This is a genomic window from Geothrix sp. SG200, from assembly GCF_022808935.1.
Lineage (GTDB): Bacteria > Acidobacteriota > Holophagae > Holophagales > Holophagaceae > Geothrix > Geothrix alkalitolerans.
On record NZ_JAKZFR010000008.1, the window covers coordinates 55282 to 112952 of the forward strand.

General features: G+C 65.8%; 44 protein-coding genes (1 of these 44 running past the window's edge). 17 read left to right on the forward strand and 27 right to left on the reverse strand.

All coding sequences use genetic code 11. From position 1 onward, the window contains the following. The 3 genes from ML539_RS14665 to ML539_RS14675 all read right to left on the reverse strand — a co-directional run. Nucleotides 1-469: the beginning of an NCS2 family permease gene (locus ML539_RS14665; protein WP_243325094.1), read on the reverse strand. It extends 950 nt beyond the left edge of the window; only the first 469 of its 1419 coding nucleotides appear in the window; it begins with the start codon at nt 467-469; its stop codon lies beyond the left edge, outside the window. A 28-nt stretch (nt 470-497) separates the two neighbouring features. Further along, nucleotides 498-1778, reverse strand: a complete 1281-nt coding sequence (gene uraA, locus ML539_RS14670) for a uracil permease (RefSeq protein WP_243325095.1) — start codon at nt 1776-1778, stop codon at nt 498-500. A 208-nt stretch (nt 1779-1986) separates the two neighbouring features. Next, on the reverse strand, nt 1987-3501 hold the full coding sequence (locus ML539_RS14675; protein ID WP_243325096.1) for an EAL domain-containing protein: 1515 nt from the start codon (nt 3499-3501) through the stop codon (nt 1987-1989). 212 nt (nt 3502-3713) lie between these two features. On the opposite strand from ML539_RS14675, the gene ML539_RS14680 reads away from it, so the two are divergent. After that, a complete protein-coding gene (locus tag ML539_RS14680) occupies nt 3714-4946 on the forward strand; it encodes a CHRD domain-containing protein (RefSeq protein WP_243325097.1) in 1233 nt (410 codons plus the stop codon). 255 nt (nt 4947-5201) lie between these two features. Here ML539_RS14680 and ML539_RS14685 read toward each other — a convergent pair whose 3' ends face one another. Further along, on the reverse strand, nt 5202-6305 hold the full coding sequence (locus ML539_RS14685; RefSeq protein WP_243325098.1) for a right-handed parallel beta-helix repeat-containing protein: 1104 nt from the start codon (nt 6303-6305) through the stop codon (nt 5202-5204). Nucleotides 6306-6617: 312 nt separating this feature from the next. Between ML539_RS14685 and ML539_RS14690 the strand changes: the two genes are divergently transcribed. From ML539_RS14690 to ML539_RS14700, 3 genes are read left to right on the forward strand one after another with little or no spacing between them, the layout of a single operon-like run. Continuing rightward, complete coding sequence (locus ML539_RS14690) at nt 6618-7766, forward strand: polysaccharide biosynthesis/export family protein (protein WP_243325099.1); 1149 nt, start codon at nt 6618-6620, stop codon at nt 7764-7766. Beyond that, complete coding sequence (locus ML539_RS14695) at nt 7763-8242, forward strand: hypothetical protein (RefSeq protein ID WP_279341679.1); 480 nt, start codon at nt 7763-7765, stop codon at nt 8240-8242. The genes ML539_RS14690 and ML539_RS14695 overlap by 4 nt, the downstream gene beginning before the upstream one ends. Beyond that, complete coding sequence (locus ML539_RS14700; protein ID WP_243325103.1) at nt 8239-10455, forward strand: polysaccharide biosynthesis tyrosine autokinase; 2217 nt, start codon at nt 8239-8241, stop codon at nt 10453-10455. Before ML539_RS14695 ends, ML539_RS14700 begins: the two co-directional genes overlap by 4 nt. A gap of 96 nt (nt 10456-10551) precedes the next feature. Here the strand turns inward: ML539_RS14700 and ML539_RS14705 are convergent, their stop codons facing one another. Beyond that, nucleotides 10552-12414 (reverse strand): amino acid adenylation domain-containing protein, encoded by a 1863-nt coding sequence (locus ML539_RS14705; RefSeq protein ID WP_243325105.1) that lies wholly within the window; start codon nt 12412-12414, stop codon nt 10552-10554. Continuing rightward, complete coding sequence (locus ML539_RS14710; RefSeq protein ID WP_243325106.1) at nt 12411-13532, reverse strand: acyl-CoA dehydrogenase family protein; 1122 nt, start codon at nt 13530-13532, stop codon at nt 12411-12413. The genes ML539_RS14705 and ML539_RS14710 overlap by 4 nt, the downstream gene beginning before the upstream one ends. Before the next feature lie 238 nt (nt 13533-13770). Between ML539_RS14710 and ML539_RS14715 the strand changes: the two genes are divergently transcribed. Beyond that, nucleotides 13771-14901 (forward strand): hypothetical protein, encoded by a 1131-nt coding sequence (locus tag ML539_RS14715; protein WP_243325108.1) that lies wholly within the window; start codon nt 13771-13773, stop codon nt 14899-14901. A 98-nt stretch (nt 14902-14999) separates the two neighbouring features. On the opposite strand, the gene ML539_RS14720 is transcribed toward ML539_RS14715, so the two are convergent. The 7 genes from ML539_RS14720 to ML539_RS14750 form a co-directional block, all read right to left on the reverse strand. Beyond that, nucleotides 15000-16133 (reverse strand): glycosyltransferase family 4 protein, encoded by a 1134-nt coding sequence (locus ML539_RS14720; RefSeq protein WP_243325110.1) that lies wholly within the window; start codon nt 16131-16133, stop codon nt 15000-15002. Continuing rightward, nucleotides 16133-17164: an SDR family oxidoreductase gene (locus ML539_RS14725; RefSeq protein WP_243325112.1), complete on the reverse strand. Its 1032-nt coding sequence runs from the start codon at nt 17162-17164 to the stop codon at nt 16133-16135. Before ML539_RS14725 ends, ML539_RS14720 begins: the two co-directional genes overlap by 1 nt. Then, complete coding sequence (locus ML539_RS14730) at nt 17164-18438, reverse strand: nucleotide sugar dehydrogenase (protein ID WP_243325115.1); 1275 nt, start codon at nt 18436-18438, stop codon at nt 17164-17166. The genes ML539_RS14725 and ML539_RS14730 overlap by 1 nt, the downstream gene beginning before the upstream one ends. A 222-nt stretch (nt 18439-18660) precedes the next feature. Beyond that, nucleotides 18661-20817 (reverse strand): glycosyltransferase, encoded by a 2157-nt coding sequence (locus ML539_RS14735; RefSeq protein ID WP_279341680.1) that lies wholly within the window; start codon nt 20815-20817, stop codon nt 18661-18663. Then, the gene (locus ML539_RS14740) at nt 20818-21999 is read right to left on the reverse strand and encodes a glycosyltransferase (RefSeq protein WP_243325119.1); all 1182 of its coding nucleotides are present in this window, start codon (nt 21997-21999) and stop codon (nt 20818-20820) included. After that, nucleotides 21996-22760 (reverse strand): DUF2334 domain-containing protein, encoded by a 765-nt coding sequence (locus ML539_RS14745; RefSeq protein WP_243325121.1) that lies wholly within the window; start codon nt 22758-22760, stop codon nt 21996-21998. The genes ML539_RS14740 and ML539_RS14745 overlap by 4 nt, the downstream gene beginning before the upstream one ends. Nucleotides 22761-23085: 325 nt before the next feature. After that, nucleotides 23086-23910: a DUF2334 domain-containing protein gene (locus ML539_RS14750; RefSeq protein WP_243325123.1), complete on the reverse strand. Its 825-nt coding sequence runs from the start codon at nt 23908-23910 to the stop codon at nt 23086-23088. A gap of 168 nt (nt 23911-24078) precedes the next feature. On the opposite strand from ML539_RS14750, the gene ML539_RS14755 reads away from it, so the two are divergent. The 6 genes from ML539_RS14755 to ML539_RS14780 all read left to right on the forward strand — a co-directional run bounded on the left by ML539_RS14755 (nt 24079) and on the right by ML539_RS14780 (nt 32022). Continuing rightward, the gene (locus ML539_RS14755) at nt 24079-25212 is read left to right on the forward strand and encodes a glycosyltransferase family 4 protein (protein ID WP_243325132.1); all 1134 of its coding nucleotides are present in this window, start codon (nt 24079-24081) and stop codon (nt 25210-25212) included. Continuing rightward, complete coding sequence (locus ML539_RS14760) at nt 25200-26915, forward strand: hypothetical protein (protein WP_243325133.1); 1716 nt, start codon at nt 25200-25202, stop codon at nt 26913-26915. The genes ML539_RS14755 and ML539_RS14760 overlap by 13 nt, the downstream gene beginning before the upstream one ends. Nucleotides 26916-27124: 209 nt before the next feature. Continuing rightward, the gene (locus tag ML539_RS14765) at nt 27125-28513 is read left to right on the forward strand and encodes a lipid II flippase MurJ (RefSeq protein ID WP_243325135.1); all 1389 of its coding nucleotides are present in this window, start codon (nt 27125-27127) and stop codon (nt 28511-28513) included. Continuing rightward, the gene (locus ML539_RS14770; protein WP_243325136.1) at nt 28506-29678 is read left to right on the forward strand and encodes a CapA family protein; all 1173 of its coding nucleotides are present in this window, start codon (nt 28506-28508) and stop codon (nt 29676-29678) included. The genes ML539_RS14765 and ML539_RS14770 overlap by 8 nt, the downstream gene beginning before the upstream one ends. Nucleotides 29679-29875: 197 nt before the next feature. Continuing rightward, the gene (locus tag ML539_RS14775) at nt 29876-31003 is read left to right on the forward strand and encodes an O-antigen ligase family protein (protein WP_243325138.1); all 1128 of its coding nucleotides are present in this window, start codon (nt 29876-29878) and stop codon (nt 31001-31003) included. A 251-nt stretch (nt 31004-31254) separates the two neighbouring features. Next, the gene (locus tag ML539_RS14780; protein ID WP_243325140.1) at nt 31255-32022 is read left to right on the forward strand and encodes a hypothetical protein; all 768 of its coding nucleotides are present in this window, start codon (nt 31255-31257) and stop codon (nt 32020-32022) included. Nucleotides 32023-32067: 45 nt separating this feature from the next. Here ML539_RS14780 and ML539_RS14785 read toward each other — a convergent pair whose 3' ends face one another. Beyond that, complete coding sequence (locus ML539_RS14785) at nt 32068-32664, reverse strand: sugar transferase (protein ID WP_243325142.1); 597 nt, start codon at nt 32662-32664, stop codon at nt 32068-32070. A 339-nt stretch (nt 32665-33003) separates the two neighbouring features. After that, nucleotides 33004-34161 (reverse strand): DegT/DnrJ/EryC1/StrS aminotransferase family protein, encoded by a 1158-nt coding sequence (locus ML539_RS14790; RefSeq protein WP_243325143.1) that lies wholly within the window; start codon nt 34159-34161, stop codon nt 33004-33006. Nucleotides 34162-34427: 266 nt separating this feature from the next. Between ML539_RS14790 and ML539_RS14795 the strand changes: the two genes are divergently transcribed. Next, nucleotides 34428-35492, forward strand: a complete 1065-nt coding sequence (locus ML539_RS14795) for a right-handed parallel beta-helix repeat-containing protein (RefSeq protein ID WP_243325144.1) — start codon at nt 34428-34430, stop codon at nt 35490-35492. A gap of 164 nt (nt 35493-35656) precedes the next feature. Here the strand turns inward: ML539_RS14795 and ML539_RS14800 are convergent, their stop codons facing one another. The 12 genes from ML539_RS14800 to ML539_RS14855 form a co-directional block, all read right to left on the reverse strand. Then, nucleotides 35657-37612 carry an immunoglobulin domain-containing protein gene (locus ML539_RS14800; protein WP_243325145.1) on the reverse strand — a complete coding sequence of 652 codons (1956 nt, stop codon included), beginning with the start codon at nt 37610-37612 and terminating at the stop codon, nt 35657-35659. Between the two features lie 156 nt (nt 37613-37768). Beyond that, nucleotides 37769-39124 carry a sigma-54 dependent transcriptional regulator gene (locus ML539_RS14805; RefSeq protein WP_243325146.1) on the reverse strand — a complete coding sequence of 452 codons (1356 nt, stop codon included), beginning with the start codon at nt 39122-39124 and terminating at the stop codon, nt 37769-37771. Between the two features lie 7 nt (nt 39125-39131). Continuing rightward, nucleotides 39132-40292, reverse strand: a complete 1161-nt coding sequence (locus tag ML539_RS14810) for a hypothetical protein (RefSeq protein ID WP_243325147.1) — start codon at nt 40290-40292, stop codon at nt 39132-39134. 366 nt (nt 40293-40658) lie between these two features. Further along, nucleotides 40659-42671 carry a nucleoside-diphosphate sugar epimerase/dehydratase gene (locus ML539_RS14815; RefSeq protein ID WP_243325148.1) on the reverse strand — a complete coding sequence of 671 codons (2013 nt, stop codon included), beginning with the start codon at nt 42669-42671 and terminating at the stop codon, nt 40659-40661. Nucleotides 42672-43646: 975 nt separating this feature from the next. Then, a complete protein-coding gene (locus tag ML539_RS14820; RefSeq protein ID WP_243325149.1) occupies nt 43647-46739 on the reverse strand; it encodes an efflux RND transporter permease subunit in 3093 nt (1030 codons plus the stop codon). Beyond that, nucleotides 46729-47823 (reverse strand): efflux RND transporter periplasmic adaptor subunit, encoded by a 1095-nt coding sequence (locus ML539_RS14825; RefSeq protein WP_243325150.1) that lies wholly within the window; start codon nt 47821-47823, stop codon nt 46729-46731. The genes ML539_RS14820 and ML539_RS14825 overlap by 11 nt, the downstream gene beginning before the upstream one ends. Nucleotides 47824-47855: 32 nt before the next feature. Beyond that, the gene (locus ML539_RS14830) at nt 47856-49031 is read right to left on the reverse strand and encodes a TolC family protein (protein WP_243325152.1); all 1176 of its coding nucleotides are present in this window, start codon (nt 49029-49031) and stop codon (nt 47856-47858) included. A 72-nt stretch (nt 49032-49103) separates the two neighbouring features. Beyond that, nucleotides 49104-49373, reverse strand: coding sequence for a hypothetical protein (locus ML539_RS14835; protein WP_243325153.1), 270 nt, complete (start codon nt 49371-49373; stop codon nt 49104-49106). Further along, the gene (locus tag ML539_RS14840) at nt 49370-49750 is read right to left on the reverse strand and encodes a metalloregulator ArsR/SmtB family transcription factor (protein ID WP_243325154.1); all 381 of its coding nucleotides are present in this window, start codon (nt 49748-49750) and stop codon (nt 49370-49372) included. Before ML539_RS14840 ends, ML539_RS14835 begins: the two co-directional genes overlap by 4 nt. 196 nt (nt 49751-49946) lie before the next feature. Continuing rightward, nucleotides 49947-50756, reverse strand: coding sequence for a hypothetical protein (locus ML539_RS14845; RefSeq protein WP_243325155.1), 810 nt, complete (start codon nt 50754-50756; stop codon nt 49947-49949). 3 nt (nt 50757-50759) lie between these two features. Beyond that, on the reverse strand, nt 50760-51194 hold the full coding sequence (locus ML539_RS14850) for a hypothetical protein (RefSeq protein ID WP_243325156.1): 435 nt from the start codon (nt 51192-51194) through the stop codon (nt 50760-50762). A 249-nt stretch (nt 51195-51443) separates the two neighbouring features. After that, nucleotides 51444-52616 (reverse strand): Fic family protein, encoded by a 1173-nt coding sequence (locus tag ML539_RS14855; protein ID WP_243325157.1) that lies wholly within the window; start codon nt 52614-52616, stop codon nt 51444-51446. Nucleotides 52617-52903: 287 nt separating this feature from the next. Here ML539_RS14855 and ML539_RS14860 point away from each other — a divergent pair, with 287 nt between their 5' ends. The 5 genes from ML539_RS14860 to ML539_RS14880 all read left to right on the forward strand — a co-directional run bounded on the left by ML539_RS14860 (nt 52904) and on the right by ML539_RS14880 (nt 57484). Then, the gene (locus tag ML539_RS14860) at nt 52904-54046 is read left to right on the forward strand and encodes a site-specific integrase (protein WP_243325158.1); all 1143 of its coding nucleotides are present in this window, start codon (nt 52904-52906) and stop codon (nt 54044-54046) included. Beyond that, nucleotides 54043-54339 (forward strand): hypothetical protein, encoded by a 297-nt coding sequence (locus tag ML539_RS14865; protein ID WP_243325160.1) that lies wholly within the window; start codon nt 54043-54045, stop codon nt 54337-54339. Before ML539_RS14860 ends, ML539_RS14865 begins: the two co-directional genes overlap by 4 nt. Further along, entirely contained in the window at nt 54339-55508 is a 1170-nt protein-coding gene (locus ML539_RS14870) for a tyrosine-type recombinase/integrase (RefSeq protein ID WP_243325162.1), read from the forward strand. Before ML539_RS14865 ends, ML539_RS14870 begins: the two co-directional genes overlap by 1 nt. A 58-nt stretch (nt 55509-55566) precedes the next feature. Beyond that, on the forward strand, nt 55567-55890 hold the full coding sequence (locus tag ML539_RS14875) for a helix-turn-helix domain-containing protein (RefSeq protein ID WP_243325164.1): 324 nt from the start codon (nt 55567-55569) through the stop codon (nt 55888-55890). Between the two features lie 145 nt (nt 55891-56035). Further along, entirely contained in the window at nt 56036-57484 is a 1449-nt protein-coding gene (locus tag ML539_RS14880) for a reverse transcriptase domain-containing protein (protein ID WP_243325166.1), read from the forward strand. The last annotated feature ends 187 nt before the right edge of the window (nt 57485-57671 follow it).

Sequence of the window (57671 nt, forward strand, 5' to 3'; positions counted from 1 at the left end):
CGGAATCCACGAAGCCGATGATGGCGATGAAGAGGCCGATGCCCACGGAGATCCCCTTCTTCAGTGAGAAGGGGATGGCGTCCATGAACGCCTCGCGGACCTTCATGGCGCTGAGGGCGATGAAGACCAGGCCCTCCAGCAGCAGGGCCGTGAGGGCCACCTGGATGGTGTAGCCCATGCCGCCCTGGTTGGCCGGCGCGCAGACCGTGAAGGCGAAGAAGGCCGAGAGGCCGATGCCCGAGGCGAAGGCGATGGGCAGGTTCGCGTAGAAGGCGCCGATGAGCGTCGAGAGGATGGCGCAGATCACGAAGGCCGTGAAGCCCTGCGCCGGCGCGATGCCCGCCACCTTGAGGAAGGCGTTGGGGATCAGCGAGATCACGTAGGCCATCGAGATGAAGGTGGTGGTGCCCGCGAGCACCTCAGTGGCCACCGTGGTGCCCTTGGCCTTCAGGCCAAAAAACCGTTCCATGCGGTACTCCTCGAAAGGGGTGGAGGGATCAGGATTGCGTTTCGGTGTCGTTGCTGAGGCCGAGGTGGTCGAGGCCCCAGAAGAGCAGGCTGAGGATGATGGCCACCACCGTCCCGAGGGCCATGCCCTTGAGCTCCACGGTGCCCAGCTTCACGGCCGCGCCGCTGATGCCGCTGATGAGCACCACCGAGGTGAGGATCAGGTTGCGGGACTGGGTGTAGTCCACCTGCTTCTCGATGAGCATGCGGATGCCCGCGGCGGCGATGACGCCGAAGAGAAGGGTGCAGACGCCGCCCATGACGGGCACGGGGATGCTCCGGATGAGGGCCGCCAGCTTGCCAGAGAAGGAGACCAGGATGGCGATCACGGCCGTGCCGCCGATGACCCACACGCTGTAGACCTTGGTGATGGCCATGACGCCGATGTTCTCGCCGTAGGTGGTGTTGGGCGTGGCCCCCACGAGGCCCGACAGCACGTTCGAAATGCCGTCCCCCAGGAGGGAGCGGTGCAGGCCAGGATCCTTCATCAGGTCCTTGCCCACGATGTTCCCCGTCACCACCAGGTGCCCCACGTGCTCCGCCAGCACCACCAGCGCGGCGGGCAGGATGATGAGGATGGCCTGGAGGTTGTAGGTGGGCGCGTAGAGCGTGGGCACCTGGAACCAGGGCGCCAGGCGCACGGACTGGAGGTCCACCACACCGAGCCCCAGCGAGATCAGGTAGCCCGCGATGACGCCCAGCAGCACGGGGATCACCGCCAGGAACCCACGCAGGAGGATGGAGGCCAGGATGGTCACCGCCAGGGTGGACAGCGAGACCACCAGGGCCAGGCGCAGCGGCATGCCCAGCACCGCGGGGCCGGCCGTGAGCCCGGCCATGTTGGTGGCCACGGGGGCCAGCTCCAGGCCGATGATGGCCACGATGGCGCCCATGGCGGCCGGGGGGAAGATGATGTCGATCCACCGGGTGCCCGCCACGCGCACGACCTGCGAGAGCAGCATGAAGATGAGGCCGAAGACGATGAAGCCGCCCTGGGCGGCCGAGTAGCTGAGGCCCGCCGCCAGCACGGCGAAGACCGGCGAGAGGAACGCGAAGCTCGAGCCCAGGTAGGCGGGGATGCGGCCCTTGGCCACGACCAGGTAGATCAGCGTGCCCACGCCGTTCATCAGCAGGCAGGTGGCCGGGTTCACCTTGAAGAGGAAGGGCACCAGCACCGTGGCGCCGAACATGGCGAACAGGTGCTGGAGGCTCAGGGGCGCGGTCTGCAGCAGGGGCAGGCGTTCGTCGACGTCGATGGTGCGGCGCTGCATGGGGGCCTCGGCGGGTGTGGACCTTGTGAAGGCACCGCGGGGTGGCGCCTGGCTCCGGGGCCCGGGGAGGGTCCCTTCGGTCCGGAGGCACAAGGACCGGTCGATTGTCCCCTGCCAGGGCGTTTGCAGCCGTCACATTATGTTTTTTCCAGGCGCCGTGCGCGATGGGCCCCGTGCGGTGGCCCGCGGAGACGGGAGCAGGGCGGCCCTAGCGGGAGCCCCGTCCGCGGCCGGTCGGGGCCCCCTGGGGAACCTTTGCTTCCTCCCGGGGCCGCCCGGCGGCCTTCCTCAGGAACTGCTTCGTGGACATGAACTCCAGCATGGCCTCGAAGGCGTCCGCCGGCTGGGGCCGCCCCAGCAGGAAGCCCTGGAGGCAGTCGCAGCCGAGCAGCTCCAGCGCGTCGCGCTGGACCTCGGTCTCCACGCCCTCGGCCACCACCGTGAGGTTGAGGCTGTGGGCGAGCTGGATCACCGCGCGCACGATGGCGTCGGAGGAGAGGGCCGGATCCTCGGATTGCAGAGCCGCGATGAAGGACTGGTCCAGCTTCAGGGTGGTGATGGGCAGGCGCTGGAGGTAGCCCAGGGAGCTGTAGCCCGTGCCGAAATCATCGATGGCGATCCGCGTGCCGATCTCCCGCAGCCGGTGGAGCGGCGCCAGGTCCTCGTGGCCCTGCCGCATGACGAGGCTCTCGGTGAGTTCCAGCTCGAGGCAGCCCGGTTCGAGGCCCGTATCCGCCAGCGCCCGGGCCACGCAGGCATCCCAATCTCCGTTGGCGAACTGGAGGACGGAGACGTTCACGGCGAGGATCAGCGGAGAGGGGCTGATGGCCTGCCAGCGGGCCATCTGGCCGCAGGCCTCGCGGAGCGCCCACTCGCCGATGGGCAGGATGAGGCGGCTCTCCTCGGCCAGGGGGATGAACTTCACGGGGGGCACGGCGCCCAGCAGCGGGTGGTTCCAGCGCATCAGCGCCTCGGCGCCCGCGAGGCGGCCGTCCATGAAGAACTGGGGCTGGTAGTACATCTGCAGCTCGCCGTTCTGCAGGGCGCTCCGCAGGCAGCTCTCCAGCTCCTGCCGCTCGAGGGAGACCTCGTTGAGCGTGCTGGTGAAGCACTCGATGCGGTTGCCGCCGCGCTCCTTGGCGCGGACCAGGGCGGATTCCGCGTGGGCCTCCAGGATGTGGGCGTCCATGCCGTCGTTGGGGAAGACGCAGACGCCGATGCTGGCGGTGAGGTCGATCTCCCGGGATCCCGCGCGGAAGGGCACCTGGAGGGCCTCCAGGAGCTTCTGGCCCACCCGGGCCGCGGCCACCACATCCTTGATCTCCTGGAGCAGGACCAGGAACCGGTCGCCACCCATGCAGGCGAGCGTGTCGCCCTGGCGCAGGGCTTCCTGGAGGCGCTGGCCGAGGAGCCGCAGCACCTCATCGCCCCCCGGGTGTCCCAGCAGGTCGTTCACGCGCTTGAAGCGGTCCACGTCCAGGAGGAGGACGGCGACGATGTGCCCGTGCCGCTGGGCCACCAGCAGGGCCTGGGACAGCCGGTCCGCGAAGTGCCGATGGTTGGGCAGGCCTGTGACCCCGTCCAGCAGACTCAGCTCAGACACCCGCTGCTCCAGGGCCTGGATGCGCCGTTCGGCGTTCCGGAGGCGGCCGATCGCATCGAGACGGTCGATCTTGAGCATGAAGCCCTTGAGATCCAGACCGTGGGAACGCTCGTTCGGCAAATGCACTCCGGATGGCATTCAAATCCTAAGGCACCCGTTCGGATGGCGCCATGGAGAAAGACTTTTCCGAGGAAAAAAGCGTCGATGCGATCAAGGAAAGATGTGCCGGCCCGGCACCTCCGGAGGGGTCGCTTTCCTCGAACCGGATCTGACCCCCCGGTCGCGGGCGGCCCATGGTGGGGTCCGCGGGAGACCCCGCGGAGGAGTTGCCCATGCGAACCCCCGACCCGGAAGGCCGGTCCCGGCCTTTCACCCTCCTGGCCCTTTCCGCCCTGCTCCTCCTGGCCGCGGCCTGCGGCGGGGGCGGGGGCGGTGGGGGTGGCGCTGCGGCGATGCCACCGCCCCCGCCGCCCTATGTCCGGTACGCCGCGCTGTCCGGGGCCGACGAGGTGCCCGCCAACGCCTCCACGGCCACGGGTGCGGCCGCCTTCTCCGTGAACCCCACCACCAAGGTCCTTACGGGCACCGTGACCACCTCGGGGATCGCCGGGGTGGCCGCCCACATCCACGAGGGCGCCCCCGGCGTGGCGGGCCCCATCATCATCCCGCTCAGCGGCGGGGCTGCCGGCGTCTGGACCGTCCCCGCCAACACGGTGCTGACGGACGCGCAGTACGCCAAGCTCCAGACCAACGGCTACTACGTGAACGTCCATAGCGCGGCCTTCGCCGCCGGGGAGATCCGCGGCCAGATCGAACTCCAGGTGAGCTTCGCCGTCCTCACGGGCGGCCAGGAGACTCCCACCAACACCAGCACCGCCACGGGCTTCGCCTCCCTGGCCGTGAACGCGACGACTGGGGCCATCCAGGGCACCGTGACCACCTCAGGGATCACCGGGACCGGCGCCCACATCCACGAGGCGGCCGCCGGCACCGCGGGGCCCATCCTCATTCCCCTGACGGACGCGGGCGGCGGCGTCTGGACCGTGCCGGCGGGGGCCACCCTCACCAGCGCCCAGGTGGCCAGCTGGCAGGCGGGCAACCTCTACGTGAACGTCCATTCGGCGGCCTTCCCCAGCGGCGAGATCCGCGGTCAGCTGAACGTGGCCGCCCCCGTGACGCAAACGGCCACCCTCTCCGGCGCCAGCGAAACCCCGGCCAACGCCTCGACCGCCACGGGCACCGGGGCCTTCAGCCTCAACCCCGCCACCCTGGAGCTGATCGGCGGCGTGGCCACGACCGGGATCACGGGGACCGGGGCCCACATCCACGAGGCACCGGCGGGGACCGCCGGGCCCATCATCGTGCCCCTGGCGGACGCGGGCGGCGGCATCTGGACCGTGCCGGCGGGGACCCGCCTCACCAGCAGCCAGTTCACCAGCTGGCGGACGGGGAACCTCTACGTGAACGTCCACAGTACCGCCTATCCCAGCGGCGAGATCCGGGGCCAGCTGGGCGGTTCCTCCGGCGGAGGGACCGGAGGAGGCACCGGAGGCGGAGGGTACTGAGCGCCCTCCGGTGGGGCCCGGCGTCGCAGAGGGACGCCGGGCCTTTTTCGCTTGGACGGATCAGCCGCCCACCAGGGGGCCGACCCAGGGATGGACGTGGATGCCGAGGTTGCGCGGGTCCACCTGGTAGCCGAGCTGCAGCTCGCAGCGATCGGGTCCATCAGGGGCGGGATCGGGGTCCTGCCGTTCCCGCGGCTCACCGAACCGGACGAAGGTCCCACCGCCCTCCTGGGGCCTGGCTAGGGTCGGGGCGGATCATGGGGGCACCCCGTTGCCGGAGAGGGTGTTGTCCGTGATGCTGTTGCCCGAGGACAGGTACTCGAGAATGCCGTTCCGACCGTTGCTGGTCACGGTGTTGCGGGTGACGGTGGTGCCCGCGACGCCGTTCCTCAGGTAGATGCCGTACCCCACGTTGCTCTGGACGGTGTTGTTCTTCACGGCATGGCCGCCGGTGTTGGAGACCTCGAGGCCGCTGCGGGCGCCCGAGCTGAGGCTGTTCTCGCCATTGCCGCTCATGGTGTTGCCGTCGATCACCACGTTGTAGATGAAGGCCAGGCCGGAATAGGCGATGGGGACCCCCACCTCGATGCCGTCGCCCGCGTTGTTCGTGAAGACGCAACCCGTGATCAGCACGTTGCTGACCGTCTGGCCGCTGTTCGGCTCGATGTCGAGGCCGTCCTCGGGAAGGGTGCCTCCGGTGTTGGCGAAGCGGGAATCCCGGACGACGATGCCGCTCCCCCCGGTGATGGAGAGCCCCTGGCGGCGATTGTGGTCCGCGGTGACGCGGCAGAGGGTCACGTCGCTGGCATCGGTCACCGTGAACCCGTCGCCCCAGCATTCCCTCGCGGTGACCCCCACCACGGCGATGTGCTGGGCGCCGCCCGTGATCCGGAGTCCCATGCCCTGCTCGCCGGTGGTGCCCGTGTGGGCGCTGCGCTCGCCCAGGAGGGTGCCGCCCAGGATGTTCACGTTCGAGACCCCGGACACCCGCAGGATGGTGTAGTTGTCCGCGCCGTTCGGGATGGCCGCCAGGACGGCGCCGCTGTCGAGGGAGAGGGTCATGCCGCTCCGCAGGAGCAGGGAGGTGAGGGCATTCACGCGGTAGGTTCCCGCCGGGACCGAGACCGTACCCCCGGTGCCGCCGACGGCATCGATGGCCTTCTGCAGGGCGGCCGTGTCATCCGTGGTCCCGTCGCCCTTGGCGCCGTAGGGCGCATCCTTCACGTTCACGACCCGGGAGGAGGTGGGTGTGGGGGCGCAGTTCGCCGCCGGGGGCTCGACCCCTCCCGCCGCGCCGGATCCACCTCCGTGGCAGGTGCACAGGAGGAGTCCCCCGCCGACCGCCAGGCCCCCGAACATCCCCTTCCACCTTGCTGGCAGGTCGGCTTCTCGGGGAGGGGATCCGGCTAGGCGGCGCCGTCGGATCCCGGGGTCTGGGGGAGGAAGGGGGAGGGGCGGCATGGAGGGTCTCCGGACGGGAACCATATCATCCACAAGCTTGCGCAAGCATGCTGATTTTCCTTGCGGGCTTGTGGTAAATAGCGATATATCTATCAGCTCCTCTCGGAGACTGCCGTGTGTCCACAAGACCCGTCTAGTGCTCGGATTCAAACCCCCGGTTCTGCACTCTCCGCGCCGCGCCAATCCGCGGTTCCAGGCCGAGAGATGGGGATGCGTCCCCGGGCCAAAGCCGCTCCGGGGGCCGCCCGGACGGTCGCCTTGGGGGCCGCCCTTGGCGCGGTCCTGCTGCTCGGCGCGTGCAGGGCGCCGGGCATGAAGCTGCGGGAGCAGCCCTCCCGGCCGGAAACCACCCGGGTCGACGGGCTGACGGTCTCCCTGCAGCCGCTGAACCTCACGACCGTCCAGGCCCAGGAGCGGCCGGCCGGCGAGACGTTCTCACTGGAGGGCCTGCTCGCACAGAATCCTCCGGTCTACCTGGTCGGCCCCCAGGACATCCTGCTGGTCACCGTTTGGGACCACCCCGAGATCACCCTGCCCCTGGGCCAGTACCGGCAGGACACCGCCGCCGGCACCGTGGTGGACGAGCACGGCGATCTGTTCTTCCCCTACGTCGGTAAGTTCCATGTCGCGGGACTTTCCGTGGGCCAGGTCCGGGACAAGCTCGCCGCGCTTCTGAACAAGGTGCTGCAGAATCCGCAAGTGGACGTGAAGGTGATCGCCTACCGGTCGCAGAAGGTCTATCTGGGCGGGGAGGTCCGGAACCCGGGCGTCTATCCCGTGAACGATGTGCCGCTCTCCCTGACCGAGGCCCTGAACCGCGCCGGCGGGCTCCTGCCGACGGCCGACGACAGCCGCATTCTCCTCTCGCGGGGCCAGAAGACCTGGACCCTGAATTTCCAGGCCCTGCTTTCCCAGGGCAACCGGGTGGGTCAGATCCTGCTGCAGAACGGCGATTCACTCCAGGTTCCGCACCTGAACGACGCCCCCATCTACATGATGGGCGAGCTTCTGCGGCCCGGGACGACGCCCCTGGTCCACGGCCAGCTCTCGCTGGCGAAGGCCATCCAGGACTCCGGCGGCATCCAGGGGCAGACCGCGGACCCCAGGTGCATCTACGTGATCCGCCAGGGCTCCTCGCTCAATGCCGTGGATGTCTTCCACCTCGACGCCCGCAACCCGACAGCCATGATCCTCGCAGACCGGTTCCCGCTGCGGCCCCGGGACATCGTCTACGTGGACAAGGGCACGGTGGTGCGCTGGGGCCAGGTCGTGAATCTCGTCCTGCCGGCCTACAGCGGCCTGCTGCAGACTGCCGTCAGCGCCAAGTACCTGGGCTCCTCGTCGAACTCAAGACCATGAAGACTGGCTGTACCCCCGCCATTCACCGCATCCTCGTCATTTGTGAAGGCAACCACTGCCGAGGCCCCATGGCCGAGGCGATGCTGCGCGCAGCCCTGCCTCCCGGCATCCAGGTGGCGTCCGCAGGGCTGAACGCCCTGGAGGGCCTCCCGGTGGATCCCGAGGTGTCCCGGTTGATGGCGGAGGCCGGCCTGGACGTCTCCGGGCACGCGGGCCGGCAGCTGACCGAGGAACTGCTCCTGGCGGCCGATCTCGTCCTGGTGATGGATCTTCCCCAGAAAGCCTGGTGCGAGGCGACGACCCCCAGCCTCCTGGGTCGGATCTTCCTCCTCGGGCACTGGCGCCCGGAGGGGGCCCGGGAGATTCCAGATCCCTTCCGCCAGGGGGCTGAGGCCTTCCGCACAGCCTTCGAGAACATCCACCTATCCGTGTCAGACTGGCTGCCCCGCTTGGCACACGAGCAGAGGTCTGCATGAACAGCCCCCTCGCCACCGGCATTCGACCCTCCCGGCTGGATCCGGAGGAACCCCGCCCCCGCCCCTTGAAGCGGTTTCACGAGCCGGAGGAGATCGGGCTCACCGAGTGGCTTGCCAACCTCTGGGAGGGGAAGCACCTCATCCTCGCGGCGCTCGTCGTGTTCGTCGGGCTGGGTGGCCTGTACGTCTGGCAGGCGGCCCCGGTCTACCAGGTCCAGGCCCTGCTGCAGGTCCAGGCCAAGCGGACGGGCCCGTCGGACCCGGCCTTCGCGAAGATGGAGGGCCTGCTCTCGGCGCCCTCGGATACGCCGAGCGAGGTCGAGATCCTCCAGAGCAACCTGGTGCTGGGCCGGACGGTGGAGGCGCTCAGCCTCGATCTTCGCGCCCGCCCGAAGCTGTTCCCCGTCTTCGGCGCCGCCCTGAACCGCGGGAACCCGGAGGCGCCCAAGGTCGACCTGGAGTCGTTCGAGGTGCCGGACGATCTGCGCGGGACGGTGTTCAGCCTCCGCGCCCTGGGGGGCGGGGCCTTCCAGTTGGATTCCCCGAAGGGCGCCCCCCTGGGCAAGGGCGAGGTGGGCCAGCCTCTGTCCGTGTCCTACGTGGGGGAACCCCTCAAGCTGGTCGTCCGCTACATGCAGGCCAAGCCCGGGCAGGTCTTCACGGTCGAGCGGAGCTCGGTGACCGACGGGATCGCCTCGCTTCGCGCCAACCTCGACGTGGCGGAAAAGGGCAAGCTCACGAACGTGCTGGGGCTGACCCTCACCAGCACCAATCCGGCTCTCGGCGCGAAGATCCTGAACGAGATCATCGACCAGTACATCCACCACAAGGTCGAGGGGAAGAACTCCACGACCATGAAGACCCTGGAGATCCTCAAGGAGCAGCTGCCCCAAGTGAAGGCCAAGCTGGACGAGTCGGAGAACCGGCTCAACCAGTTCCGGACCCGGACCGGATCCGTGGATCTCGCCCGCGAGGCGGACTCCTACCTCCAGCAGAGCGCCAACCTCAAGACGCAGATGTCCTCCCTTCAGCAGAGGCGCCAGGAGCTCCTTCGGACCTATCGGGAGGACGCCGACGTGGTGGCCACCCTCGACAAGCAGATCGCCCAGCTCAGAGCCGAGAATGGGCGGATCGAATCGAAGGTCCGCACCCTGCCGGGGGCCCAGCAGGAAGTGGTGCGCCTGTCCCGCGAGGTGGCGGTCAACACGGAGCTCTACACCGCGATCCTGAACAACATCCAGCAGCTCCGGATCGCCAGTGCGGGCGAGGTGGGAGGCATCACGGTGGTGGATTCCGCCACGGCGGATCCCAAGCCCGTGGCGCCCCGGAAGACGCTGCTCATGGGCCTGTTCACCTTCCTCGGCCTCCTGGTCGGCATCGGCCTCGCCATCCTCCGCAAGGCCCTCAATCCGCGCATCGAGGATCATCGCCTCCTCGAATCCAAGCTCGGGCTGCCGGTGCTGGTGACCATCCCCCACAGCAAGGCCCAGGAGGCCCACAGCCAGGCCATCCGGAACGGCGAGGACGGCCTGCACCTGCTGGCGACCCTCAACCCGGACGACCTCGCCACGGAGAGCCTCCGCAGCCTTCGCACCAGCCTCCATTTCTCCAGGAAGCACGCGGCCGTGAGGACGATCATGGTGACCGGGCCCTCGCCGAACATCGGGAAATCCTTCGTGGCGGGGAACCTCGCCGCGGTGCTGGCCCGGTCCGGAAGCCGGGTGCTGGTGGTGGACGCCGACCTCCGGAAGGGGTCGCTGCACCGGCACTTCTGGTCGAAGGACCGGACAGGCGGGCTGTCGGACGTCCTGGCCGGGATGGCGGAATGGGAGACGGTGGTCCACAAGACGCCCGTGCCAAGGCTCTCCCTCATGATGTCCGGCTCCATCCCCATGAACCCGTCCGAGCTGCTGATGACGCAGGCCTTCGACACGTTCCTGGCCCAGGCCTCGAAGGCCTACGATTGCGTGATTCTGGACGCCCCGCCCGTGTTGGCGGTCACCGACTCCCTCCTCATTGGGGCCAAGGTCGACGGCGTCCTGCTCGTGGTGAAGTACGGTGCCCACTCCCTCGACGAGTTGCGGGCCTGCCTCACCCAGCTCGATCGCGCGGATCTTCCGTTGATGGGGTGCGTCTTCAACGATGTCGAGCCTCTCGGCGTCGTGGGGAACTACACGCACTACCGGTACGCCTACCACTACCGGTACGAGTGACGAACCCCGACGGGGCCGTCACGCGCCGGCCGGGGCCGCACGGGCCGCGCCATGCGGCGGGCATTCTCCGTGAACCAGGTCGCATGGTCCAGGGCGCTACGGGTAATTCGAAGGTTCCCGTTCAGATGACCCATCTCCCGAGCCTGATGGGATCTTCTCGAGCGCTAGGGTATCGATGGCCGTGGCGAGGGTGGATAGCCGAAGATGGTCGAACAGACCCGCGAGCTCGAGGTCCACGCCAAACGTGCTCTTGATCTGGATGAGCAGTCCAATGCCACTCATCGAGTCGCCCCCCAGGTCGAAGAAGTCATCGTCCACGCCGACCGAATCCCGCTTCAGCAGATCGCACCATATCGCCGCGAGGGCCTGCTCGGTCTGGGTGCGGGGCTTTCCGCCCTTTTCGGCGCCAGCGGTCTCGCCGGTCCAGGGCGGCAGGGCTTTCCGGTCGACCTTTCCGTTTGGCGTGAGCGGGAGGGCGTCCATGAAGACGAAATGGGCCGGAACCATGTATCCCGGAATCCGCTCCTTGAGGAACGACCGCAACTCCCCGGCATCCGGCCTAGCGTCATCGCGTGCGACCACATAGGCGAGGAGTTGCTTGGCCCCGGATTCGTCCTCGCGCGCGAGGACCGCGCAAGACCAGACCTTCGGTTGTGCCGCGAGGGCCGCTTCGATCTCGCCAAGCTCGACCCGGTAGCCGCGGATTTTCACCTGATCGTCGATCCGACCCAGGTATTCCAGGATTCCATCCGCCCGGTACCTTGAGAGGTCTCCCGTCTTGTACATGGTGGCGCCTGGAACGTCGCTGAAGGGATCGGGCAGGAAACGCTCGGCCGTGAGCTCCGGCCGGTTCAGGTAACCGCGTGCCACGCCGGCGCCACCAATGTAGAGCTCGCCCATCTCGCCGGGCGGAACCGGCCGAAGGCTGGGATCGAGCACATACAGGGAGGTGTTCGCGATCGGCCGCCCGATGGGCACGGGTCCGCTGGTCGGATCCTCTGGCCGCACTTCGTGGACACAGCAACCGACGACCGTCTCGGTGGGGCCGTATTCGTTGATGATCCGCGTGTCAGGCGCCAGATCGCGCCAGAGCTGGAGGCTTTCGGCCAACAGATTCTCGCCCCCGACCACGAAGACCCTCGCCATGCCCGGCACATGGATCGGGTTGACCTGCTTGCTCAGCAGCTCCAGGTGCGACGGCGTGATCTTGACGAGACCGTGCCCCCCGGTTCGCTGCAACGCCGCCACCAGGTTCTGCGCGCCGGCATCCTCCGGCAGGAGCTCGACCGTGCCGCCCGCCATCAGCGGGGTGTACAGGCTGGTCACCGTGAGGTCGAACGACACGGAGGAATGAACCGGAACCCTGTGGCCGGGCCCGACGGCATAGGCCTGAATCGCCCACCACAAATAATTGACCAGGCCGCTGTGGACGATCATCGCCCCTTTGGGTCGGCCGGTCGATCCAGAGGTGTACATGACATAGGCCAGATGGGACGGATGGGCGACCGGCGCAGGATTGTCGTGGGCTTGGTGTTCGAGCAGCGGCCAGCCGCTGTCCAGGTAGATCGCCTCGGCGCTCAGAGAGCCGAGCACCGGACGGCACTTCTCCTCGGTCAGCAGCCACCGCGTTCCGGCATCGCCGATCATGAACGACAGCCGCTCCGGTGGGTAGGTCGGATCCAGAGGGACATAGGCGCCTCCTGCCTTCCACACCCCCAGCAACGCCACGACCATCTCCGGGGAGCGCTCAAGACAGACGCCCACGAGCACGTTCGGACCCACGCCGCGTTCGCGGAGGTGGTGCGCCACCTTGTTCGCGCGCTCATTCAATTCCCGGTAGCTGACCTGTCGCGTTCCGAATGAGAGGGCGACGGCGTCGGGGGTCCGGGCCACCTGGCGCTCGAACAGCTCGTGTGTGCATACAGGTGGGAATTCGGCGCGCGTATCGCTGATTGTCATAAGGACCGCCCCACGATTTCTTTCATGACCTCATTGGTGCCGCCATAAATCCGCTGTGCCCGGCTATCGCGCCACATGCGCGCGATCGGGTATTCCTCCATGTACCCGTATCCCCCATGGAGCTGGACGCACTCGTCGATGACCCGGCATTGGCAGTCGGTCAGCCAGTACTTGGCCATCGCCGCGCTCACCGGGTCCAGCCGACCGGCGATGTGCTGCTGGATGCAGTTGTCCACGAATACGCGCCCGACGTGCGCCTCGGTCTTGCACTCCGCCAGCTTGAACCGCGTGTTCTGCAAGTCGATGAGCGGGTTGCCGTAAATCCGCCGCTCCTTCGCGTAGCGGGTCGTCATCTCCACCGCGCTTTCCGCGGAGGCGACGGCGGCGAGGCCGATCGACAGCCGCTCGTAGGTGAGCTGCTCCATGAGCTGCAGCAGTCCGCGGCCTTCGCCGGCGCCGAGCAGGTTCCTGGCGGGGACCCGCACCCCGTCGAAGAACAGCTCGCACGTGTCCAGAGGGTGCCGACCGACTTTTTGCAGGATCTGGCCAATCCGGTAGCCAGGCAGGTTTTCGGTCTCGACGACCAGCAAGGACAGCGCCCTCATGCCGGTGGCCTTGGGGTCCGTCCGCACGGCGAGACACACGAGACCCGCATGCCATCCATTGGTGATGAAGGTCTTGGAACCGTCGATGACATAGTCATCGCCCTCCCGGCGGGCGAGGGTCCTGAGGGACGCCAGATCGGACCCAGAGTCGGGTTCCGTCATCCCGATCGCACCAACGAGGGTTCCGCTGGCTAGGCGGGGGAGCCATGCCCGTTTCTGCGCCTCGCTGCCATAGGCCAGAATGTAGTGGGCCACGATGCTCTGGACCCCGGCGCCGAACGGAATCCCCGCACGGGCCAACTCCTCCACGACGACGGCTTCATGCGCGAAAGTCCCGCCGCCCCCGCCGTAGGCTTCAGGCACGTCTGGCAGCAGCAATCCCGCCTGGCCGGCTTTGATCCACGCGCCGGAATCCGGGCGGCCCTGCGCCGCCCAGAGGGCCTGGTGCGGGGCGAGGTCGTGCTCGACGAAGTGCCGGACCGTCCGCCGGAAGATCCGTGTATCGTCGGTCATCCACGGGGACTCGTAACCGAGTGCTGTCATCGAATGGGATCGCCTCAGAAGAATAAAGGTCATATCATGTTCGACAACGGATTGCTACAAGCTTGTCGACTGTCGGTGGGCATCACCGGGAGCCCATGACCTGCGGGCCCCCTTCCTGATCTTTCGAGATGCCGCCTCCGCTCCGGAACAGCCACCCGGTGAATTCACCCCCGGAATCAACTCATTCCTTCAAACCATCAGGTGTGGCATGCACATTGAAATCACCCCCTATACGGCTGCACACGAAGAGGCCGTGCGGGCGTTCAACACACGACTCGCCGCGGCGAACCTCGACTCCAACCTGTATACCTTTCATTTCACGGAATCTCATGTTCCCAAGTGGCTTCCCAGGCGGGAAGGATTCGATCTGTACCAGGAATATTTCGTGGCTGTCGATGAACAAGGAGGCATGCACGGCGGTTACGGCTTGAAACATCAGCCCTTTCTGCTGAAGGGGGAATATCTGGTCATGCAGGATTACCAGAACCCGATCTCCGAAGGCATTGCCGACCGAACCTACGCCATGATCGGGGCGAAATTGTACTGGGATGCCCTTCGCAGGCATCCTCACATGTGGGGGCTGGGCATTGGAGGCCTCCACATTCCCATGGCGAAATTCCTGCTTTCAGCCGGATGGCAGACGACCCCGGTCCCGTTCTGGTTCAGGGTCATTCATCCCAATGCATTTCTGCGCAACATCATCATATTGCGGAACACCCGCCTTCGGCGGATCGTCTTCGATGTCCTCAGGTCCAGTGGCCTGGGCTGGCTGGGCATCAAGACGCTCTTCGGCCTGAGACGCGGCCATCGTCCCTCGGCGGATGTGTCCTGCGAGATTGTTCCCGGGTTCTCTGAATGGGCCGATGCCGTCTGGGACAGCTGTAAAAACGACTATTCACTGATCGCGGTGCGCGATCACCGCATCTTGAATGCCCTGTACCCAGCCACCAACCCACGGTTCATACGCCTGAAGGTCATGCGGGACCGGCAGATCGTGGGCTGGGCGGTATTGCTCAATACCCAGATGTCCGGGCACAAGCAATTTGGCGACATGCGGGTGGGCACCCTGGTCGATTGCCTCGCCAAGCCCGCCGATGCCCGGGATGTCGTCGCCTGCTCCAGGAAGGTCCTCGAAGATGGCGGATCTGACCTGGTCATCTCGAACCAGGCCAGCCAGGCCTGGTGCCTGGCGTTGCGGACCACGGGCTTCCTGGAAGGCCCCTCGAACTTCCCGTTTTTCATGTCCCCCAAGCTGGCTGCCCTGCTTCAACCCCTTGAGGAGAGCGCCGCAGGCTTCCACCTCAATCGCGGCGACGGTGATGGACCTGTGCATCTCTAGACTGGACGATCAAGTCTCGGATCCCTCCGCGGGTCTCGGGTGAGGGGTGCGAACCAGCAACCGCCGGGTGGCGGGAAGGACCAGAGGCTCCGGACGCGTTATGGGTGGCTGGGGGCCAGTTCCATGAACGCCAGGATGTCCGCTGTCACCCGGCGGACGTCGTAGGTCTCCTCGGCGATCCGCCGGCCCTCAGCCCCGAAGCGGGCGATCAAGCCCCGGTCCATGGCCAGCTTCGCCATGGCCTCGGCGAGCGCGTCGCTGTTCCGCACCGGAACGAGGAAGCCGTTGCTTCCATTCCGCACGGTGGCCCGGCATCCGGGGGCGTCCGTGGTGACGACGGCCCGCCCCATGGACATGGCCTCGAGCACGGATCGGGGCGTCCCCTCCCCGTAGGAAGGCAGCACCAGGACATGGGCGGCGGCCAGGGCCGGGCGGACATCCCCGGTCTCGCCGAGGTACTCCACGATGCCTTCGCGGGTCCAGGCCTCCACCTGCCCCGCCTTGATCGCGTTCGGATTGCTGTCCAGGGGACCCAGGATCTGGAAGCGTGCGCCCAGGTGCCGGTCCGAGAGGGTCCGGCAGGCCTGGACGTACTCGTTCAGGCCCTTGTCCCGCAGCAGCCGTCCCACGAAGAGGAAGGTCACGGAGCCAGGGGGGAGCGGCGACTGGACATAGTGGTCCAGGTCCACGCCGGAGCCGTTGATGATCCGCCAGGGGTGGCCCTCCGGCAGCATCCCTTCGTTCCGGAAGAAGGCCAGGTCGTCCTCGTTCTGGAAGAGGACCCCCCGGCATTGGCGGAGGGCCCGGCGGTAGAAGGCCTTCACCAGGCGCCGGACCGCCTGGTCGCGGAGTCCCGTGGGGGTGCCCTGGAGGGTGGTTCCCCGGCCGGTGATCATGGCAAAGCGCTGGTGGACCCCCGCCTGGCGGGCGGCCAGCGTCCCGAAGGCCACGGCCTTCACCTCATAGGCCAGGAGGGCCTCGAGGCGCAGGTGGCGGAACAGGTTCCGCAGGCGGACGAGGCTGGCCAGGTCCCGGAGGGGGTTCAGGCCTGTGCGGTCGAGGGTGATGGGAACGTAGGTGGCGCCGAGCGCCGCCAGGCTCGCCTGGATCCCGGCGGTGCCGCCGGGGGCGATGCCGTAGACCTCATGCCCCGCCCGGGCCATCTCCGAGATGAGGTGGCCGCGGAAGTTCACCAGGTCCCTCGCCTCGCCTCCCAGCACTCCGATCCGCATCAGAGCCGGGCCGCTTGGGCCGAGAACCAGGGGACCAGCTCATCCAGCCCCTGGGCCACCGAGTGGGTGGGCTCGTAGCCCAGGTGGGCCCGGATCTTGGAGAGGTCCGCCTGGGAATGCCGGATGTCGCCCTCGCGGGGCGGGCCGTACAGGGGGTCGCGCCGCTCGAACCCGGGATGCACGGCGGCGAGGCGCTCCACGATCATCCAGTAGAGGTTCGTCAGGGACGTGGTGCCGCCGTAGGAGACGTTGAAGACTTCGCCCAGGGCGCTCTCGGGGGCCACGCTGGCCAGGAGGTTGGCCTGGACGGCGTTGGCCACGAAGCAGAAGTCCCGGCTGGTGTCGCCATCGCCGTGAATGGTGCAGGTCTCCCCGTCGGCCAGGGCCTGGAGCCACTTGGGCATGACCGCCGCGTAGGGCCCGTTGGGATTCTGGCGGGGACCGAAGACGTTGAAGTAGCGGAAGCCGAGGGTCTTGAACCCGTAGGTCCGGGCGAAGATGGCCGCGTACTGCTCGCCGATGACCTTGGTGAGGGCGTAGGGGGACAGAGGGTGTCCGGTGCGTTCCTCGACCTTCGGAAGCCCGGCATCATCCCCGTAGACGGAGCTGGAGGAGGCGTAGGCCATCCGCCGGACACCGGCGTCCCGGGCGGCCACGAGCATGTTCAGGAGGCCGTCCACGTTGGACTGGTGGCTGGCAATGGGATCCTTGATGGAGCGGGGCACGGAACCGAGCGCGGCCTGGTGGAGCACGACCTCGCTGCCTTCGCAGGCCTGCCGGCAGGTATCCAGATCCCGGGTGTCGCCTTCGATGAAGGTGAACCGCGCCCACGCAGCCGGGGAAACCCCCTGGCGCACGTTCTCCAGGTTCCAGGGCCTCCCCGTGGAGAAGTTGTCGAGCCCGACCACGGTCTGGTCCAGCTCCAGGAGCTTCTGGAGGACGGATGAGCCGATGAACCCGGCCACGCCGGTCACGAGCCACCGCTTCGGGCGGGCCCGGAGGTCCTCGCAGAGCGCCAGGTACAGGCTCATCACAGGCTCCAGTAGGAGATGGGGTCGGGGAAGTCCGACGGCTGGAAGCAGGACTTCACGTCCACGACCACCGAAGTCGGCTTGAGGCAGGCGCGGAGGGAGGCGGGCCCGCCGTCGAGGAAGGCCTGGTGGCTGACGGCGAAGACCAGGGCATCGAGGTCATGGAAGGTGTCGAAGGGTGAGAGGTGGATCCCGTACTCCTCGTGGGTCGCCTCGTGGTCGGCCAGTGGATCATGGACCAGGGGATGGACCCCGAACTGGCGGAGCTCCTCGACGATGTCGGGCACCTTGCTGTTCCGGATGTCGTGCACGTTCTCCTTGAAGGTGAGACCGAGGATGCCGACCTTCGCGGTCTTCACCGGGATCTGCTGCTGGATGAGCAGCTTCACGAGCTTCTGGGCCACGTAGGCGCCCATGGTGTCGTTGATGCGCCGGCCCGCGAGGATGACCTGCGGCTGGTAGCCCAGCTCCTCGGCCTTGGTGGTGAGGTAGTAGGGATCCACGCCGATGCAGTGGCCGCCCACGAGGCCGGGGCTGAAGGGGAGGAAGTTCCACTTGGTGCGGGCCGCGGCCAGCACCTCCGCGGTGCGGATGCCCACCTTCTCGCAGATGATGGCCAGTTCGTTCATGAGCGCGATGTTGATGTCCCGCTGGGTGTTCTCGATGACCTTGGCGGTCTCGGCCACCTTGATGGAGCTGGCCTGGTGGATGCCCGCGCGGATGACGGCCCCGTAGACGCCGGCGATGGTCCGGAGGGAGGCCTCGTCCTGGCCGGACACCACCTTCACGATCTGGTCCACGGTGTGGATCTTGTCACCTGGGTTGATGCGCTCCGGCGAGTAGCCCAGCTTGAAGTCCACGCCGCTCTTGAGCCCCGAGTGTTTCTCCAGCACGGGGCCGCAGATCTCCTCCGTCACGCCGGGGAAGACCGTGGATTCGTACACCACGATGGCACCCGGACCGATCACCTTGCCCACGGTCTCGCTGGCCTTGAGCATGGGCGTGAGATCGGGGCGGTTCCAGCCGTCGATGGGCGTGGGCACGGCCACGATGATGAAGTCGCAGCCCCGCATGTCCTCGGGGTCCGCCGTCATCTTCAGCGTTGTGCCGCGGAGGGCCGCCGGGTCCGCCTCCTTGGTGCGGTCCACGCCGCCCTTGAGTTCCGCGACCTTCTCGGCGTGGATGTCAAACCCCACTGTGCCGGGGAACTTCTTCGCCAGCTCCAATGCGAGGGGAAGTCCGACATATCCGAGACCCACGACTGCGATGCGCATGATGCTCCACTCCTGGTGAGCTAGATGGTTGATCTTTCGAGGCGTCCATTGGTTGGTGCGACGAGGCGATTATTTCTCAATCGGATGCTGGTGGCTAATGGATTTTTGATGAGCTCTTGGATGGTCAGGTCCCCTGTCCGTGGATCTCCTGGCTCCGGCCGGGGCAGTAGGCGTACGTCCCGTCCGGGAGGTCCGTGCATTCGCGGGTGCGAAGGACCAGTGTCATCCGCGACCTCCCCCGACGACTTCGTGGAAGGGTGGGTGCGGCAGGCCGGTGCGGGTCCGGGCCGCCAGCTCGCCCATGGTCATGGGCACCACGCCGTAGCGGTCCCGGAGTGCCACATGGCACCGCAGCAGGTCTTCGAGGTTGGCCAGGTTTTCCTGAAGCCGGGTTCCGAAATTGTGGGGGTGCCACCAGAGGTGGAAGCTCTCCCCGGCCCGGGCCGCCGCGGTCATGGCGCTCTTGATGCGCCGGAGGCGCAGGCCCTCCAGGCGTTCCAGGGAGGGGTGGATCGGGCGCAGGAAGCGGCTGGAGGGACAGTTGACCAGGCCGGCCTCTTCGCCGGGGATGAACCCGTTGGAGCCCGAGAGATTGACATAGTGGTCCACCAGGCGCGCCATGCGCCGGGGGGCGGAGTTCCCCTCGTCCTGTGACCCTCGGTACATCCAGGCCTTCTCGTTGCCGCGGAAGCAGGTGAACCCGGCCTCGGCGCAAACGGGCAGGTAGTCCGAGTTGTACTGGTTCCGCGGGAACACGAAGCTGACGGGGTGGACCGTGAGGCGCTGGATGGCGGCGATGGATGCCTCCAGGTCTGCCCGGAACTGGGCCTTGGTCTGCCCCTTCTCGAGACAGTAGAAATGGGAGAACGTGTGGCTGCCGAGCTCCTGGCCCTCGCAGTCGAGGATCTGGCGGGCCATGGAGAGACCGTAGTGGTAGGGATCGGAGCGCTCATCCGCTCCGATCTCATCCAGGGCCAGGTAGGGGTTCAATCCCTCGCGGTCGTAGGTGGGTCGCAGGTCGGGCAAGTACTCGAGGAGCTCCTCGCGGCGATCGAAGAGCGACATGCCCACCGCTGCCCAGGTGGCCTTGATGCCATACCGCCTGAACAATCCCAGCATGGCCGGGATGGCTTCGCGTTCCCCCAGGATGTGGTCCCCGTAGGTCTGGATGGATTGCTTGTCGCGGAGGCCCCAGAGGAGCTCGAAGTCCAAGGAGATGACAAAGGCGGGTGCCTGCTTGGGCAGGAGCTTCCGGGTCGTCGCCGAGGTACGGCGGACCAGGTCCTCCCACCGCTCGATGATGCGTTCCTGGTCGTAGCGGGTGACCATGTGTTCCCGGCCGACCTCACCCATCCGGTCACGCACGGGGGCATCCAGGACCATCACGGCCAGCATCTGGTTCGCCAGCGCCTCCGGATCGCGCGGGGGAACGATCCACCCAGAGCGGCCCGGGGCGACCAGTTCCCGGACCCCCCCGACATCCGTCGCCACGACAGGAAGGCCTGATGCCAGTGCCTCCATCACGGCATTGGGAAGGCCCTCCCAGGCCGAAGAAAGCACGAAGGCATCCGCCGCCTTCATGAGCCTCGCCACGTCGGCGCGCTTCCCGAGGAAGCGCACGACCTGCCCCACCCCGCGCCTCTCCGCCTCCGCCCGGAGGGCGTAGATCTGCTCACCCCCTCCGGCGATGTGCAAGCGGAACCGGGGATTGGCCGCTGCGCACAGCGCCGCCGCCTCGAGCATGGTGGGGTAGTCCTTCGCCGGATTGAGGGTGCCGACGGCGAGCCACAGGAAGGCCTCCGGGGCGACGCCCAGGTCGGCCCTCACCTCTTCCCGGGGAACGGGTGAGGGGTAGTCCGAGGTGAACATCCCATTCGGAATCACCAGGGTCTTCTTCGGCGTGAGGACTTTCCGCGAGACCATGTAATTGATTCCCGCCTGGGAGTTCGAGACGGTCAGGTCGACCAGCGGTTCCGTGATCCGGTAGACCTTTGCGCGAAGCGAGGTCTTGGTGAAGGCGGTCCGGAGGGAGCCGATGATGACCGGGATGCCCGCCAATCGACCGCACACGCGGCCGATGACGTCGGAATGGTAGCTGAAGCAGATCAGCACCGAAGGCTTCCAGGCGCGCAGGTGCCGGAGGAGCCGCAGTGTCATGCGAATCGGAATGAGTGGATGGTCCTTGGGCATTCGGTGGAGCTCGCAGGACAGGTGGGGGATGCCATCGGCCTGGAGCTCCTCCTCGAAATCACCGCCGGGAAAGAGGGAGAGGATGCCCACCTTCCACCCCCTTCGGTGAAGGGATGTGCAGATCCGGACCAGTTGGGTTTCGGCTCCCCCACGGCCCAATTGATCGGTGAGAAACACGATGTCGTACATTCAGGCACCGGCGGGGAAAGGACGGGTCGATGGGACGCGGCGCAGGGAGGCCAGCGCGGCTTCCGTGCGGCGGACGAGAATCTCGGTGCTGAACTCCGAGCACATCCGCGCGCGCTGGGCCATGCCCTTCGCGGTTCGGGATGCTGGGGGTTCCCTCAAGAGATGGGAGATGGCCGCTGCCAGCGCCTGATCATCGCCAGGGTCCACCATTGCCTCAGGGTCGCCCACCAGGCGCTCGGAATCGCCCGCCCGGGTCGAGACACAGGGGATGCCGCAAGCCATGGCCTCTCCCAGGACATTGGGAAAGCCCTCGTCGGTCGAGGACAGGGCCATGACGGTCAGGGCGTTATAGACGGCAGGCATCTCGGCACAGGCACCGGGCCACAACACGCGATCCCCGAGACCAAGGGTCTCCGCCTGCCGCTTCAGGGACGCCGAATAGCCCGACGGCCCGCTTCCCACACAGACGAAGCGCGCTTCAGGCCAATCCGCAGCGATCCGTGCGGCGGCGCGCAGGAAGGTTGGATGGTCCTTCACCGGCTCCAGACGGCCCACGATGCCGATGAGCGGCGCCTCTGCGGGCACGTTCCAGGCCCGGCGTTGCTCCAGGCCGCTGGGCGGGGCCGGCGCGAACCGGATGACATCGAATCCGTTGGGGATGACCAGCATCCGGGGGCCCCGCATGCCCATGGCTTGGTGACTGGCCTGCCCCGCCTCAGAGTTGAAGATGATCAAATCCGTGAATCGGGCCAGGCGCGCCGAGATCCTAAGCAGCCAACGGGACCGGCCATCCAACAGCGAAACGTCGCTGCTGGTGCGGCGGATGCCCCAGGCCACGGGCCTGCCAAGCAGGCGCCCCAGCAGCAGGGCCGGCAGGTTGGCGTCCATGTACCCATGGAGAACGTCCGGCTGGATCCGCCTCAGCAGGGCCAGCAGGCGGGGAAGCGCGGTCAGGTACCCGGCACCGCCCCTCCGTTTGTGGAGGCAATGCCAGGTGCTCTCCGGGATCCCCTCCGTCTCGCCCCACAGGTGGTTCTCGCCGTGTGCCTCGGGGCCATAGAACACCACGACGTGTACCTCGAACCGGCGCTTGTCCATCCCCCGCACCAGCTCGCACAGCTGACGCTCGGCCCCGTGCGCGATCAGGGAAGGGATGAGGAACGCGACGCGGGTCCGGATCACGACGCCCCCCTCGTCCGCTGCCTCCGGGTCATGGTGAGGATCTTCCGCGAGAGGCCCACCATCCGGTCCAACGGGGAGAGGCGGCGGCCGCCAAGAGCCCTCGCCTCGTCGAGGGAGATCATTCTTGGTCCCAGCTGCTCCAGCCGCTTCCGGAAGCGGGTCAGCTCTCCGCCAGAGAGAAGACCGAGGTGGTAGCAGAAGGTCCACACCCCCCAAGGCATGGGCCGCATCATCGCGTACTGCTGTGGAATCCACACGGTGCCCTGGTTGTCCTGATAGGGACCGAAGGCCATGCCATCGCTGATGGTCCAGACCCCGAGCTCCCTCAGCGCAGCCACGGTGACCAGATCGAAGGAATGGGAAGGCGCGATCCATGCGTCTGGCCGGACCCCTTCGCGGGCGAAGATCTCCATGCCGAGTTTCAGCTTGCGAAGCTGTTCCTCGTGGGGAAGGCCGGCGAATTCGCTCTTCGACGGAAAACCCAGGATGCCCGACTCGGAATTCACGCTGAGGTGCTGATACCCGTGGAGGCCGATGGCCCACCCCCGCGCCTGCCAGCCACGCACCCGCTCCCAGAAGTCGGGCGCCGGCGGATCGACCATCAGCTTCGGATCCTGATTGTCGGGAACCACCGCCAGGATCGGCTTCACCCCCTGTGCGACCAGGACCTCTTCGACGGCGTTCCAGGTCGACCAGTCCATGGTCGGGCAGATGTCGTCGAAGCGGAGCAGGTAGCGTGGGCCGTCGAAGTGGCTGCTCATCGAGGGAGCTCCGGCAGGCTGGACGGGGAGGAAGTCCCTCGATGGGAGGCCATGCCAGGTCTGTTCGGCATCCCGGGACGGGGCTTGGCCGCTGCACCGTGTCGAGGTTCAGGCCCGGCAGGCTGGCCGGCGGGCCGAGCGAGCTCCCGGTGCCTCTCGGAGGAGGTCCAAGACCGCCGAGGCCGGGGCCTTCCGTTGCATAAGCCCCGCCCGGGATCCGGGTTGAACCGGGAGACGTCCCAGCCGTTCGGGATGATCTGCCGGCGCCGCGCGGCGCCGCAGGCCGCCAGAGCATTGATGAGAAACAGCACACGGGGTTTCCGGGTCATTGGGCCATTGCCCTTCGTTCGCGCAGGCGCCGCCGGGCGGTCCAGAGGGGCCCCATGATGCGGTGGGTCCAGACGAATTCTGAAAACCCTTGCCAACGGTCGGACAGAGAGAGCCTGCGCCCCGCGTAATCCTGGAGCACGGAGGGGACATCCGTCAGGCGAGATGCATAGGTTCGGAGGGATTCGACAAACATCTCCAGCCGCTGGGGGGTCCAGTGGTTGTGGTGGTTGCACACGGTCCAGATGCCCGCGGACCTGGGCTGGAAATCCCAAAGCTGCTGGGGTATCCAGGTGATGCCGTTGGCCTCGGTGAAAGGCCGTGGCCAGAGGCCGTCACTGATGCGGGTCAAGCCGAGGTCCGCGAGGATCTCCACGGTGGTGCGGTCGAAGGAGTGGGAAGGCGCCACCCAGGCTTCGGCGCGGACGCCCTGCTGATCGAAGATTGCCAGCCCGGATCTCAGCTTGGCCTCCTGCTCCGCCCGCGGAAGACCGGCGAACTCGCTCTGAGGGGTCAGCTTCAACATCCCAGGGTTCCTGTTCACGTAGACGTGCTGGTACCCGTGGATCGCGATGGTGTAGCCCATGGCTTGCCAGCGGCGGACACGGGCCCAGAAGTCCGCCTGGGGGGGGTCGACCATCAACTTGCGGTCGCGGTTATCGGGCACCACCGCCAGGATGGGCTTCACCCCGAACTGGACCAGGCGGGCCTCGATGGCCTCCCACATGGCCCAGTTCATGGTCGGACAGATGTCGTCGAAACGCACCAGGTAGCGGCTATCGGTCATGCGGATCGTCTCCTTCACCACGGATTCGATGGCCAAGACGGAAGCGGCAATCGGTTGGGAAGGCTGCCGATGTCCATAGAACAGGATTCTCCAACAAGACTTCATCTACAATACATTCAGATGTCAAAAATCGATAGAATGTCGTTTCATGATCGTGTCTATCCCTGGCACCCTTCATCACCCGCCGCGCGAGGTAAGGAACACATGAAGATCTGCTTTTTCATCTGGGGCCTTCGAGCCGCCGGTGCGGAGCGGGTGCTCTCTTTTCTCGCGAATGACTGGTCGGCGGGGGGAAGGCGGGTCGTGGTCCTGACCATGGAGGATGAGGGGAAGGCGCCTTTCTACCACCTGGGCCGCGCCATCGAGGTGCGGCCCCTGAACCTGCTGGGAGAAAGCCACAACCTGCTTTCCGGGCTCGTCAACAACCTCCGCCGGCTCCGCAGCATTCGCAAGGCGATCCGCGAGGAACAGCCCGACGTGCTGATCGCCTTCATCGACAAGGCCAACATCCTGGCGGTCCTGGCGTCTCGAGGCCTGGGCATCCCCGTCATCATCTCGGAGCGCACCGATCCCTCCAGGCGATCGCTCGGATGGCGCTGGGGTCTCCTGCGCGATCTGGCCTACCCCCGAGCCGACACCGTCGTCTTCCAGTCGCAAGCCGTGCTGGAGTGGTTTCCCGCCGGGGTCCGCCGAAAAGGAGTGGTCATTCCCAACCCGGTGCCCCCGCCACCACCCATTCAGGGGGGCGATCCCGGGAACGCGTCACCCCACCGCCTCGTGGCCATCGGAAGGTTGTTCCCCGTCAAGGGGTTCGATCTCCTCCTGCGGGCCTTCGCCCTGATCCGGGAGCGGGCGCCTGGATGGACGCTGGAGATCTGGGGCGAGGGGCCTGAACGAAAGGCGCTGGAGGCCCAGGTCCTGAGCCTGGGCCTGTCCGGGTGCATCCGCCTTCCGGGCTTGACCGAGGATCCCTACGCGGTCCTGCGCGGGGCGGACCTGTTTGTCATGTCGTCCCGGGCCGAAGGGTTCCCGAATGCCCTGGCGGAGGCGATGGCCTGCGGGCTTCCCGTGGTGTGCACGGATTTCGGGGGCGCCGCGAGGGAGATCATTCTGGACGGCGTGAATGGGCGCCTGGTGCCGCCCGAGGACCCCTCGGCCCTGGCCGAGGCTCTTGTTGACCTGATGTCGGACCCCGCGGGCCGGGCACGCCTCTCGGCGCGAGCCGCCGAAGTGGTGCAGCGGTTTTCGGGCGAGCGGGTCCTGGCCCTGTGGGAGGACGCCATCCAGCAGGCCAGAGGCCGGAAGGTCGCCGCGGGAGGTATCGCATGTCCAATGTGATCTTTGCCTGTTGGCGTGGCCCCCAGGGCGCGCTCAGCGAGGGTGACCTGAGGCGTGTGGCGGACCGGATCACGCCCTCCAACGTGGCCGGCCACCCCCATCAGGTGGCGATGGGGACCCTGGAGGGACTGTGCCTCACGGGACCGGTGGGGGCGGCCACGGCGAGGGAAACCTCGGCTCACCTGGGTGCTTTCGCGGGTTCCTGGCCGGCTTGGCACGAGCCAGGGTCCCCGGTGCCGGATGGGACCTTCGCCCTGGTCCGGTCCGATGGCGGGCGGGTGGAGCTGTGCAGCGATTTCGCGGGATCCAGGACGCTCTGGTACGTCCTCACGGAGACCCGCTTTCTCGCCTCGACGTCCCAGCGGGCGCTGGTCGCTCTCATGGAAGGCCTGGAGTTCAACCGGGCGGCCTTCGCGTGGTTCTTGTCGTCGAGCACGCTCGGCCCTTCGGACGGCTGGGACCGGCGCATTCACCGCCTGCCCCAGAACGCCCGCCTGGTGCTGGACCGCCAGCGGTGGACCCTGGACCTTCGCACCACCCCGATCGAGTTCAGCCCCAGGCCGATGAACGCCGCGGCCTGCCGGGAGGAGCTGCTGGGGATCATGCGGGCGGCCATCCAGCGATTCGATTTCACCTCCGCGCGCTGGGCCCTGCCCCTGTCGGGAGGCTATGACAGCCGGTTCATCCTAGGGGTCCTGGTGGAAGCCGGGGTTCGGCCTCCCACCATGACCTGGGGACTCGCGTCCTCCCTCCACCAGCCAGGCAACGATGCCTTCATCGCCCGGAGGATCGCCTCGCACTATGGCCTTGCCCACGACTACCTGCTCTCGGAGCGATCGGAGGATCCGCCTGCGGCGGTCGTGGATCAGTTCCTGGCCGCCAGCGGGGGCGCCACCGACCAGCTCTTTCCCTACCTGGATGGCCTGCGCATGTGGGCATCCTTCGCGGCGAGCGGAATCTCGGGGGTGATCCGGGGTGATGAGGGCTTCGGCTGGATCCCTGTGAGGACTGTGCAGCACGCGAGAACCTCCGTGGGCCTGACCATGCTGAGGGATTTCCTGATGGAGGCCGAGGCCGAGGAACTCGCGGATGGCGCGCAGCGCCTCCCGGAAGCGCTGGAACACCGGGCCGGCGAGTCCATCCCCGCCTACCGGGACCGCCTCTACCATGGCCACCGGATTCCCGTTGGCCTCGCCGCATTGAATGACGTGAAGGCGCCCTTCGTGGAGATCGCGAGCCCGCTCCTGTCTCGCGAGGTGCTCTCCTTCGTCCGCCAGATGCCCGACGACCTGCGCACCAGCAAGGCGGCATTCAGCCAGATCGCGAAGGCCGCAGGCCCGCCGGTGCCCTATGCGACCATGGGTGCCGACGACGACCGCAGCGACTTCATCCATTCGGAACCCTACCTGCGCTGGCTCCGTGAGGAACTCGAAAGCGGGACCGTCGAAGCCCTGCTGCCGGATGCCTGGAGGGCCCGCCTCCTGGGCCACCTCTCGGAGACTGCCTTTACGCCGACCTCCAGCCGGACGGTGAGGGCCGCCCTCAAGCGGGTCATCCCTACCTCCTGGATCCGGGCCGTCAAAGCGCGGATGGGGCCCGAGCTTCCGTCGTGGGGGTTCCTCGCGCTCCGCACGGGGCTCGCCAGCCGCCTGGTGCGCCTGCTCGAATCGGATGCCAAGGCGATGAGAGAGGGTTCTCGGTAAACCATCGAGCCATGTGGGGAACGCTTTTGGGCAAAAACATGTAAATAATGAAATTGTAAAATGTTATTAACACGCGGATGCCTTGACAGGAAACGAGAACATGGAACCATGACGAAAACCAGTGGAACTGGTCAGCTGGCTGAGCATTCGACGGGGTTCGTCACCCTGCCGAATCAGAACCTGAGATCCCTGAGACGCCCAATCTAGAGGTGGATTCCTACATGGTGGTGGTCGCATTGCGACGAGTCTGGGCCCGCCTCCCCTTGATCGCGGCCAACCGGGGTGTGTTGCGGGCGGTGCTGACCGTCGGGTTCTTCGCGGTGGGCGTCAAGGTGGTGTCCGTCGTGAAGGAATCGGTGGTCGCGGCCGCCTTCGGGACTTCCAACGCCTTGGACGCCTTCGTGATCGCCACCCTGGCGCCTACGGTGGCCGTCAGCCTCATCTCCAATTCCTTGAATGCAGCCCTGATTCCCACCTACATCGAGGTCCGGACCAAGGAGGGGTCCGCCTCGGCCGGGCGTCTCTATGCCACAGTGCTGCTGCTCAATCTCGCGCTGCTGACGGTCCTCTCCCTGGGGGTGGCCCTGACCTCCCCCCGGTGGCTGCCCGTCATCGCCTCGGGGTACTCCCCCGAGAAGCTGGCCCTGGCTCAGCAGCTGGTCTACTGGTCCATGCCCATGGTGGTGGCAACGGGGTTGTCCACGACTTGGGGGGCGATCCTCAATGCGCACGAGAAGTTCGGCATCGTGGCCATGGCTCCGGCGCTGAATCCGCTCGCGATCCTGGTCGCTCTGGCGGTGGCCTACAAGGCCTGGGGCATTGGCGCCCTGGTGGCCGGAACCCTTCTCGGAGCCGCCTTGGAGGCGGGAGTGGTCGGCGCCAGCCTGTTTCGGAGAGGGCACTCCCTCCTGCCCCACTGGCATGGGATGACAGGGCACGTCAGGACTGTCCTCGCGCAGTATGGGGCCACCATCAGCGGGGCATTCTTGATTACCTCCATGTCGCTGGTGGACCAGGGCATGGCTTCGATGCTCGGCCCCGGGAGCAACAGCGCACTGAGCTATGGGATGAAGATCCCCACGGCCTTCGCCGGCCTGGGCATGGCGGCCCTGGGTACCGCGGTGCTTCCGCGGTTCTCGCAGTTCGCGAGCGAGGAAAACTGGCTGGAATTCCGACGGACCCTCTGGAAGTACCTGCTCATCGTAGGGGCCCTGAGCATCCTCGGGGCCTGCCTGCTCGCGGCCGGGTCCACCCTGATCACGACCATCCTGTACGAGCGGGGCCGGTTCTCGGCCCAAGACACGGGGCTTGTGTCCCGAATCCAGATGTTCTACCTGCTGCGCCTGCCGATCCCGATCACCGCGACCTTGCTGGTGCGGGCCCTCAATGCCATGCGCGCCAACCAGATCCTGGCCGCGATCGCGGTCCTGCAGGCGATCCTGAACGCGGTCCTCGACTGGGTCTTCATGCAGCGGATGGGTGCTCCGGGGATCGCAGCCTCCTCCCTGGGAGTGTCCATGGTGGCCTTCACCTGTGTCTCGGTGTCCGTCTGGTGGCTGCTGGACAAGCGGTGCAAAGGAGTCGCGAGCCATGGCTGAAGGGGGCGTGCGGATCTTCGTCGGTGGTGACATCTGCCCGATCGGGCGCATGTCCGGTCCCTTTGGCAGGGGTGAATCCGACCTCATCTTCGGCGATGTGCTCGACCTCATCCGAGGGTGCGACTTCGCCGTGGCGAACCTGGAGTGCCCGCTCGCCGATGGGAGCCGACGGCCGGTCCCGAAATCCGGGCCCAACCTCCGTGCGCTTCCCAGGGCCGCAGAGACCCTGCGTCGGAGCGGGTTCGGCGCCGTGGGTCTCGCCAACAACCACATCATGGACTTCGGGGAGGCCGGCCTGAAGGACACCCTGACCGCCTGTGCTTCGGCGGATCTCGACACCTTCGGAGCCGGCATGACCTTGCCGGAGGCCCGCAAGCCCCTCATCGTCACGCGGAAGGGTCTCCGCATCGCCTTCCTGGCCGTGGCGGAGGATGAACGCTGCCTGGCGACGAGCTCGCGTCCGGGGGCGAACCCGGCGGACCCGATCTGGGTGGTCCGCACCCTGGCCGAGCATCGGGATCAGTTCGATCGGCTGGTGGTCCTCCTGCATGGGGGAAACGAAGGCTTCCCGTACCCGGCGCCCTGGTTGAGGGAGGCCTGCCGGTTCGTGGTGGAGCAGGGGGCCGATGTCGTGGTCTGCCAGCACTCCCACTGCGTCGGCTCCATGGAGGTCCATCAAGGCGGAACGATCCTCTATGGCCAGGGAAACTTCATCTTCGATTACGCCGATCATGGTCCCCTGGGCGACCAGGGGCTGGGGCTGGTCATCACCTTCCACGAGGGACAACCCGCGCAGGTGTCGCTGCATCCGATCGAGCAGGTCGCCGGTGGGGGTGGCATCCGGCGGTCCTCCGAACGGGAGGCCCAGGCCCTCCTCGAGACGTTGCGAATCCAGTCGGAAGTGCTGGGGGACCCGGAACGGTACCGCCAGGTGTGGAACGCCTTCTGTGACCAGCGGCGCGCTGGGTTCCTGACGCGGCTATTCGGGTTTGGAAGATGGCTCCAGCGATTGAACCGTCGCGGTTGGCTGTTCCGCCACTTGACCCCGGCTGATCTGCTCAGGATCTACAACCTGGTCAGCTGCGAAAGCCACCGAAGTGCCCTTCGGACCTCCCTCGATCACCTGATTGATCAGACCATTCCGCCGGAGGAGGGGCGAGGATGACGGAACGTCGCGCGACCGGGTTCCCAGAACCGGGCCCGACCCGATCCTGGGCCACAGAGCTGCTCCAGGATGGGGGGGAGCAGAACTATGAATTGCGCGGGACCTGGGCCTTCGTGACCTGGGGGACGATGGTTACCATCGCCCTCGTTCCCTTCACGAACGTGTTCGTTCCGATGACGAGCCGTCAGTATTCGATGATGAGCGTGACCCAGCTGTTCTTCTGGGTCTGTCTCCTGCTCTCGCCGAGGGTCCTCAGGCGGGGGTTTTCACCCGTGCTCGCCTGGTTGGGGGTCCTGTTCGGCACCCGGTACGTCTACGGTTCACTGCTTTCGACCCTCCCGGCGCAGATGACCGATTCGACTCGCAACATGATTCGGCCCATGCTCTGGGCCTGGATCCTGGCAGCCGTCATGAGGGATGACCGGCTGAGGAAGCGGGCCTGCGACGTCTTCCTTCTGGGTTGTACCCTGGCGGGAATCCTCCATCTGATGGGCATCGGGACCGCGGCTCCGATCGTCGAAGCGCTCGGGGAGCAGCGCATCTCAGCCTTCGAGCAGAACGCGAACGTGCTTGGCGTCATCTACGCAACGGCCTTCGTCATCGCCATCGCCCGGGTGATCCAACCCCGCACGGGCTACGGATGGGCGATGCGGCTGCTGTTCCTCGGGGCGGGAATCATCGTGGTCCTGGGCCTTCTCCTGACAGGCTCACGCACGGCGGCCATCTTCGCCGCCATCGGCGTCGTGACGGTGGTGGCCATCGAGACGCGGCGTGCGCGATGGTCCCTGCCCGCGGTTCTGGTGTCGATGATCTTCATGGGCCTGGTCGTGGGCGGAGGCCTGGCCAAATCGATCATCGAGAAGCGGTCCGAACGCGTGGTGAGCGCCGACATCAGCGGCGAGGACCGGGCCCGGATGGCGCCGGTGCTCATCGAGCAGTTCCTCCGCTCCCCGCTGTATGGCTTGGGTCCCGAGAATTACCGTGTGGAACTCGGGCATCGGTCCAGGACCGGGGACTCCGATGTCGGCATCGTGGCCCACAATCAGATGGCCATGTTCGCGGTGGAGATGGGACTCTTCGGCCTCATTCCGTTCCTGATCATGTGCGGCCTGCTCCTCAGCCAGGCCTGGCGTGTCCGTGCGATGGAGGGGGGCCTGCCCTTCGCCCTGGCCCTTCCCTGCGTCATCACGGCCTGCACCACCGCGAACATCGTCTTTCATTGGCATTTCTACTTCATCGTGGGGCTGGTGTCGGGTGCCCATGGCGCTCACCGGATGCTCCAGGCCTCACGCCAGGAATCCCCTGCCATGGAGGACGAGCCATGATCGTCGGATTGAGTGGTCGGATGCGCCGGACTCCCGCGAATTGGCGAGGGGAGTTCGAAAAAGCCTGCGCAGCGCTAGGCCTGGAGGCGCGCGACGTGCCGGTGGATGGCCATGCCTGGATAGAGGCGGTGAAAGGCGTCGATCTCTTCGTATGGCGCCCGACGATGGCCGACCCGAGCGAAATGGCGGAGATCCGGACCAAGATCCCGCTCATTGAGGCGATGGGAATCCCCTGTTTCCCCAATTCCCTCATGCTCTGGCTCTACGACGACAAGATCCGGGAGACGCTGTTCCTGAGGGCCCACGGCCATCCGGTACCGGAGACCTTCATCAGCTTCAACGAGGAGGAAGCACGAAGGTTTTTGGAGGAGGCGATCTACCCGTTGATCACCAAGACGCACATGGGCGCCTCGGCCAGCGGTGTGGTCAGCCTCCCGAATCGCGCAGCGGCCCTGGCGCTGCTGAAGGGCATCTTCCGGCCCCAGAGCCTCATGGAAAAGGCGATGGCGAAGTACCATTACATGCCGCGCCTGGAGAAAGGGGATCTCCTGCTGGCGAGGAAGCTCCGGTACCAGGACGCCTGTCCCAGGTACATCTACGCCCAGGAATTCATCAAGGCCGATTCGGACTGGCGCATCACGACCCTCGGCACCGATCTCCTGTCAGTCTTCGTCCGGAGGAACCGGCCCGATGATTTCCGGGCCAGCGGAAGCGGCTTGTGGGAGATGGTCGAGCCTGAGGATCTGCCCGCGGAGGCCTGCGATCTCGCCCTGGAGATCAGCAACCGGCATGGTTTCACCTCCATGGCCTACGATTTCATGCGGGGGCCGAAGGGCTGGGTCATCGGAGAGATCTCCATGACCTTCGTGTTGAACGATGTCTACACCACCACGCTGTTCCGCCGAACTCCGGCGGGGTATGCAAGGCAGGCGCCGATCCCCATCGGAGTCATGCACCTGTCCGCCCTGATGGAAGCCAGGGAGCGGGGAACGGCGATCCCGCACTGGCCCATGACCTGAGGGGACGATCCGGTGCGCATCAATCCGGTTGGATGCGAACCGGGGTCAGACCCGCTTGGGGGCGAGGAGGCCGAGGGTGGCCAGGATCACCTTGAGGTTGCGCCAGACGCCCGCCTTCGCGGCATAGTCGAGGTTGATCCGGATCTTGTCGGGAAGGATCGTCCCGATGTAGTGGGCTTCCGGATCCTCGTGGCCCTCCAGCAGATCGCTTTCGTTCCGGTAGGCGATCGAGGCCAGGTCGGTGATGCCCGGCCGGAGGTCCAGCACCCGCCGCTGGGCTTCGGTGTAGAGCGCGACGAATCGCGGGACTTCGGGCCGGGGACCCACGAACCCCATCTCGCCGGTGACCACGTTGATCAGCTGCGGGAGCTCATCGAGCTTCCAGCGCCGCAGCCACGCGCCCGTCCGCGTCACCCGGGGGTCTCCGCTCACGGTGAGGGGGCGCCCGATGCGGTCCGCGTCGACGACCATCGTCCGGAATTTCCAGATCCGGAACAGACGCCCCTTCCGCCCCACCCGCACCTGCCGGTAGAAGACCGGGGGGCCATCCACGAGCCTGATGAGGGCCGCCAGGAAGAACAGCCCGGGAGACAGCAGAACCAGCCCGAGGATCGCGCCCAGGAAGTCGAAGAGCCGCGTCATGGTCAGGGCCTGTCTTCAAAGTGGATGCGAGCCGCGGCGGGTCCAGCCGCGTGATCCAGGAAGGCGGCGGCCGCAGGGCGATGCGGGACATCGTTCAAGGCCACCAACGCACCTGGGCGCGCGGCTGGGCCCGTCCCCCTCTCCCTATCGCAGGCCCCAGGCGGGGCCTGCTCCTGCCCGGCGTTCCGCCGGGCAGAGGGCGGAACCGGCGAGGGGCGGCGCCCGGCGCGATACTGCGTCAAGCTCCTCGTCAATAGTGCCGCTATTGCCATCGTCGCTTTCCTTGTCTCGCTTGGGCGGCGCCCCTCGCGCGGCCACACCCCACTTTGAAGACAGGCCCTAGGCCTGGTTCGAACCGAGGAGGTCCTCCAGGGCCTCGCAGACGTCTGAGACATCCCGATCAGTCATCCCTGGATGCAGGGGGAGGCTCAGCATCCGGCTGAAGGCCTCCGCGGCCACGGGGCAATCCTCGGCCCGGTAGCCGTACTTCTCCCGGTAGTACGGGTGCATGTGCACCGGGAGGTAGTGCACCGAGGTCCCGATGTTGCGTGCCTTGAGGCCTTCGATGAGGGCGTTCCGGTCGATTCTGAGTTGATCCGGCCGCAGGCGGAGCACATAGAGGTGCCAGCTCGACTCCACCTCCGGGCGCTCGACGGGGAGCTCCAGGCAGGCGAGCCGCCCAAGCCGGTCCCCGTAGGCGGCCACCACTTCCCGCCGCCGCCGCTGGAACCCCTGCAGCCGGTCCAGCTGATGGAGGCCGAGCGCCGCCTGGATATCCGTCATGTTGTACTTGAACCCCGGCAGGATGACCTCGTAGTACCAGGAGCCGCTCCGGTCGAAGCGCTTCCAGGCGTCGCGGTTCATCCCGTGGTGGCCGTAGATGTGCGCCTTCTCGACCAGCGCTGCATCCCCCGTCAGGCAGCCGCCCTCCGAGGTGGTGATGTTCTTCGTGGCGTAGAAACTGAAGGCCGCAAGGTTGGACCGGGAGCCCACCAGGCGGCCCCGGTAGCGGGCGGAGATGGCGTGGGCGGCGTCCTCCAGGACCTGGAGGCCATGGCGGTCGGCCAGCGCGAAGATGGCGTCCAGATCCGCTGGGTGCCCGGCGTAATGGACCGGGAGGATGGCCTTCGTCCGGGGTGTGACGGCCCGGGCCGCGGCTTCCGGGTCCAGATTGAGGGTGTCCGGAGACACGTCCACGAGGATCGGCTTCGCCCCGACGTGTTCGACCACGTTCGCCGTGGCGCAGAAGGTCATGGAGGGGACGAGCACCTCGTCACCGGGCCCGATGCCCAGGGCCAGCAGGCCCACATGGAGGCCCGCCGTGCAGGAATTGAGGCCCACCACGGCCGGCGCGCCGAAGTAGCCCTTCAGCTTGGTCTCGAACGCCTTGGTCTTCGGACCCGTGGTGATCCAGTCGGACCTCAGCGTGTCCATCACCTCGTCGCGCTCTTCGTTCCCGATGGCAGGCGGGCTGAAGGGCAGGAATACATCCCTCATAAAATCCCCATAGAATGCGGTTTCAGTATCGGATTATTCTGGCTCCGTGCATAGATAAATAAGGCAATCTAGACTAGGAGCCAGGCTTGATGGGTTCCCGGGGCGGAGCTACCATGCGCACAGACACGCCACAGGTCGCCGCCGTGCATGCGATGAACGTTCCTTCTCTCCTGCTCCGAATCCTGCTGGCTGGGCTTCTAGGTGCCAGCAGCGCCACTGCGGGCGGACCCAGTCGACGAATCGCAGGCCCCCCCGGCCAAGGGTGTGTGCCCCCTCCGAGATCCGCCCAGGTCATCAACGTCCGGGGTGGTCGGGGAGGGGCCCGGGGCGACGGGATCACCGACGATACCCAGGCCATCCAACGGGCCGTGGACGTGGTGGCCGGCACGGGTGGGACCGTGAGCATCCCGAAGGGCACCTACCTTATCAACGCACTCGTGTCGGTGCGCCTAAGGAGCGACATGACGCTGGCCCTTGCGCCCGGGGCCGTGCTGAAGGCCATCCCGAATGGTTCGGCGCATTCCGCCATCCTCCTGGTCTCCAGGGCGGAACGGGTGACCATCACCGGCGGCACGCTCCTGGGCGAGCGGGCGGGCCACACCGGCCAGGGGGGTGAGTGGGGCCACGGGCTGTCCCTCGCGCAGGCCCGGCAGGTGGTGGTGGCGGGAGTCACCGCCAAGGAGTGCTGGGGAGACGGTTTTTATGTGTCCTCCAGCCGTGAGGTGACTTTCTGCGGCGTGATCGCGGACCACAACCGGCGTCAGGGGATGTCGATCACCAGCGGGAAGGGCATCGTGGTCCGGGACTCCACCTTCAAGAACACCGCCGGAACGCTCCCGGAGGACGGCCTGGACATCGAGCCCAACGCCGGCGACACGGTGGACGACGTCCTCATCACGGGTTGCACGTTCGCGGACAACGCCGGATACGGCCTCGAGATCGGCGTGCCCCAGGCCCACACGGGCCGTGCCTGGATCTCTCACGTCGTGGTGGATGGCAATACCAGCACGGGCAATGGGGCGCACACGCTCAGCCCCTCGCCACGCGCCGGCATCGAGGTCTCCAATTGTGCCGAAGTGCGGATCACCAACAATCGGGTGGTGAAGAACGGCCTTGGCATCCTCCTGCGGAATGGGGCGGACCGCTGCACCGTGACCGGGAACGCCATCACGGGCAATGCCGGGGACGGCATCCTCCAGTACCTTTGCAAGGGGAACACCATCAGCGGAAACACCGTGACGGGCAACTTGGGCCGGGGGATCAACTCTTCCGACTCGTCCGTGGAGGGCGTCTCTCGCAACACCTTGTCGGGGAACGGACAGCCGCGCTGACCTGGCCCAGGGCGGACCTGGGGCCCTGCTGTTCCCTGCGGTGCGGCAAATGGAAGGCCGCCGCGATTCGCAACACTGGAACGTCCTTCCGTACGCAGCAACTCCTTGGTCATCTGGCGGAACAACTGCACCGCGATGACCAAGGAGGCTGGTTCCCGACTTGCCTAGAAACTCAGGTCGTTGATGAGGGCCTGATCATAGGCATCAAGTCCACCCACGCGACATCCGGCGTTCGCCTTCACGTAGTTGGCTCCATCCAGGGCGCTGGTCGCCGTGATCCGGGCCGCGGTGGGAACGGAGAATGGAGAGGACATGTTGTTGCCAATGCTGGACCCATCCTTTGAGAAGTTTCCGCTCGAGTAGCACTGGGCCGGAGCGCCACTGCTCGTGTCGACGTGAACGGCGGCCGTATTGCCAGGATTGACTGCGTTATACATGTAGTTCCCGAGCACATTGGCCTTCGCGCCCCAGTAGATTTCAATGCCGTAGTTGGATGAGTACTTCCACCCGACGTTGTTGATGACTTCCGCGCAGACCCCGGGAGCGGCGGTTCCGTTGGCGTCGTCCCAACCAATGGCAGGGATGCGGTAGTAGCCGTTCGAAATCAGGTTGTGGTAGAAGGTGATGTTGTAATTGCCACCGCCGATCAGGCAAGGGTAGTTCGGGCTCCCCGCCATTCCTGCTCCGATGATGCAGTTCTGGATCGTGAAGTCATGGTTCCCGTGCCAGATGTCGATCCCTTCATCGCCGTAGTTCGAGAAGGAGCAGTGATCGATCACCACGTTGTAGTTGTCAGGCTGGAATTGGATGCCCTCACCATTGCTTCCGGCGATTCCGCAGCGATTCCGTATCCCTTTGACAATAATATTGTTGCAGCTGGAGAACACCATCTGGTAACCAGTGAAGGTGATGCCCGGAGCTGGGGCTGAAGTCCCGTCAACAGTGACATTGGAGCAGGAACTGAAGTTGATGGGACTCGATACGGGAAGCGTCCCCGCCACGTCGAACACGATGGTCCGGTTTGAACCTGCCGCGGCGCGGAAGCTTCCAGGCCCCGAGTCGTTGAGGTTGGTGACGTGGACCACCTGCTGCCCAGCGCCACCGGTGGTGGCGTAGCCGAACCCGGCCCACCCCGTCTGGACGCCATTCACTGCGTTCACCGTGAGCGTCGCCGCGCTGGAGGTCACGCTGCCAGAGGTATTGGTCACCACCACAGTGAACGCTGCGCCGCTGTCCGCCGTGCTGGTGGCCGGCGTGGTGTAGCTGGCGGAGGTGGCGCCGCTGATCGCGGTCCCATTCTTGCTCCACTGATAGCTCAGAGTGGCGGTGCCGGTGGCGACCACGCTGAAGGTGGCCGTTTGGCCCGCGTTCACGGCAAGGCTCAGGGGCTGGGTCGTGATGGAGGGCGGCGCGGAAGGCGTGAGGGTTCCCTGCACCGTGACGGTGGTGGATCCGCTTACGCTGGCGTTGGATGCGTTGGTGGCCACGGCCTTGATCGTGTGCGTGCCGCCGGTTGCCGGGGCCGTGTAGAGCATGTGGGCCCCGTCACCGTTGGGCGTGAGGGCGCCAACCGTGGCATTGCCGTTGGAGACGTTATCCACGAACCAGGTGATCGTCTGGCTTTCGGTGCCAGACACCGCGGCGTAGTAGGCCTGGGCGGCACCGGTGCTGATGGTCGCGCCGGCAGGGCTCAGCGTCACGGTGGCGGTATTGGTGGCTTTGCGGACATGCACCTGGGTCTTGGCAGACTTGGTGGTGTCCATGACGCTGGTGGCGGCCAGCACGTAGTTGCCTTCGGTCGTGGGGGCCGTGTAAGTGACGGTGTTTCCACTGCCGGCGATCGTACCCACATCGCTGCTGCCGTTCGGGATGCCGTCTACCGTCCAGGTCACGGCCATGTCGGCGGTGCCCTTGACCTGGGCCGTGACGGGCACGGTGTCGCTGGCAGTGATATCGGCTGGGACACCGACCAGGGCGACAGTCACGGCATCCGCCGGGGCAGTCGCGCCTGCATTTCCTGAACCATTGCTGCCACCACCCCCGGAGCAGGCCGCCGTCAGAATCAGCATTCCGACAATGGCCGTCCCCTGAAGCGTGGTGAAAAATTTTCTGACCTGCATTAGAACCTCCGCAGCTAAGGAACAGCAACGGAGGTGCCACCATGAACCACCCGGATCACAACTTGTTAAATCGCGTGTTGCAAGGATTAATAACAACCACTCAGCGCAGACGCGGTCCCCCTGGAAAGGGCCAAGTCTGAACTTTGGATCTGAATTCTAGAATCTGGACGGTTCAGGCCCGTAAGTCTTGAGTTTTTGGTAGAGGGTGCTTCGAGGGATATTGAGTCGCTTGGCAGCCCGATCCACATGGCCCCCCTCTTCATGGAGGATCTGGATGATGTAGTGCTGCTCCATCTCCTTCAGGGTCAAGTTGGTGGGCCCCACGGATCCCTTGCCGTCCGGGCTGGAGGCGAAATCCAGGTCCAGCGCTTCGATCGTGGACGACTTGGCGCCCATCAAGGCCCTCTCCAAGACGTTGCGCAGCTCGCGGATATTCCCCGGCCAGGCATGGTGCTTGAGCTTCATCAGCGCGCCCTGGGAGAGACGCATCTGCTCCCGGCCGCAATCATGGGTCAGCCGGTTCAGGAGGATCTGGCCGAAGGCGGGAATGTCCTCGGCACGCTCGCGCAATGGGGGCACGTGGATCTGAATGGCGCTGATGCGGTAGAAGAGGTCCGAGCGGAAGAGCTGCTCCTGGACGAGCCGATCCAGCGGCTGATGGGTGGCAGCGATCAAGCGGAAGTCCACTTTCCGGTCCTGGAGCCCGCCCAGCCGGCGGAAACGTTTTTCTTCCAGTGCTTTAAGAACCTTTGGCTGGATCTGCAGGTCCATGTCCCCGATTTCATCCAGGAACACGGTCCCGCGGTGGGCGGCCTCAAGCAGGCCGACCTTGACCCCGACCGCCCCCGTGAAGGCCCCCTTCTCGTGCCCAAAGAGCTCTGACTCCAGGAAATCCTTGCTGAGCCCTCCACAATTGAGCTCGAGCATCGGCTCTGAAGCCCTGGAACTGTTCCGGTGGATCCACCGGGCCAGCTCGCTCTTCCCTGTGCCCGTCTCGCCCAGAATGAGGATGGGGCTCTCGGTCGCAGCCGCGAGGCGGGACTGCCCCTCCAGCTCATGGATGGCAGGACTCTCCCCGATGAAGGGATCGACCGCGCGCTGGGGTTGGTCCGCCGAGTCGCGAGCCAGCTGCTTTCGACGGTTCTTCTGGTTTTCAAGCGCCCGCTCGATCACCACGAGCAGCGCAGGAAGATCCAAGGGCTTCACCAGGAATTGCTCGGCGCCAAGCTGGATGGCCCGGACGGCGAGTTCGATGCTCGCATACCCGGTGAGAAGGATGATGGGGACTCCGGCATCGATGGCCTTGAGCTTCGGAAGCAGCTCGATGGCGTTCCCGTCCGGCAGCGAGTAATCCAGGGTGACGGCATCGTAAACGTCCGCGCGGTACCTGATCTCAGCTTCAGCGCAGGTCTCCGCCTCATCCACCGTGAAGCCGCGGAGCTCCAGGTAATCCCGAATCGCAAAGACAATGACTTCGTCATCGTCCACGACCAGAATCTTCGCCTTCGCCATGGAACCCTCAAGGTGGAATGGCTGCTCGCAAAGGATAGGACAATTCCGATGGCAACATGAAGCTGATCCTCATCCTTCCTTCGGCTCCGGGCCCCGCGGTCAGGGTCCCTCCGTGCGCCTCGAACACCCGCCGGGCTCCCGGCAGCGTGAGCCGGCCCATTCCAGAAACCCGGAAGTAGAAGGGTTCGAACAGACGGACCATATCGACATTTTTCATCTTGGCGTCTGAGAAATCCAGGTGCCCGGAGACCGCACTCCTGCCTTTCGGGTGGCTGCTTGCGACATTGAGCACCACGTGGCCGCCTGGCTCCTCCTGCTGCAGCGCGAGGCCAATCATGCGGGTGAAGGCCGACTGCAGACCCTGCTTATCGGCATTGACCGCCGGCAAGGACCCTTCGATGTGGAGTTGAAGATCAAGGCCGTTTTTCGCGGCCAAGGGAAGGTTGTGCTCGATGGCTTCCCGCAGCAAAGGCTCGAGCGCGAGCATGGTCCAGGAGAGTCCCTGAGGGTATCCGTATTCCCTCAACTCCACGATGAAGGAGCTCATCCGGTCCAGGCTTCTCCGGATGTTGGCTCCGTACTTGCTCATCCCGCCCACGTCCGCGAACCTCGCCTCAAAGGCATCCAGGCTCGCCGAGATACCGAAGATGAAGCTGCCGAGTTCGTGGACGAGTCCCGGCACAAATGACGCGGCCAAAGGTGAGCGTGGCGTGGCGCGCGATTCGGATTTTTGACGATCCATGCTCACGATGGTCCGGATATGTTCACCCAGCAATCTCAAACCTTCCCGTTGAGCCTCGGAGAGGGTGAGCGGGTCCGGTGACAGCACGCAGAGGGTTCCAACGACCAGGTGCCGATCATCGACCAGGGGCAGGGCCTCGGCGACCAGAAGGCCGTGTTTCTCCAGCAGTCGGGCCCTCGATTCGGGGTCGGGTCCCTGGGACAGGTTTGGTTCGAGATCCGCAAGCTGTTCGCTCGTGAGACCGCTGCCATCACGGTACCAAGCGCCGATGTCGTCCTGCATGACCAGAGCCACCTGCGCGCCCGTGAAGGCCGCCCCGATGAGCAGCGAATCCCGCAGCAGGTTCTCGGAATGGGATTCGGTGAAACCATGCCGAGGCGGGGTATTGGACCGGGATTGGATCGGAAATGGACCGCCGGAATTCACACGGCCTCCCTTCGGGATCGCTTCAGGGGACAGATTGGCACCCCTCGATACTGTTTGGAATGCTCTGAATGGGTTCAAGGGGTGGATCCAGGGCCGCAGGCAAAGGAGACCCTCGGCGCCATCCGCGTGCCCGTGATGGACCCCCACTCCGGGATCGCGCCCAAGTACCGCGGACAGGCCGGCGGACACGGGGGCCCTCGTCAACGGCGATCCCGACCACGCGGGCGGGAGGATCCATCTCGCAGGCGAGGTGTCGACACAGGCGATGTGGTCTCCCAGGCCCGGTTTGAGCCCGACCGCCGGAACACCTTCGCGACCAGCTTCTACCTGCAGGCGCCCGTCGGGGCGGAAGGGGATCCCAGAGGGTCAGTTGAACAGGGGGACTTCCTCGAGCACGGGCGGGGAGGGGCCCGAGGCGGCCTCGGCATACCGCCCGAGGCCCTGCGAGGAGGGCTGGTAGCTGGGCACGAGCTGCTTGAAGCAGCGGAGCATTTCCCGCTGGCGCTGGCCCTCGGGCAGGTGGATGGCCTCCCGAAGCTTGTGCAGAGAGACATCCAGGAGCCAAGGGTCTGGAGGGGGTTGCATGGCCTCGAACACCTTGGCCTGGGGGTCCCCATTCCCGTGTTCACTATCCATGAAGAGCTCTTCATAGAGCTTCTCCCCGGGCCGCATGCCGGTGAACTGGATGTCGATGTCGATGCCCGGGTTCAGGCCGGAGAGGCGGGCCATGTCCATGGCCATGTCCACGATCCGCACGGGCTCGCCCATGTTGAGGACGAAGACCTTTCCCGTCTCCCCGAGGACGCCCGCCTGGAGGACCAGCTGGCTGGCTTCGGGGATGGTCATGAAATACCTCGTCATGTCCGGATGGGTCACCGTGAGGGGCCCGCCGGTCCGGATCTGGTCGCGGAAGAGGGGGATCACGCTGCCCCGGCTGCCGAGGACGTTCCCGAAACGGACGCTCACGAACCGGCGGTCCGCCGGGGCTTCGTCCGCCGCCTGCATGACCAGGGACTCCGCGATCCGCTTGGACACGCCCAGCACGTTCGTGGGGTTCACCGCCTTGTCCGTGGAGATGTTGACGAAGATCCGGACGTTGCCGGCCAGGGCCGCCTTCAGGACGTTGAGGGTGCCGAAGATGTTGTTCTCGATGGCTTCTTCGGGATTCCGCTCGAGGAAGGGGACATGCTTGTGGGCCGCCGCGTGGAAGACGATGGCCGGGTTGCACGACTCGAAGGCGCGCTGGAGCCTGAGGGAATTCCGAATGTCGCAGAGCTCCACGGCGAGGTTCATGCCGGGGAACTGCCTGCGCAGATCCCGCTCCACCTCCCAGAGGCTGTTCTCCCCCCGTCCCAGGAGCACCAGGCGCCCGGGCCGGAAGGGGGCCACCTGCCGGGCCAGCTCGCTGCCGATGGAGCCGCCCGCGCCCGTGATGAGCACCACGGAACCCTCCACCTCCTGGCTGATGGCCGTGAGGTCCAGGGTCACGGGCTCCCGCCGGAGCAGATCCTCGATGGCGATATCCCGCAACTCGGGCTTCCAGGGGCGGTCCCCGATGAGGTTCGAGATGCCGGGGACGGTCTTCACCCGCACGCCCTGGATCTGGAGCAGCTCGCTCAGCTGCTTCAGCTTGGCCCCGGGCACGCGGGGCATGGCCAGGATCACCTGGGTGGCCTGGCACTCCTTGATGAAGATCGGCAGGAGGTGGCTGTGGCCGAGGACGGGGATGCCGTGGATCCGGACCCCCTGCTTTTCGAGGGCATCGTCCACGAAGCCGACCACCTCGCACTGGAGCTGGGGATTCGCGCGAAGCTCCTGGCAGAGCAGGGCGCCCGCCCGGCCCGCCCCGACGATGAGGGTCCGGTGGACGGACTGACCGTGGTTCCCGACCGGGTTCAGCCGATCCCGCGTGGCGAACCTGCGCTGTGACAGGCGATGGTAGCCGGCCACGAAGACGAGCCGGAGGGCGAGCCACATGGGGCAGGTGATGAGCCCCGCCACCAGGAGCAGGTTGCGCGAATCAAGGTCGAGGCCCAGGCGATCCTGGAAGACGGAGGCCAGGAGGAGGATGGACACCATGACGATGGTGCCGAAGATGAAGGATTCGGCCTCCTCGATGCCCAGCAGGCGGAAGTGCTGGCTGGTGTACCGGAAGGCGAGGTTCACGGCCATGGCGAAGGCCACCCACGAGGCGACGCCGTACAGGGTCGGCAGTTCCTGGCGCACCAGGCTGGTCGCCACGACCCAGGAGAGCGCCGCCACCCCGGTGTCCAGGACCAGCTTGCAGGCCTGCCGGATGGCGGGTCGCTTCAGGAGACCAAGGGGTCCAAGCGCCTCGTTGGCCTCGTTGTCAGGGGACTGCAGAGTGTTTTCATGCATGACGCACTCAGAATGAAGGAATTTAACAATAATACCTCTTGAGCCGTAAGCAATAGGCTAAAAAAAATGTTTATACCTTCTCCTCCAAGCTGGGGCTTCGAGCGGGCGCGGCCAGCGGGGGCAACCAACGGGGTGGATCCGGGCCAGGCAGGCCCGGGGCCTCGCTTCAGGCGGTCCAGTCGGGGCCGGGACCCATCAGGCGCCTCGCCCGGGCCTTCGACCCACCGGAGCGGACTCGAACCGCATCCCACTTTGCGGTTTGCCGGTCCCGTTGACGGTGGACTCCGGCCATACGTGTGTGGCTGGGGTGGGTCTGAGTCTCACCACGCAACCCGCCGGGGGCTTCGACCCACTCGGTCGGACTCGAACCGCACCCCGCTGCGCGGTCTGCCGGTCCCGCTCCCGACAGCCCAACGGGCTGTCTCCGCGGTCCCATTCGCGGGTCCGAGTCCCATCAGCCACCCGATATGAAGGCGCCCCGCTTCGCGGGGCGCTGATCTGGGGCGGCTGATGGGACTCGAACCCGGCCAACGGCTGGCCCCGGCCCCCGGGCGCTGCGGAGGCTCCACTGGAGCCTCCTCGCTGGGGCCTACCGGGCCGCCGTTGTTTCTGTCGTGGGTTCGGGCCCGGTTCTCCCCCAATGAAAAACCCCCCTGGCGGGGGGCTTTCGATCTGGGGCGGCTGATGGGACTCGAACCCGGCCAACGGCTGGCCCCGGCCCCCGGGCGTTGCGGAGGCTCCACTGGAGCCTCCTCGCTGGGGCCTACCGGGCAGCCGTTGTTTCTGTCGTGGGTTCGAGCCCGGTTCTCCCCCAATGAAAAACCCCCCTGGCGGGGGGCTTTCGATCTGGGGCGGCTGATGGGACTCGAACCCACGACACCTGGAATCACAAGAAAGGTATCGAAACTCGGGGAGTGAGTGTCCATGCGGGTCTGCGGGGTGACCCGGGAGGCCACCCCACAGATACACCACAATCTATTGGCTTTCAGCGCCGTTCACAGTCTTCGGCTTGCCCACCCAGGCATAGAAGCTGGGCAGGGCCAGCAAGGTGAACAGGGTGCTGGTGATGAGGCCGCCCACCATGACGATGGCCAGGGGTCGCTCCAGTTCACTGCCACCGATGCCGAGCAGCATGGGCATGAGACCGAGGATGGCGCTCCCGGCGGTCATGAGCTTGGGGCGCACGCGACCAAGGCTGGCCTCCTTGAGGGCCTCTTGGAACGGCATTCCGGCATCCACCAGATGCTTGGCCTGGGAGATGAGCACGAGGCTGTTCTGCACCGCGACGCCGAACAGCCCGATCACCCCCACGATGGAGCTGATGTTCCAGGTCTCCCCCGCCAGCCAGAGCGCGATGAGGCCTCCGGCGAGGGCGTTGGGCAGGGTGAGGACGACCACGAGGACTTCCCGCCAGCGCCCCAGCGCGAGGTAGAGCAGGCCGACGACGAGGGCCAGGGCGGCCCCGATGGCGACCATCAGGCGCTTCTGGGTCTCCCGGGCATCCTCGACCTTGCCGCCCAGCTTCACGACCGTGCCCTTGGGCAGGGTCAAGCCTTTGAGGGCCTTCTCCAGGCGGTCCGCCGTGCCCCCCAGGTCGCCCGTGGTGCGGACGTTCAGGGCCAGGCGCCGCTGGGCCGCCTCGCGGCGAATCAGGCTGGGGGTGCTCGCCTCGTCGAAGCGGGCCACCTGGCCCAGCTCGACCACGCGGCCATCATCGAGCACCATGGGCAGACGCTTGAGGGTCTCGGGGCTGGTGCGGCCATCGTCCGGGAAGCGGACGATCCGTTCGATCCGTTGGGGACCGTCGAAGCGGGGCGTGGTGTCGAGGCCCTGTAAGGCGGTCTTCAGGGTCTTCACGATGAGTGGTCGCGGAACATCGAGACGACGCAGCGCGTCCTCGTCGGGCACCACGATCCACTTCGGCAAGGATCCGGCGCCCTCGGGGGTGACGGATGCCACGCCCGGCACCTTGGCCAAGACTTCCTGGATGCCGGGGAGCTGGGTCTGAAGGGCCCCCAGATCCGGGTGGAAGAGCTTGATCTGGATGTCCGCCGGAGTGCCTCCGATGCCTTCAGCGATCCGCATCTGCATGGGTGTGGTCAGCTCCACCGGATAGGGCAAGCTCTCGGCGATCTCGGCGACCTCCTTCTGCACTTCGGGGGTTCTCATGGACCCGTCGAGCACCACCAGCACGTCGGAGATCGTGTGGGGCATGGGGTCTTCGGTCAGCTCCGAACGCCCGGTCCGGCGGTAGACAGACGAGACACCAGGGAGCTTGACCAGCTTCTGCTCAAGCTGGAAGTTGGCCTCATCCACGGCGGCCAGGCTGGTCTCGGCAGGGAGGATGCTGTTCAACAGCAGAGCGCCCTCGTCCAGGGTGGGTAGGAAGTTGCTCCCCAGGTTGATGGCCAGCCACAGGCTCGGGATGGTCAAGCCCAGGAACAACACCTGCACCAGCACCCCGTGCTTCATGGCCCAGTCCAGGCCGGGCTTGTAGATGGACTTGATTGCCTTCACGGGCTTCGGCTCTTCCAGCAGGGAACCTGGAGGGAGGAACCGTTCGACCAGGGCGGGGACGAGCGTGAAGCTCAAGATCAAACTGAGGGTCATGGCCGTGGCGATGGCTACGGCCAGCGGCGCGTAGAGCCTGCCCGCCAAGCCTCCGATGGCCAGCAAGGGGATGAAGACGGCCAGGATGACCAGCACCGCAGTGAGGACAGGACCCCCCACTTCGGCGGCGGCCCGCGTAAGGGCCACCCGTCTAGGCTCGATGTGATCCCGGTGCTCATGCAGCCGATGGGCGAGGTTCTCGACCATGATCACGGCGGCGTCCACCAACAGGCCCACAGCGATGGCGAGGCCACCCAGGGTCATGGCGTTGAGGCCCATTCCCGCCGCGTTCAGGGGGATCGCCGCCCCGAGGGTGGCCAGGGGGAGCACGGCGATGACGATCAGGGCGGCCCGGAAGTTCCCCAGCAGGAGCACGAGCACCAGGGCGACGAAGAGCCCGCCGAGAAGGAGCGCCAACGTCACGCCGTTCAGGGCGTGGGTGACGAGGTTCCCCTGGTCATACATCAGGGTCAGCTCCATCCCGTCGGGCAGGCTCTGGCGCAGTTCATCCAGGGCCTTCCGGGTCTCACGAGAGACCGTCAGGGTCTCTGCCGTGGGCTGGCGGACTACCCGCAGGCTCACGTCCTCGTGGCCCTGGTGGCGGGCGAGCCCACGTCGAAACCCAGCACCTTCACGGACTTCAGCCAGGTCGCCCAGAAGGATCGTCCCCCGAGGTGTCTTCAGCCGGAGCTTCTTCACGTCCTCGGGCTGGGCCGCCAGGCTGCCCACGGTGATGAACCAGCCCTTGTCCTGGATCTCCATCACCCCGGCGGCGCTGTCCTGGTGGCTGCCGTCCAGGGCTTCAAGGATCTGGGTGAGGCTCACCCCCTGGAGGCGCATCCGTTCGGGCTGGACGATCACCTGGAGCTGGCGCTCCTCACCCCCGAGCCGTTCCACGCGGGCGACGCCGGGGACCGCCTGGAGGCGGGGGATGACCACCTTCTCCGTGTGGTCCCGTAGCTTCATGGGGTCCGTGGTAGGCCCTTCCAGCACGATCTCCATGATCTCCTGGAGGCGCCCGGCGGCACTGGAGACCAGCGGAGCCCGGGTCCCTTCCGGGAAGTTGCCGAGGATGCCCGCGAGGCGTTCGGCCACGAGCTGACGGGCCCGCCAGGGGTCCGTGTCGCCCTCGAAGGACACCACCACCTGGACGACCTCGGCCTGCACGGTGCTCACTACGCGCTTGACGCCGGGGAGGCCGCCGATGGCCTGCTCCACCGGCTGGGCCACGGTAAGCTCCAGCTCCGTGGCGGCGCGTCCCGGGCTCTGGATGAGGAGGTTGAGGCTGGGGAGGGAGAGATCGGGGAAGAGATCACGCTTCAGCGTGGCGAAGCTGGCGAGCCCCGCGACTCCCCACACCATGGCCAGGGCGAAGACCCAACCCTTGCGGGGGAGCATCCAGTCGAACCAGCGGCGGATCAGAGATCGGTGATGTGAGGATGAGACATCAGTGGTCATGGTCTTCCCCTCCGCTCTTGCGCTTGATCTGGAGGGACTTCAGCAGGTAGGCCCCCTCGCCCACCACGGTCTCGCCGGGCTTCACCCCATCGAGCACCATCACGTCGGTGCCCAGCTCGGGGCCCCGGCGGACGGGCCGGAACTCGGCCTCCTCGCCTTCCTTGACGAAGACGCCCCAGGTCCCTTCCACCTGCTGCAAGGCGCTCTGGGGGAGAACGACGGTCTTCGCCAGGGGCACGTGCACCTCCAGCGGCGTGCCGGGGATGGGGAGCGGACCCCCCAACAGGCGTAGGCGGTAACTGAGGCGCCGGGTGTCCGTGGTGAGGGTCATGGGGGTGCCCTCCAGACGGGCCTTCCACCGCTGTCCGTCGCCCTTGCGGACCTCGGTCACGGCGCCGGTCTGCCACTTCTCCGGGGCGGGGAGTGGCAGCTCCAGGCGGGCGATGGCGGCTGAAGCGGCCTGGAAGCTACCCAGCTCCTGCCCGGCCTCGACCCCTTGGCCGAGCTGGATCTTGTAGGCGGTGACGGTGCCAGCCTTCGGAGCCTTCACGGTCAGGACGGCACCCGCCGTCTCGGGGTTCTGGCCCCGGGCCTCCAGGGCGAGCCGGGCGGCCTCCTCCTCCGCCCTGGCTGTGGCGGCTTCGCTCCGGGCGGCTTCCAGCTCGCGCCGGGAGCCTGCTTGGGCGTCGAAGAGCCGCTGTTCGCGGGCCAGTTCGCCCTCGGCACGGTCACGCTTGGCCCGGGTGGACAGCCAGTCGGCCTTGAGGCGGGCCAGCTCGGGGCTCTGGACGGTGAACAACCCGGCCCCGGCGGCGACGTGCTGTCCGGGTGGGACCTGGATTGCCGAGACGATGCCCTTCACCGGGCTGCTGAGGATGGCCTGGGCGGACTCGTCCCCGATGGCCTCGGCGGGATACCACGCGCCCTCGGCCTTGGGCTCGGGAACCACCAGGAAGCGGAGGCCTCGGATGTCCTTCAGCGGGAGGTGCATGGGCTCGTCGCCCCGGGTGGCCTCATCCTTGTGGGCCTCCTTGGATTCAGCGGGCGTGGCCTTGCGGTCGCACGCCGTGGTGGCGATCAGCACAAGGGATAAGAGGGACAGTCGAAGGACATGGTTCATGGGTTCACCCCGTTGGTGAGGGCCTGGACTTCGGCGGACAGAAGGTGGGCGGCGTGGAGGCGGCGGAAGGAAGCGGCCTTCGCCTCCAGGAGCTGGCGGCGGATGGGCAGGGCCTCGGAAGGGCGTTCCTTGCCCTCGCTGAGGCGCAAGCTGATGGCCTTGAGGGACTGCTCGAAGCCCGTGAAGGGCAAGGGCGGCGTGGCGGTCTGAAGCCTTGCCAGCGCGGATTGGAAGCGGGCATCCAGTTCCAGTAGGGCGGTCTCCAGCTCACGCTTGGTGGCCTGGATAGTGGCCTCCGTCTCCCGCCGGACGGCCTGACCTTCACCCGGGCGGGGGAAGCGATACGCAAAGCCAACCTTGCCGATGCGGTCTTCCCCTTCCTTGCCGTAGCTGCCTCGGAGACTCCACCGGCTGGTGGCGATGGCTTCCTGATGCCGAAGGGCCTGCTCTTCCAGATCCAGACGCTCCTGGATGGCCCGGCGCAGGGTGCTGGCCTCGAACCTGGGTTGGAGGTCGTCGGAGGGTGGCAGGGAAGCCTCCCCCGGGGCCGCCAAAGCGGCAGGCACGGGGGGCACATCAGCCAGGGATCGCAGCACGGCCCAGGCGTTCAGCCGCTGGCGGCGGGCCTCGTCCAGATCAGCCTGGGCGCGGAGCCGCTCGCCTTCGACCAGGGTCACCTGGAACGCGGGGTCCGCTCCGGTCTCCAGCCGCACCTGGGCGGCTTTGAACCACGCTTGCACCGTCGCGAGATCCGTCTCCCGAAGGTGCAGGACCTCCTCGGCCAGCCAGGCGTCCAGATAGGCTTGGCGGAGACGGAAACGTGCCTCGATCTTGGCGGCGTCACGAAGCGCCGGGTCGGCCTTGCCGAGGGATGCCTCCAGGCGACTCCGGGTGCCTTGCGACAAGAACAACGGCAAGTCCAGATCCACGGTCTGGTCCGTTGTCGTCGGAGCGATAGGGTTCGTGCGAGGCCCGGCGGCGATGCCAAGGGCTGGTCCCTCGCGCAGGAATCCGCGTGTGCTGGCCAGGGCTCGATGCCGTTCAGCGAGCAGGGCCTCGGTCCGGAATTGCTCGGGGCTGGTCCGGGCCCGCTGGATGATGTCGTCGTAGGAGAGGGGCGGCGCCTGCGCGAAGAGCAGGCAGGGCATCGCCCCAAGAAGGAGAGATCGCATGGGAGCCTCAATCGGTTCGAGTGGATGGCGCGGCAAGGCGAGGCCCAGCCGTGGCTTCGGAGCTGGGATCGCTCAGGCCCGGGGGGGACCCTTCTCGGGTTCGATGACCATGCTGACGAGGTGCTCGGCCCGCTCGGCCTCGTAGTGTGTGCGCGGCAGCGGATCAGGGGCAGGTGGGACGGGAGCCTCTGGAACGGGGACTGTGGCACAGCCATCGACGCAGAAGATGTGGCAGATGGGGGCACAGTCGTCGTTCACGCCCTCGGCGCACTGATCCAGGCTCGTCGCGCCCAAGTAGACGGAGGCCAGGCAGAGCAGGAGGATCGCAACCCAGCGCCTCATGAGGCGGTCACGTGGGCGTGTGTGTGGGTTTCCTCGTTGAGGCAGAGCCCGTGATACATGAGCTTGGTCACGCAGGGGTCCACGATGCTGTAGTGGATGTGGGTCCCATGGCGGCGGGTGCTGAGGATGCCGAGATCCACCAGGCGCCGGAGCTGATTGGAGACGGCCTGGGGCTTCATGCCCACGGCTTCGGCCAGATCACTCATGCAGGGGTCGCCCAGGAGCACTAGGGCGTGGAGTAGCCGCAGACGTGTGTCCGACGCCAGCACCTCGAAGACCTGGGCCAACTCCGAGGCCATTGCCACGCCCAAGAGCGGACGCTCCGTCAGGGGCGCCTTGGGGGGGCAAGCGGGGAGCTGGAGGAGCGACTTCGCCATCGAATGAATATTACACGGACCGATGTAATATGATGTTGAGTAAATCAATTCATGTGGCCTGATTCACTCAGCCGTGAACCTGCATCCACGACGCTTGGAATCACAAGAAAGGTATCGAAGCAAGCAGAGGTAGTCGTGGTGCGGGTTGGCTCAAGTTCCCGATAGAGCGCCCCACAGATGCACCACACAGCAGCAGCTAGGGTGTAGCCGGAGAGCCTGGAACAGGCACTCCAGGTATTGCAGTCGATGTCCCGGTATTTATTCCCTTGATCTCATTGATCAACGCTGTCTCCGCCGCGTTGATTTTTTCGAGGTGTTCCCCGATGTCGGTGTCTGAAGCGGATTGAACAGTTGGTAGGTCCCCTGGTTTCGATGGAAGAGGAAGGATGGCCATCTGGATCCCTCCACCAACGCCACCAGGGTTTGTTCGTTTTACGTGATCTATGGTCCAAGCTGCCACCAGCCGTCCTTCACTTAATGAAGGTTCGGAATCGGACCAGAGCAGGCGTTTTGTGTAAGCCAGAAAAGGATCCGCAATTGCCTGACCACTTCCTAGTGCGACAAAGGGAAGGTCCTTCGTGCACATCTCCGGTGATCCATTTACGTCAAATTGAAACAGATGTGGCTTTTTATTTACTGGAATTGCGACTAATGATTTGCAAATCGATGAACCAGCTTCTCCTGTAAGTGACCTTTGGTATTGTGCGGTATGCAAGTAGGGATTAAGGAATTGGGCGATTTCTTTTCCGATCTTGTCCATTACTTGTTCTGGCTCTGTCAACCCGCTAAAACCGTTGGTTTTCCAGAGCCTAAGAATCTGATTTGAAAGTATTTGCGAAATACCAACGGCCCCTGTAGCAGCGTAAATTATATGATCACCAAGGGTTTTGACCTTTTGAACTTGTTGTTGGCCAATGGTGAACATACCACCGGCTCCAAAAGTGGCGGCACTATCAGAGGCAATCAAAATTCCGTCTTTACACCGTATTCCAACCAAGACAGTCATGGTCTATCCTTGAAATACACTGTTGGCCTTCATCTCTGGGAAAGCCGCATAAATTGACGAGACCAATTGATTAAATGTCAATGATTGTGTCCAGTTAACAATTGTTTCTAGATATTCTTTAACTTCTGGATCCAACCGGTCTTTTAGTGATTTAGCTAATTCTCTGCCTTTTTCTGTGATTTGATATTGTCTATAACGCGAAATCGGAGGACGTGTAATTGTTATCAAACCTTCAAATTCTAAACGCTCAGCATCTGAATATACTTCACCGCAAAATGGGCCATAATCATACGGATCAAACGGATAAAATGAACTTGATTTAAGTTTATCTGCATCAAATTTTTTACTGATGATGAAGAGGCTCTTTTGTAGCTGAACAGGTTGCAGTGGACCTTCTCCCGACGAAATTGTCATCAGTGTCCAATCTCTTGGGGTCATAGATGCCTCACTCTACGAATCTTATGATGACTAAATAGTGCCTTGAGTTTCCGAGATGTGGATGGCCGAGCATCAGAATCTGATGGATTCCAATTTGTCTGTGATCAAAATCTGTGCCTCTTGAGCGAAATCAGTTGAATCTGGGCATACAGGCCAGTCGGTCGCTAGAGTATGAGCCCAGAACTGTCGACCTGGGGCCGAAATCCCGACAGGTTTCAGAGCAACTGGGCAATTTCATGCCAAAGGTCTTCAGAAAGGGCTTTCCCGTTCCGTCCCCTCGGACAGCACCTGCAAGACCTGGCTGTAGGCGAACAGCCGGTTACGCTGGCCCCCGGTAATCTCCCGGACGATACCCATCTCCGTCAGGGCCTTCAGGGCCTTATTGACGGTGGCGGGGGAGAGGTTCTCGGCGTCGCCGATGGCCGAGGCGGAGGCAATGGGCCGCCCTTGTAGGTAGTGGTGGACCTGTAGGACGGACCCCGCGATCTTGCCGTAAGCCTGGATGCGCTTCCGGTCGTCGGAGAATAGCTGGAGTAGCCGCTGGGCGGTCGAGACCGCGCTGTCGGAGGTCTCGGTAACGCCCTGGAAGAAGAAGTCGAGCCAAGCCTCCCAGTCGCCCTCGATGCGGACCTTTTGCAGCAGCTCGTAGTAGGTCTCCCGGTGCTGCTTCAGGAAAAGGCTGAGGTATAGGAGGGGTTCGCGCAGCACGCCTTCCACGCTGAGGAGCAGGGTGATGAGCAGGCGCCCCACGCGCCCGTTGCCGTCCAGGAAGGGGTGCAAGGTCTCGAACTGCACATGTGCCAGGGCCGCCCGGGTCAGGGGGTCGGCGATGGTGGCGTCCCCATGCAGGAAGGTCTCCCAGGTCTTCAGGCACTCGGGGAGTTCCTCATGGGGCGGCGGGACGAACTTGGCGTTGCCGGGGCGGCTGCCGCCAATCCAGTTCTGGCTGGTCCTGAACTCCCCGGGCTGCTTCCCGCTGCCCCGGCCCGAGGTGAGCAGCACCTCGTGAATCTCGCGGATGAGCCGCAAGCAGAGGGGGAAGCCCTCCTTGAGACGCTTCAGCCCGTGGTTCAGGGCTGCGACGTAGTTGGACACCTCGACCACGTCGTCCAGGGGGACCCCGGGGGCGTGCTGGTTCTCGTAGGCCAGCAGGTCAGAGAGGGAGGACTGTGTTCCCTCGATCTGGCTGGAGAGCACGGCCTCCTTGCGGACGTAGCTGTAGAGGAACAGGGCCGGGTCCGGCAGCAGGGCCGTGACCCCATCTAGGCGACCCAGGGCCAGGGCGGCCCGCTGTTGGGCGGCCAGCAGTCCTGGGGTCCACTGGATGGGGGGATCAGGTGGCAGGGGGTGTGGAACGAATGCCCGGACGGGTTCGCCCTGGGTCGTCTGCACGACGTAGCGGCCTGTGATGTCCCGCTTCATGGCGCCCCCGGAAAGTAAAACAAGGATGATCCTTGTTTTAGAAAAGGGCAAACAACTAAAACAAGACATCACCTTGTTTTACGTCTTGATGGGGGCCAGCGGTGTCCACCAGGTCGGCTCCGAAAGACGTATCTACCTAGCGTTGCGTGTATTTCCAGAATATTTCGACGCTATGCCCGCCGTCCCCACCAGGGCTTCGCCACCTGGATCCACTTTGGGGTGCATTCCAGGATGTGAACGACCTACTCGGCAGTGGACGGGGTCACCCCGCCATCACCGAGGGGTTCATGGCGCAGTCCGGCTACAAGAACGGGTTGAAGAAGACCCCCAAGGGTTTCTGGGCATTCAAAATCCGGGTGGGCCGCCAGACCAAGGAAGGGACGTTTCCCACCACCCAGTTGCAGACGGCGAGAAAACTGCTCGAACGGGTCCGCGATGACCTCCTTCGCCAGCAGGAGGGCCTGGAAGTCGAGCTGACCGTCAGCGAAGCCATGGACTACTGGCTGGATAGCAGCTACGCCAGAGCCAAGCATCTGGATCGCGCCAACTATGCCTTCGACCGCGCCCGCCCGGTGCTGGGCAGCGTGCAGGTCCGCCGCCTCACCCAGGCGACCATCATCGCCTTCAAGCGCACCCTCCTCGAATCCGACGACCCAGACCGGCGCCCGCTCGCTCCGACGACCGTGAACATCGTGCTCCGCTACCTGGCGGTGGCCATCAACTGGGCCGTGAAAAACAAGAAAATTGCTGAGAACCCCTTGAAGCAGATGCCTTACGAGCCCGTGCCGGAGGACAACCGACCTTTCCTCGTCCGGGACGACCTGATCCCCTTCCTGATGAAGGTGGACGCCCTAGGCAACGCCCACCAGCAGGTGGCCATCCGGGCCATGCTCCTTATGGGGCTACGCGAGTCCGAGGCCCTGCGGCTCCGCTGGGACGGCTTCACCGGCGACTGGGCGTTCTACGCTCCGGCCCGTGCGAAGAACGGGAAGGCTCAGCCTATCCCTGTCCAAGCCGAGGTGCTCCGGGCGGTCAGGGCGTTGCCGCAGAAGTCTGAGTGGGTCCTCCCAGGGAGGGCCGGGTCCCTGCACCTGAAGGGCTACACCCGCAAGGTCGTGGAGGAGGCCGGGGTCGAGATCGGCAAGCCCGGGCTGACCCCCCACCGCCTCCGAGCCTCGTGCGCGACCATCCACGCGGCCAGGGGAGCCAACGCCTTCCAGATCCGTGACCTGCTCCGCCATGAGCGGATTGCGACCAGTCAGAAGTATGTGAACAAGGTCCCATGCAACCTCCAGGTCGTGGTCCAGACCACGTTCGATGGGATCACCGAGATGTTCACCCGAGTTGTCCCTATCACGCCCCAAGCGATGCCCGGCGGTGTGGGTCAGATCGACCCATCCGACGACCCAACCGGAGAACCGAACCGATGACCACCACCAGCACGAAGGCCACCCCCACGACGGTGGCCACCGAAGCCGACACCACCACCATGACCTTCAAGCGCCTGCTCGGCACCGACGAGCTTGTGCTCCGGCTCCGGGAGCTGATGCCCGGCGGGATCTCCAAGCGAACGATCTACCTGTGGTGTGACATGGGGTGCCCGCACGTCCCTGTTCCCGGCGCCAGGAAGAAGCTGGGCTTCGTATTCACCGAGGTCATGGAGTGGGTCCTGTCCCACAAGGTCGAGCGGAACGTCTTCGCAAGCCCCCGGCGGGTGGCGTGATGAAGAAGAAGGCGCAGGAGAAAACCTCCCAGGCGACGCCTCGGGTGAAGCCCCCCGACGACCATCGCCTCGTCGAGGTCAACCCAGAGGTCCCCCGAAAAGTCCGTCCGGACCCCGACCTTGTCACCCCGGACTTGGTCGTCCGGATGCCCGCCGCCAAGGTTCCGATAACAAGAGTTATCAGCACCACCACCTCACCGGCGGGGATCCAGGTCATCCCCGGCGCGACCCCTGTCCAGATGGTGATCGCCTCCTTCATCAGTGGGGGCCTCGACAGCGAGGACACCCGGCGTGCTTACCGTCGTCACCTTCACGATGCTGTTGCCATTCTTGGTGTAGAGGATGTCCGTGACCTGACCGGGGCGCGGCTCGCGGGTTACCGGGCCCGCCTTTTGGCCGATGGGCGTGGACCTGCCACCCACGCCCAGGCCCTCGCGGCAGTCCGGGCCTTCCTTCGCTGGGTTGGCGGGGTCTTCCACCTCCGCCAATTCGACGGCGAGGTTCTCCGGGCAACCCTCCGGGCCCCACGCGTCTCCGTGATCAAGCCCTACTTGGTGCTCACCGAGGCGGAGACCGCCAGGATGATCAAGGCGGCGGCGGACCGCCGGGACCGGGCCATCGTGATGACCCTCCTCGGCGCTGGGCCACGAGTCTCCGAGCTGACCGGCCTTGATGTTCGGGACCTCCGCCAGGATGCAGACGGCGGAGACATCCTCCACATCCGGGCAGGCAAGGGCGCGAAGGACCGGATGGTCCCCATCCACGAGGAGGTCACCCGGGCCATCCACGCCTACTTGTCAAGCTCGGGGCGCACGACCACCGACTCGGGGCCCCTGTTCCTTGCCCAGGATCGCGGGCGTCACCTTCGAACCCAGACCAGGGTCGGAGCGCGGGCGGTCCGGGACCTCATCTATCTTCTGCATGATCTGGCTGAGATCGCGAAGCCCATCAGCCCCCACAGCCTCCGCCACAGCTTCGCGATCAGGGCCTTGCGCTACAGCGGGAACATCCTCGCCGTCTCGAAGATGCTCGGCCACGCCAACGTGGCCACGACCCAGACCTACCTGGACCACCTCGGCCTGGGTGAGCTTCGGCGGGCGGTCCCACATCTTCCTGTAGCGGATGGGGGACGTGATGAAGACGGCACGGCGATGACGATGTTGCCGTGAACGGGAAACCCGACTTCCGAGATCAAGGGTGAACCCTCTTGATCCCTGGAGGCCCCACATGACCCCAACCGATCTCATCACGGCCAGAGAGACCGCCCAGCGCCTCCACGTCGCCGTCGGCACCCTCAAGCGATGGCGCCGATGCCATGCCGGTCCTCCCTGGTGCCGGGTTGGGAGCCGGGCCGTCCGCTACTCGGTGGCCCTCCTGGAAGTCTGGCTGGGCAGGGAGAACGCGGGGGCCGGTTTCGACACGGGGAACAGCTCCGAGGGGCGCGGTCGGACCGACGATCTCGCGGGTATCATCCCTTCGCCAGCAGCCGACCAGGGCCCGCACCCCCGGCGCTGGAACTTCCTCGCCAACATCCGCCCCCAAGGCGGGTAGGAGTCCCCATGCTCGTCCAACCCTCGAACCGTGGCCCTCCTGGCGGCCGACCCCGTTCGCGGCTTCGCCGCGCCCGGGGTCGGGCCCAGACCCGACCAACACCCGGATCGACCATCGTCTTCAGAACTTCCCCGAGGCCAACGGCATGACCAAGCTAGCCATGAACACCATGTCTGTCACTCGGCGGGGCCGGGGTCGATCCCGCGCGAGTTTCGAGAACACTACCACCGAGAACATCATCACCATGGAGGACCTCCAGCAGGCGGTCCACAGGATCAACCGAGAGGCGAAGCCCGGGATCGACGGTGTCACCGCCAAGGACTACCTAAAGGACGCCAACCAGAACCTCCGGCGAGTCTTCAGGGACATCCACAGCGGCCACTGGAGACCCAGGCCCGTGCGCAAGGCCCCGATCTACAAGGGCCCCGGGGAGAAACGCATCCTGGGTATCCCCTGTATAGAGGACAAGGTCGTGCAGTGGGCCATGGTCTTCCACCTAGAACCGTGGATGGAGGGCATCTTCCTCCCCTGCTCCTTCGGGTTCAGACCCCACGTGGGGACCATCGACGCCTGCAAGAGGATCCGGGATAACCTCGCCACTTGGCAGGGAGCCTGGATCATCGACGCCGACATCCGGAAGTTCTTCGACTCCATCCCCCACGGGGTGCTCATGAGCATCTTGAAGAGGATGGGCCTCTCGAAGTTCTACCGGCGCCTGATCTTCCAGTTCCTGAAGGCTGGGACCCAGGACGGGCGGCAGTGGGAAGCGACGACCAAGGGAACCCCCCAGGGCGGCGTGATCTCACCCTTGCTGGCGAACGTCGTCCTCCACGTTGCCCTGGACACGTGGTTCTACGAGACGGTTCTCCCCGGCCTCACCGGACGGGCTGACCTGATCAGATACGCGGACGATTACGTGGCGATGTTCGAGGACGAGGCGGAAGCCCGGACCTTTCTTCAGGCAGTCACTGCACGCCTGAATGAGTTCGGCCTGGACATCCACCCCGAGAAGACCAGGATCGTCAACTGCCACGGCACCTCCACGGACATGCCCTCCTCGGACATGGCCACAGCGGAGCCGACGGCGCTGAACTTCCTGGGCTTCACACTCTCCATGGCGCCGGGGCAGGACTCGTCTTCGATCCAGGTCACCACCTCTCCGATCAGCATCTCCAGATCGGTGGGGAAGTGGCGCCGCTACATGGAGAAGTGGCAATTCCTCTCTGACCAATGGCAAGCCCATCCTGATCGCCGTGGGGAGCTTGAGGAACCCCTCGACGCCAATGGACTCCTGGACAAGATCCAGAAGAGCGTAGGCGGCTTCCTCGCCTACCAGAGCCACCTCAGTGACCTCGATGGCCATCTCCACTACTTGGAGGCCGTGAGGCCCGTTCTCGAAGCCCTGATGCGCAGGGCACAGGCCACTAACACCCACCTGACACGTCTCAAGATGATGCTCTCCCCGGGGAACATCCAGACCCTCATCGACGAAGCACGTCAGCGTGGGCGTTACTTTAAGTCTCTATCCGGCGACTGGCGAACCTACCTGCATGGCTACCAGGTTGTTCGCCCGGGCATGGGAGAAGCCGTCTGATCAGCGGTTTCGACTCGGCGTCAAACGGGGGGACGCCCCCGACGGCGACCAAGGCTGGTAACAGCCGTGCCCGCTCACACGCGCATGTTTCAAGGCTATACCTACTGTAATTCTGACTCTGCACTTTCTCACGACAACATGAGAGGGCGAGCACGCGGCGCCCCGCCATAAAATCCGCGACGGCACT

Excerpts from the sequence above, each read along its gene's own strand:
- uraA (WP_243325095.1), bottom strand. The coding sequence starts at position 1,778 with ATGCAGCGCCGCACCATCGACGTCGACGAACGCCTGCCCCTGCTGCAG.
- ML539_RS14680 (WP_243325097.1), top strand. The coding sequence starts at position 3,714 with ATGCGAACCCCCGACCCGGAAGGCCGGTCCCGGCCTTTCACCCTCCTG.
- ML539_RS14685 (WP_243325098.1), bottom strand. The coding sequence starts at position 6,305 with ATGTTCGGGGGCCTGGCGGTCGGCGGGGGACTCCTCCTGTGCACCTGC.
- ML539_RS14690 (WP_243325099.1), top strand. The coding sequence starts at position 6,618 with ATGCGTCCCCGGGCCAAAGCCGCTCCGGGGGCCGCCCGGACGGTCGCC.
- ML539_RS14695 (WP_279341679.1), top strand. The coding sequence starts at position 7,763 with ATGAAGACTGGCTGTACCCCCGCCATTCACCGCATCCTCGTCATTTGT.
- ML539_RS14700 (WP_243325103.1), top strand. The coding sequence starts at position 8,239 with ATGAACAGCCCCCTCGCCACCGGCATTCGACCCTCCCGGCTGGATCCG.
- ML539_RS14705 (WP_243325105.1), bottom strand. The coding sequence starts at position 12,414 with ATGACAATCAGCGATACGCGCGCCGAATTCCCACCTGTATGCACACAC.
- ML539_RS14710 (WP_243325106.1), bottom strand. The coding sequence starts at position 13,532 with ATGACCGACGATACACGGATCTTCCGGCGGACGGTCCGGCACTTCGTC.
- ML539_RS14715 (WP_243325108.1), top strand. The coding sequence starts at position 13,771 with ATGCACATTGAAATCACCCCCTATACGGCTGCACACGAAGAGGCCGTG.
- ML539_RS14720 (WP_243325110.1), bottom strand. The coding sequence starts at position 16,133 with ATGCGGATCGGAGTGCTGGGAGGCGAGGCGAGGGACCTGGTGAACTTC.
- ML539_RS14725 (WP_243325112.1), bottom strand. The coding sequence starts at position 17,164 with ATGAGCCTGTACCTGGCGCTCTGCGAGGACCTCCGGGCCCGCCCGAAG.
- ML539_RS14730 (WP_243325115.1), bottom strand. The coding sequence starts at position 18,438 with ATGCGCATCGCAGTCGTGGGTCTCGGATATGTCGGACTTCCCCTCGCA.
- ML539_RS14735 (WP_279341680.1), bottom strand. The coding sequence starts at position 20,817 with ATGTACGACATCGTGTTTCTCACCGATCAATTGGGCCGTGGGGGAGCC.
- ML539_RS14745 (WP_243325121.1), bottom strand. The coding sequence starts at position 22,760 with ATGAGCAGCCACTTCGACGGCCCACGCTACCTGCTCCGCTTCGACGAC.
- ML539_RS14755 (WP_243325132.1), top strand. The coding sequence starts at position 24,079 with ATGAAGATCTGCTTTTTCATCTGGGGCCTTCGAGCCGCCGGTGCGGAG.
- ML539_RS14760 (WP_243325133.1), top strand. The coding sequence starts at position 25,200 with ATGTCCAATGTGATCTTTGCCTGTTGGCGTGGCCCCCAGGGCGCGCTC.
- ML539_RS14770 (WP_243325136.1), top strand. The coding sequence starts at position 28,506 with ATGGCTGAAGGGGGCGTGCGGATCTTCGTCGGTGGTGACATCTGCCCG.
- ML539_RS14775 (WP_243325138.1), top strand. The coding sequence starts at position 29,876 with ATGAGCGTGACCCAGCTGTTCTTCTGGGTCTGTCTCCTGCTCTCGCCG.
- ML539_RS14780 (WP_243325140.1), top strand. The coding sequence starts at position 31,255 with ATGCTCTGGCTCTACGACGACAAGATCCGGGAGACGCTGTTCCTGAGG.
- ML539_RS14785 (WP_243325142.1), bottom strand. The coding sequence starts at position 32,664 with ATGACGCGGCTCTTCGACTTCCTGGGCGCGATCCTCGGGCTGGTTCTG.
- ML539_RS14790 (WP_243325143.1), bottom strand. The coding sequence starts at position 34,161 with ATGAGGGATGTATTCCTGCCCTTCAGCCCGCCTGCCATCGGGAACGAA.
- ML539_RS14800 (WP_243325145.1), bottom strand. The coding sequence starts at position 37,612 with ATGCAGGTCAGAAAATTTTTCACCACGCTTCAGGGGACGGCCATTGTC.
- ML539_RS14805 (WP_243325146.1), bottom strand. The coding sequence starts at position 39,124 with ATGGCGAAGGCGAAGATTCTGGTCGTGGACGATGACGAAGTCATTGTC.
- ML539_RS14815 (WP_243325148.1), bottom strand. The coding sequence starts at position 42,671 with ATGCATGAAAACACTCTGCAGTCCCCTGACAACGAGGCCAACGAGGCG.
- ML539_RS14820 (WP_243325149.1), bottom strand. The coding sequence starts at position 46,739 with ATGACCACTGATGTCTCATCCTCACATCACCGATCTCTGATCCGCCGC.
- ML539_RS14830 (WP_243325152.1), bottom strand. The coding sequence starts at position 49,031 with ATGCGATCTCTCCTTCTTGGGGCGATGCCCTGCCTGCTCTTCGCGCAG.
- ML539_RS14835 (WP_243325153.1), bottom strand. The coding sequence starts at position 49,373 with ATGAGGCGCTGGGTTGCGATCCTCCTGCTCTGCCTGGCCTCCGTCTAC.
- ML539_RS14840 (WP_243325154.1), bottom strand. The coding sequence starts at position 49,750 with ATGGCGAAGTCGCTCCTCCAGCTCCCCGCTTGCCCCCCCAAGGCGCCC.
- ML539_RS14845 (WP_243325155.1), bottom strand. The coding sequence starts at position 50,756 with ATGACTGTCTTGGTTGGAATACGGTGTAAAGACGGAATTTTGATTGCC.
- ML539_RS14850 (WP_243325156.1), bottom strand. The coding sequence starts at position 51,194 with ATGACCCCAAGAGATTGGACACTGATGACAATTTCGTCGGGAGAAGGT.
- ML539_RS14855 (WP_243325157.1), bottom strand. The coding sequence starts at position 52,616 with ATGAAGCGGGACATCACAGGCCGCTACGTCGTGCAGACGACCCAGGGC.
- ML539_RS14860 (WP_243325158.1), top strand. The coding sequence starts at position 52,904 with ATGGCGCAGTCCGGCTACAAGAACGGGTTGAAGAAGACCCCCAAGGGT.
- ML539_RS14865 (WP_243325160.1), top strand. The coding sequence starts at position 54,043 with ATGACCACCACCAGCACGAAGGCCACCCCCACGACGGTGGCCACCGAA.
- ML539_RS14870 (WP_243325162.1), top strand. The coding sequence starts at position 54,339 with ATGAAGAAGAAGGCGCAGGAGAAAACCTCCCAGGCGACGCCTCGGGTG.
- ML539_RS14875 (WP_243325164.1), top strand. The coding sequence starts at position 55,567 with ATGACCCCAACCGATCTCATCACGGCCAGAGAGACCGCCCAGCGCCTC.
- ML539_RS14880 (WP_243325166.1), top strand. The coding sequence starts at position 56,036 with ATGACCAAGCTAGCCATGAACACCATGTCTGTCACTCGGCGGGGCCGG.